Here is a 55,997-nt window from a genome sequence, read left to right as displayed (position 1 = left end):
AGGGTAAAGAGGTAAAAATGCCTCATATTTCATTTAACTTTGCATCAAATTAATATAAATTCCGGGCCATAAAAGCCCGGGGATTTCCTGTAAATTATGGCAAAGAATAATTCACAATTATATAATACGATATTCATCATAATTGGAGGCGCGCTCCTGCTTTATACCATAGCGGTTGAGGATGCCAGCCACTATATCAAGATTGCAGGACTTATAGTAATTATGTTCGGTCTTTACAGGGCAACAAACTACTGGGCGGCTACCAAAGACGACCATAAGGAAGAGCAAAACGAAGAATAGTATGAGTTTTCAGAAAGGTGACAGGGTTGCGGTTCTTGATGATACTATTGAGGGAGAAGTGTTATCTGTAGACGGGGAGATGGTGGAAATCGAAACCGATGAAGGTTTTCCAATGGACTTCAGGGCATCAGACCTTGTGAAAATAGAAGTGCCTTTTGAAGAAATGGAGCCGGAAGGCAATATTGATATTGAAGAGGTGTTAAAGGAAAAAAGTCTTCCGAAGAAACCCAGGGCTAAAAGAGTAAAGCCCAAAGAGAGGTCTGCTCCTCCAATGGAAGTAGATCTTCATATAGATAAGCTTGTGAATAATTATCGCGGGATGAGCAATTTCGACATTCTTAACCTGCAGCTGGAAACTGCAAGAAGACAATTGGAATTTGCAATGAGAAAACGAATTCAAAAAGTGGTTTTTATTCACGGAGTGGGCGAGGGCATATTAAAGGCCGAGCTTGATTACCTGTTTGGCCGGTATGATAATCTGAAATTCTATGACGCCGATTATCAGAAATACGGAGTTGGTGCCACAGAGGTTTACTTCTTTCAGAATCCCTGATTATTGTTCCGCGCTCTCCTCTTCAGTTTCATCAGAAAAAGGTATCAGGCTGAAATTGACTGAAGCTGAATCGAAATACCCAAGGTTGTATCTGTCAAACCTTATTTCTTCTCCACTGCCATCTTGTTTTACCAGTTTAAAATCAAGGAGTGTTACCTGCGATCTGTACCTGCGGCTAATATTGTGGGAGATGTAAAGATTATGTTCGGGCTGTGTGGTATCGATCTGGTCATTCAGATAATTTGGAATGTTTTCAGCTTCCTGGAATGCTTCAGGGTTATCCAGGTCGTCCGGGCTTACTTCCAGTCGGGTTAACGCTCCATCGCCATCATCATCTGCGTCAAGATAATTAGGGGTGCCATCTGCATCGGTGTCAAGGAAACCTTCGGCTGTAGGATCTTCATCACCTGCAGTGGTTTCTCTTATAGTCGCTACATTATCACCATCATCATCAAGGTCTAAATAATCAGGTATCCCGTCATTGTCGGTATCACGGTGATTTCCATTGTCCGGATCCCAGCCTTCATCCTGAGACTCCAGGTTGTCACCGTCGGGATCATCATCTCCCGCAAGGTCATTGAAATTTGTGCTGATGTTTATAGTTCCCCCTGTTGTACTCCAGTATTCCTCTATTACTCCCGGATTTCTTGGAGGGACCTGGTTGCAGAAATAATCGTTAGGAACTTCGCCGTCATACAAGCGGTAGATCAAACGGTTTTGGTCGCTTAATGCTATGCTGAGGTCCTGATCGGTATTAGTGGTTAGGACATTTTCAAGTGAATCTTCTAGGTTTCTGTTTGAAACCTGCAGGGACATACTTTCGTTAACCTCCCCGTTATTGATCACATAAAGCACTTTGTCATCGGCGGTACCGCAAAGGTTCAGCTTACTTCCCTCAAGGTCGAAGCTCGTAACGATAATATCACCGCTGTCACAGGAGGTAAGAATGGCTGTTAAACAAAGTAGTGTAAAAAGCTTTTTCATAACATAGCGTTTCAACAAAAATAGAGGAAATAAGGTTTTTTACCGAAGCTTCTTTTCAATTATTTTATTTCTTTATTTTTGCTGTCAATGAGAAAAGTATATTTAGATTCAGCCGCTACCACGCAAATGCGTGATGAGGTCATCACCAGGATGACTGAAGTTATGAAAACCGTTTATGGAAACCCTTCATCTACTCACAGTTATGGGAGGTCAGCTAAATCTTTAATAGAGCAGGCTCGTAAAACTGTAGCGGGTTACCTGAAGGTCTCAGCTTCTGAGATCGTGTTTACCTCCGGAGGAACCGAGGCCGATAATCTTGCACTTAACAGTGCTGTTCGGGACCTTGGAGTAAAGCGAATCATCACTTCCAAAATTGAACATCATGCAGTTCTGTATACTGTGAATCAGCTGCAGGAGTGTTTTGATGTAGAAGTGGAATACGTGGCACTAGATAAGAACGGAAATGCGGACCTTGAAGACCTTGAAAAGCGACTTCAGGCTTCAGGTATGAAAACCCTTGTGAGCCTGATGCATGTGAATAATGAGGTTGGGAATATGCTTGATATTAAAGCGGTTGCTGAAATCTGTAAAACAAATAAAGCTCTTTTTCATTCGGATACCGTTCAGTCCGTAGGTCACTATGAATTGGACCTTAGTGAAGTTCCAGTCGACTTTACTGCGGTTAGCGCGCATAAGTTCCACGGCCCCAAAGGAGTTGGATTTGCGTTCGTAAGAAAGAACAGCGGACTTAAGCCGCTTATTTTTGGAGGAGAGCAGGAGAGAGGAAGCCGTGCCGGGACTGAAGGATTACATAACATTGTTGGGCTTGAGGAGGCGTTAAAACTTTCCTATGAGAATCTGGCTGAAGAAAAGGATTATGTACAGGGGCTTAAAAATCGCTTTATCACCAAATTGAAAAATGAGATTGAGGGGGTGAAGTTCAACGGAGAATGTGAAAACCCTGATAAAAGTACTTATACTTTAGTGAATGTTTGTCTGCCGATGTCTGCTGAAAAATCACTGATGTTGTTATTTCAGCTGGATCTGAAAGGAATTGCCTGTTCCAAGGGAAGTGCCTGCCAGAGTGGAAGTGATAAAGGTTCTCACGTACTTAATGCCTTTCTGTCTGAAGAAGACCTGAAGAATCCTTCTTTGCGTTTTTCTTTCTCAAGATTCAATACGGAAGAAGAGGTTGATTATGTGGTGGAGGTGCTAAAAGATTATCTTGCAGATTAAAATATAGATTATAGTTTCATAAAAAAAAGCCTCACAAAAATGTGGGGCTTTTTTATTAAGGTGAGTTTAGTTTTATTCTTTTCTAAAGAATTTGCCTTCGTAAGTAGTGCTGTTACCTACGTTGTCTGTTACCACTATCTTGAGGTTGTTCTCTGTTTCCGTAACCACATCGTCGTCAAAATTATGGGTTAAGGTAGCATCTTTATATTCATATTCCATAAGGATGAATTTCCCGTTTACCGTGGCCCTGTAACTTTTTATCCCGGAGAGATCATCCGCGATTTTAACCTTTAAGGTATTGTTGTTGGAGATCCATTGCCCGTCATAAAAGTTTAGCGGTTTTATGGAAGGCGGTTCAATATCGGCCACCAGGGTGTAGTCTCCAAAAGTTCTGGTCCCCGTTGTAAACCTGTTGGCTTTTTTATGGGTTGTAGAGTAACTGGGTTTTCCCCATTTGCCCAGCCTTGCAATAAAGAACTTTTCCTTTTCCTCAGGAGATAAATGGCTTACATCAAAGCCAATGGTCATATTGCGATGTAAAGGCGTGTCTTCTTTGTGAAGATGAATAGTGTCTCCTTTAAAACTGATATCCAGGTATGTGTCTTCATAAAGACTGCCCTTGGGTATGTAGACATCTATTCCGTTAGCTTCAGCGGAAAAGGCTTTGTTTGCCTCGGCAAAATATTCGGTCTCTTTATTTTCGGCTTGCCTGATCTGATCTGAGTAATCTCCCTGGATCGGGATCCTGATAAGGCTCTCGTTTCCGGCAAAATCGCTGACCTTTATCGTGTAGTTATAATTAAGGCTGTCTTTTATCTCAAGCTTTCCTTCAGAAACCACAGTGCCGTACATACTAAGAGGGTTGTTGTTGTCTATAAATAGTTTCTGAATCCTGCGATTGTTATTAGTGTAATATTCGTAATCTATAAGCTGATTCAGATGGCGGGTTTCAGAAAATGAAAATCGGTCGAAATTAAGTTCGAAGACATTATCTCCGTTCATTTTAGCTTGAATCTTATAGACTCCATTATGGTTTGGCGCACCGTCTTTCTGATCTACCGTAGAAACCCCGAATCCAATTTTTCCGCAGGCATCGATTTCTTCAGTGGTATAGGAGCCATCCCGCTGCGGAATAAGCCTTAGCTGTTGTCTTTCAGAAGAATTGTTTACGTGCGAATTCTCATCCAGGGGGTAGGCGTAAACTCCGTGAATAATAGGTGCCCTGGTATCTCTGAACTCCATTCCGAAGAGTTCCGGATTCATAGGTCTCTGCTTCCCGTCTCTGATCTCAAAATGAAGGTGAGGGCCGCCACTACCTCCGGTATTTCCGCTATAAGCGATCACTTCTCCCTGATCCACCTTCAGTTCGCCTACCTCAGGGTATAACTCGATCTCATAGGTCTCGTTGGCGTATTGCTGTTTTTTCAGATAAGATTCTATTTTTGGGGCAAGTCTTTGTAAGTGGCCATAAACAGTAGTGTAGCCGTTAGGGTGTTGCACATATAGCGCCTTTCCGTAGCCATAGTGCTGAATTTTAATCCTGCTAATCGAGCCCGCGGCGGCAGCCTTTACTTCCAGGCCTTCTCTGTGCTGCGTTTTGATATCCAATCCGCTGTGAAAATGGTTTGACCTTAACTCGCCAAAAGTTCCGGCCAGAACCAAAGGAATATCCAGGGGATCGGAAAAATATTTTGCAGGGGGCTGCATCTGGGCTTGCATAATGGAGAAAAATAAACTGAAAAACACGGCATAAAACCACTTCATAAAACTTATTTCTTTTTCAAAATTTAACGTGTGTAAAGGTAGTTAATCTTGAATCAAATCTGTAATCTAAATTAAACGGCTAGCTCTTAGTTTATTAGGCTTCACAAAAGATGATTTTTAAAATAGGATTAAAAAGTATTGGGATATTTCAATCGGTATGCTAACTTTGTAAGGATTAGCATCAGATTTTGCTTATATGAGTGAATTAACGGAAATAGTTGATAATCTTGAAAATAGAATCAGCAAATTGCTCCATAAGTATGAGAACTTAAAGCAGTTGAATGCTTCGCTTCAGGAAGAATTGACCTCTGTTAAGGAAGAGAACAAGGCCCTGACCGATGAACTCGGAGCTAAAGACGGCCAGATCCACACTCTTAAAGCAGCAAATGCGATGCTGGGCAGTAAGGATTATAAGAGAGAAACAAAGCTCAGAATAAACAGCTTGATAAGGGAGATTGATCACTGTATAGTTCAGTTATCCGAATAAATATAAATGAGCGAAAAGTTAAAAATAAAGATTTCTATAGCAGACCGGGTGTATCCTTTAACCATCCAGCCGGAACAGGAAGAGGGTTTACGTAAGGCGGCTAAGAAAATTGAAGCGATGATCAAGCAGTTTGAGCAAAGTTATGCCGTTAGGGATAAACAGGATGTATTGGCGATGTGCGCCTTGCAATTTGCGGCCCAAACCGAGCAGAAAGCTATAGATAATTCAAGTGAAATGCTTCAGGCAGAAGATAAGTTGAGATCTCTCAATGAATTGCTGCAGAAGCACTTGGTGTAAAATATGTTCTTTAAATAGATTAAGGTTACTGCCTGTATTAGTCATTTTTTTGATAAACTCAACAGAAATTCTTTAAAAAGGGTGAGTCTATGTTGTAAAAGCGTGCCGTCTTTGAGCGGATTCTTGATCAGCAAGTTAGCTCTAAACTTGATTTTAAGGAGTTTTAACAAAACAGAACTAATACAGGCTTTTTTTATATATAAACACAAACTATGGATGTAATAACTATAATTATTGGATTGGTTGGCATTGCTATAGGCTTTGCAATCGCCAAGTTCCTGGAGCGCAAAAGAGCTTCACAAACTATTAAAAATGCTAAGAAAGCCGCTTCTAACATTATTAAAGAAGCGAAGTCTGAAAGTGAGAGCATCAAAAAGGATAAGATCCTTCAGGCTAAAGAGAAGTTCATAGAACTTAAATCTGAACACGAGAAGGTGATACTTGCCCGCGATAAGAAGATCAATGATGCAGAGAAGAGGGTAAGAGATAAGGAATCTCAGGTTTCCAGTGAGCTTGCTAAGAATAAAAAGCTGAATAAGGAACTGGAGGAGAAGGTTAAAGACTATGATTACCGCACCAATTATCTGGAGAAAAAACAGGAAGAGATTGATAAGCTGCATAACAGCCAGATCCAGCAACTGGAGGTGATCTCAGGACTTTCTGCTGAAGATGCCAAGGCTCAGCTTACCGAAGCCCTTAAAGACAATGCCAAAGCAGATGCTATGGCGCTTATCCAGGATACTGTGGAAGAGGCCAAGCTTACGGCCCAACAGGAAGCCAAGAAAATCATCATCAACACTATCCAGCGTATTGGAACTGAAGAAGCGATCGAGAATTGCGTTTCAGTATTCAACCTGGAAAGTGATGATGTAAAAGGACGAATTATAGGTAGGGAAGGACGTAACATTCGTGCGCTTGAAGCCGCTACAGGTGTTGAGATCATTGTGGATGACACTCCTGAGGCGATCATTCTTTCCTGCTTCGATTCTGTGAGAAGGGAGGTTGCCAGGTTGTCGCTGCATAAACTGGTGACAGATGGTAGAATTCACCCTGCCCGAATTGAAGAGGTGGTGAAGAAGACCAGAAAGCAGATAGACGAAGAGATCATCGATATTGGAAAACGTACCGTTATCGATCTTGGAATTCACGGCTTGCATCCTGAATTGATCAAGGTTGTGGGTAGAATGAAGTATCGTTCTTCTTACGGACAGAACCTGCTTCAGCACTCGCGTGAAGTTGCGAAGCTTTGCGGGGTGATGGCCGCTGAACTCGGGCTTAATCCTAAGCTTGCTAAAAGAGCCGGATTACTTCACGATATCGGGAAAGTTCCTGAAACGGAAACGGAAGTACCTCACGCTATCCTTGGTATGCAGTGGGCAGAGAAATATGGTGAGAAACCGGAAGTTTGTAATGCCATAGGTGCTCACCACGATGAGATAGAGATGAATTCACTTCTTTCTCCTATCATTCAGGTGTGTGATGCGATTAGCGGTGCGAGACCTGGTGCGAGAAGGCAGGTGCTTGATTCTTATATTCAAAGGTTAAAAGATCTTGAAGATATTGCTTTCGGATTTGGAGGTGTTAAGAAAGCCTATGCTATCCAGGCCGGACGTGAGCTACGTGTGATCGTGGAAAGCGAAAAGGTGAACGACGAGAAAGCTACAAATCTTTCTTTCGAGATCTCGCAGAAGATTCAGACAGATATGACCTATCCTGGTCAGGTTAAGGTTACCGTTATAAGGGAAACCAGAGCCGTTAATATTGCAAAATAGTCCAGAAGGACACAGAATAAAAAAAAGCCCTGTAGAAACAGGGCTTTTTTGTTTTTAATAGCTCTCTGCTATCTACTCATCATAAATATTTTCATAGCTGTTTCCTTTAGTTACAAAGAACTCCCCTGTAACATAGCGGAAATGCTTGTCCAGTTCAGCGATTTCTTTAAGATCATCCTCATCAAGGTTAACGCCTGTGCTTTGAATATTCTCTTTAATTCGCCCTTCATTGGTAGATTTAGGGATCACTGCGGTACCGCGAAGAGTACTCCAGTTTATGAGCACCTGCCCGGGAGAAGCTCCGTGTTTCTTGGCAATTTTAATAATGGTCTCATTTTCAAGTAAGGAAGGTTCGTTCTCGGCTTTCATTTCTGGGGTGCGGTCACCACTGCCAAGCGGGGAATAAGCAGTCACATTGATCTTGTTTTTGCTGCAAAATTCTAAAAGGTCGTTCTGCTGAAGGTATGGGTGGAGCTCTACCTGGTTCATTTCCGGATTCTCATCGGTCTGCTCCATAAGTTCCTCAAGTTTCAGGGAACTGAAGTTTGATACCCCAACGTGTTTTACCAGGCCTTGCTTCTTGGCTTCCAGCATCATATTCCAGGTTTCGATAAGCGGAGCTTCTTCAAGAGAAAGATACTCGTCATCATTTTCAGGAAAACCAACACCTTTTTTAAAGGCTACCGGCCAGTGCATAAGATATAGGTCCAGGTAGTCGAGTTGAAGGTCGCTTAAAGTCTTTTTAAGCGCCGGGATTACATCTTCTTTCTTGTGAGAGTCATTCCATAGTTTGGAGGTGATCCAAACGTCCTCGCGCTTTATTTTCCCTTCTTTAAAGACTTCAGATAAAGCCTTTCCTATTTCTGCTTCGTTTCCGTAGATAGCCGCACAGTCAATATGGCGGTATCCGTTATTCAGTGCGATCTTTACCGCTTCACCAACTTTACCGGGTTCAGATTTCCAGGTTCCCAATCCTATAGCCGGTAATTCGTCTCCGTTCTTGAATTTTAGTTTTTTCATAGTTATTTTGATTTTTCCTGAAATTACTAATAAACACAGGCAATAAGAAACTATGAAAGGGGTTTAGCAGAATTTTAATATTTACCTGCGGGGATGGAATTCTTCCATTACTTTTCTTAAGTGACTGCGGTCTACGTGCATATAAACTTCAGTGGTAGTAATGCTTTCGTGGCCCAGCATCTGCTGAATTGCTCTAAGGTCGGCCCCGTTCTCCAGTAAATGGGTGGCAAAGGAATGTCTGAAGGTGTGAGGGCTTATTTTCTTTTTGATCCCTGCGGCTTCGGCAAGCCGTCTCACTATCGTAAAGATCATTGCCCGGGTAAGTTTATTGCCCCTGCGGTTCAGGAAGAGGGTGTCTGTTGCCTCAGGTTTTATGGAAAGATGAGTTCTTACCATATCTTTATAGATATTGATGTACTTCTGGGTGTAGTCTGAGATAGGAACAAACCTTTGTTTATCACCTTTCCCGGTTACTTTGATAAAGCCTTCATCAAAGAATAGATCAGAGAGTTTGAGGTCTATTAGCTCTGTAACCCTTAATCCGCAGCCGTAGAGGGTTTCTAAAATTGCACGATTGCGTTCCCCCTCGGGTTTACTCAGATCTATTGCGCCTATAAGCTCATCGATTTCAGCTGGTGAAATGGTATCGGGAAGCTTTCTTCCTGTTTTTGGAGATTCAATAAGGTCGGTTGGGTTGTCTTTTCGGTAGTCTTCAAAGACGAGGAAATTAAAAAAACCTCTTAATCCCGATATAATCCGGGATTGTGACCTTGCATTTAGCGATTTTGCCAGTTCATATATAAATTGCTGAATGGTTTCTTCGGAAATATTAATAGGAGAGACCTTCAGTTTTTTAACTTCCAGAAACCGGATGAGCCTGAGGATATCCAGGCTGTAATTTTCGATGGAGTTTTCTGAGAGCCCGCGTTCTAGGCGGAGGTAATGCCGGTAATCCTGAAGTGCGTTCTGCCATTTCATCTGTTAAAGATACAAAGTATTGCCCGGTTAATCTTAGTAATACTTTAGTCTTGGGTAACATTTTTTTAACAGGATGTACCATAGATTTGCCCCTGTCAAACAAAAACAGAAAATTATGAAAAAGACGTTTTTAGTATTAGCAGTCGCAATCTTTGGATTTAGTATGTCGGCGAGTGCACAGGAGTATTGGAATTTTGGAATTAAAGGAGGGGTGAACTTTTCGAATATGACCTCAGATGGCTTTGAGGATAATAACAGCCGTACAGGATTTAATGTGGGCTTATTAGCAGAGATTCCGGTAAGTGACCGTTTCTCTGTGCAGCCGGAGGTGCTTTATTCTACCCAGGGTACCGAAGCTACACGGGTATTTGCCGGAGAACGCTATAACGGAGAATACCAGGTGGATTACGTTCAGGTGCCTTTGATTGCAAAGATCTATTTAATAGACGGACTTGCGCTTGAAGCAGGACCATCTTTTAATTTTGCGGTGAATGAAGAATATGACTTTGAAAATGGAGGTCTGGACCTAGAGACAGAACCTGAAATGGCGAGTACCTTTGAATTTGGAGGAGCCTTGGGTGCTTCTTATAAGTTCAACAATGGTTTCTTTCTAAGCGGTCGTTATACCCAAGGGTTTACTGATGCATTCGACAGTGATAACTGGGATGATGATGCCGTGAAGAACAATGGGATTCAGTTAGGTGTCGGGCTTATTTTTTAACCCGATAGTTATTGATTAATTAGAAAAGCGGAAGTAAATCACTTCCGCTTTTTTTATATCTAAACTTAAGCTGTAGTATTTTAACTACAAGTGTATCAGGATTTTATCTATAAACGAACTACTTTAATCATTACCTTTATTGTCTAACCAATAATCTTATTATTATGAAAAAATTACTATTAGTTTTTGCATTTACATTGTTAGGAGTAACTTCTTCCTTTTCACAAGGAAGTTGGAATTTTGGAGTTAATGGAGGTATCCCGGTTGGGGATGTTGAAGAGTTTACAACTTTTCATTTAGGAACTGATATAGCTTATAGGTTTAGTTTTGCCGATATGTTTGAGGTTGGGCCTATGGTAGGATATTCTCATTATTTCGGAGATGAAGTTACGGTAGCCGGAGCCACTTTTGATTATGATGATATTCAGTTTTTACCAGTTGCCGCTTCAGCCCGTTTAAATTTTGTTGAATTGTTTTACCTGGGGGCTGACCTTGGTTATGCTGTTGGTATCAATGACGGTAATGATGGAGGTTTTTATTACAGACCACTTGTAGGGGTAGACCTAGGACTCTTAGGGATTAATGTGTCCTATTCCGGAGTAAGTATGGATGGCGGATCTGTAGCGTCGGTAAACCTCGGGGTGGATTTCGGTATTTAGAGCTTTTAATCCACAATAATTAAGGCAGGAGGAATTCTGCCTTTTTTTATGCCTTAATTTTTTACCTTTATCCCTATGAAGCTATTAATATTGAATGGGCCTAACCTAAATCTTCTGGGGACCCGGGAACCTGAAAAATATGGAAACCGGAGTTTTGAAGATTACTTTTCAGAACTTCAGTTCAAATTCAGGAATCTTGAGCTTTCTTATGATCAAAGCAATATAGAAGGGGAACTTATAGATAAAATACAGAATGCCCGTAAAGATTTTGACGGGGTCATCCTGAATCCCGCGGCTTATACGCATACCTCCGTAGGGATTGGCGATGCTGTTGCTGCTATAGATATCCCGGTGGTGGAAGTCCATATTTCCAATACTTTTTCCAGGGAGGAGTTCCGGCATAAATCTTATATTTCTCCAAATGCTAAAGGAGTTATAGTAGGTTTCGGACTTCAGAGTTATGAACTGGCTATTCAGAGTTTCTTAAAGCAGGATTAAATGTCGAAAGCTTATTTAAACTGGAGCAGTGGTAAGGATGCAGCTTTGGCCCTTTATAAGGTGAGGAATTCAGGCTCCTTTGAGATTTCAAAACTGCTTACTACCATAAACTCGGAAGCAGGAAGGATCTCGATGCACGGGGTGAGAAAAGAACTCCTGATGAAACAATCTGAAATGTTGGGGCTTCCTTTAAAAATGGTAGAGCTTGCCGGGAATGTTTCTATGGAAAAATATAACCGGGTTATGAAAGAAGCCACCGGTGCTTTACTTAAGGAAGGTTATGAGGTTAGTGTTTTTGGAGATATCTTTTTGGAAGACCTGAAGCAGTACCGGGAAGCACAATTAGCAAAGATCGGGCTTAAGGCCGAATTCCCGCTTTGGAAAACAGACACAAAAACACTCATCAATGAATTTATTGAAGCAGGGTTTAGGGCGATTGTGGTCTGTGTGAACACTCAAAAACTTGACGAGTCCTTCTGCGGAAGAATTATCGATAAGGATTTTCTGCAGGATTTACCGGAAGATGTTGATCCCTGTGGAGAGAACGGGGAGTTTCATACCTTCGTTTTTGACGGCCCTTTATTTAAAGCTCCGGTTAAGTTTAAACTGGGAGAGAAAGTAAAAAAGTCTTATGCTCCTCATAAGAAGGAAGAGGATAATTGCTTTAGTGACGATGACCAAAGCTGGGATACTGAGTTCTGTTTTTGTGACCTTATCCCTGAGTAGAAGTTCAAAGAATTTATATAAAATAAAAGCTCCCTCTGTTTTCAGAGGGAGCTTTTTATATTTAAAGAAATATGATTTATTAAATATGGATCACTTCGTCATAAGCAGCTGCTACAGCTTCCATAACAGCTTCACTCATTGTTGGGTGAGGGTGAACTGCTTTCAGAACTTCGTGTCCTGTAGTTTCAAGTTTTCTGGCAACCACCGCTTCTGCGATCATATCGGTAACGCCGGCACCAATCATATGGCAGCCTAGCCATTCTCCGTATTTCGCATCGAAGATCACTTTTACGAATCCTTCAGATTTTCCTGCAGCTTTTGCTTTTCCTGAAGCTGAGAACGGGAACTTACCTACTTTAAGATCGTAACCGGCTTCCTTAGCCTGCTTTTCAGTCATTCCCACTGAAGCGATCTCAGGAGTAGCATAAGTACAGGCAGGAATATTTCCGTAATCCAAAGGCTCCACCTTCATACCCTTTATCTTTTCAACACAAAGAATACCTTCGGCTGAAGCAACGTGGGCAAGAGCCGGCCCGTGAACAATGTCACCTATGGCGTAAATTCCATCAACGTTAGTCTTATAGTAATCGTTTACCAGTACTTTGTCTTTCTCGGTCTTAACTCCAATATCCTCAAGCCCTATGTTTTCTATATTGGTCTTGATTCCCACAGCTGAAAGTACCACATCGGCCTCCAGGGTTTCTTCTCCTTTTTTGGTCTTCACCTTGGCTTTAACTCCTTTTCCTGAAGTGTCAAGGCTTTCAACTGAAGAGTTGGTCATTACCTTGATCCCTGCTTTCTTGAAGGAGCGCTCAAATTGCTTTGAAACCTCTTCGTCCTCAAGCGGAACAAGGTTAGGTAGGAATTCCACTATGGTAACCTCGGTTCCCATTGCGTTATAAAAGTGAGCAAACTCTGACCCGATAGCTCCGGAACCAACCACGATCATAGATTTTGGCTGCTTCTCGAGGGTCATCGCTTCACGATATCCGATAACTTTTTTACCGTCCTGTTTAAGGTTTGGAAGTTCTTTGGAACGTGCTCCGGTAGCCACAATTATATGGTCTGCCTGGTATTCTTTGGTTTTATCGTTCTTGCCTTTAACTTCAATCTTCTTGCCTTTCTTTAATTTCCCGTAGCCTTCAAGAACATCAATCTTATTCTTCTTCATCAGGAACTGAACTCCTTTACTCATTCCGCTGGCTACGTCACGGCTCCTTTTAACTACCGCGCCAAAATCCTTATCGGCTTTCTCCAGTTTTAATCCGTAATCTTCGGCGTGTTTCAGGTAATCAAAAACCTCGGCACTCTTCAGAAGCGCTTTGGTTGGGATACACCCCCAGTTCAGGCAAACACCACCCAGATTTTCTTTTTCAACAACAGCTGTTTTAAAGCCTAACTGAGAAGCGCGAATGGCGGTAACGTATCCGCCCGGGCCACTACCTAAAACAATGATATCGTATTTACTCATATTCGGTATATTTTGTAACGGTTATAGAAGTTGCGAATTTAAGGAATAATACCCTAAACTGAAAGTTTTGAAGCCTCTCGAAATGGCTTAGCTATAACTTAATTAAAAAAGGCCTGCTCCTAATGGAGCAAGCCTTGAATTTGTGATTAAAGAGTAGGCTTAATTTATACTGCGTACTTGCTGGATGTCCTGCTCTTCAAGATTCAGTGCGTTCATCACTGCCTGGAAATTATTTGCATCTATCCCGGCTTCAGCTATAAAGTCTGAAGGTACAACTACAAACCTAAAAACCTGGTCCTGGGTAAAATCGTCACTTAAGGTGCTCAGGTCGAAATTTCCATCAATAAGAAGCTGAACATCTACGGCCGTATGGTTGTAGACATATTGCATAGTACCCTGATCCAGAAAGAAATTCTGGGGGATAAGACTCCAGGTTTCCACACTGCCGCCATCGTCTGTAGGTGCAACTTCAAGACGGTATACAAGAATGGCGTCTGATTCTATTACTTCTATATCTTCCGGAATGTTTAGCAGATAGGTGTGAAGATTATCTTCTGCATTATAATCAAAGTCTATATCTTCAAATTCGAAGGTCTGGCCTACGATGTTTATCCCGGGTTCTCCCGGAGGACCTTGTGGGCCTTCAGGGCCTCTTTCTCCGTCGCTGCAAGAGCTTACCAGAAAGACTGAAAGGATTAAAAGTGATAAAAGTTTTTTCATAATTATAGGTGTTTATTGATTACTTTTTAAATTCTAAACTGGCCGAGTTCACACAATAGCGTTGACCGGTTTCTGTAGGGCCATCGTCAAAAACGTGTCCTAAATGGCTTCCGCAGTTTGAACAAAGGATCTCAGTACGTATCATTCCGAAACTCTTGTCCTGGATATATTCTATACGGCCTTCAATAGCCTCATCAAAACTTGGCCATCCACAACCTGCATCGAATTTTGCGTCGCTTTCGAACAATTTGGTATGGCAGGCGGCGCAATAATATTCGCCGTCTTCAAAGTTCATATTGTATTGGCCTGAATGCGGAGCCTCGGTGCCTTTTTCTCTTAATACTCTGTATTGTTCCTCAGAGAGTTGTTCTCTCCATTCGGCATCAGATTTTTCTACTGGGTATTTTTTCATAAATTTTATTTTGTATCGTCAGGAATAAAATCCATTGCCACTCCATTTATACAATGTCTTTTTCCGGTTGTTTCTCGTGGCCCGTCATCAAAAACGTGCCCTAAGTGGCCGCCACATCTTGCGCAGTGCACTTCATTTCTCTGATAACCTAATTTTGAATCGGAGCCATAGGCAACACCGCCTTCTATTGCCCGGTCAAAACTTGGCCATCCCGTGCCGCTATCAAATTTGTGTTCAGATCGATATAGTTCATTTCCGCAGGCAGCGCAAACAAACACCCCCGCTTCTGTAATATCGTTAAGCTCACTGGAATAAGGTCTTTCGGTAGCAGCTTTTCGTAGAACCTGGAATTCGGCCTCGGTAAGTTCCTCTTTCCATTCCTGCTCCGTTTTGGTTACCTCGAACTTTTCTTCAGCTTTATCTGAAGACTTTTTCTGGGCATTACCATTGCAAGCAAAGAGGAGAAATAAAATTGGTAAAAAAAATAGCTTTTTCATTTTTTTATTTTTAAAGCTACAAAGATTATGCCGTGATAAACGTTGTTATTTTGTTAATAACTTCAGGATTTCCTAAAATACGGCGATGTCCGAGTCCGTAAGTTATAACTAACTCGCTGTTATTCAGAGCCTCATCTATTTCATAGGCCGAGCTGTAATGAACATCCACATCGGTCTTATCGTGGATCACCAGTGCCGGGGTTTCCAGCCCCCCGGCAGAAACCGCTCCTGAGTAATGATCCATATCTTCTCCAAACTTATCATCCAGATACTTTTTCATCTTATCAGCAACTTTTTCTTTCATCTGGAGATTTCGGGCGAACTCTCTTGTAATATGGGTAACGCTGTTGGCTGTTCCTATAAGGATCATCTTTTTAGTCTTGAGCCCATCCTTTACAGCCTTCAGGGTAGACATTCCTCCCAGGGAATGACCAATAACTGCCTCAAAGGGACCAAACTTTTTATCAAGGAAATGAATGCTTTCTATAAAGAAGGGCATCATACTAATTTTACCGGGAGCTTTACCGTGGGCAGGGGCATCAAAACTCACCGTGCTGTATCCCTTTTCCAGCAATGCTTCGGCAATTTTGGCTAACTGGGTTCCGCGGCCACTCCAACCGTGGACCAGAAGTACTTTTTTTGGGGAATCCCCATATTCATAGACCACAATCTCCCTGTTTATTTCCGGAACAGCCATTTTTGTTTCTCTGGCTTCTCTGTCCATTAATTTTTCCCTTTCAGGTAGTTTATAGCGGAAAGGGGTAAGGAATAATCTTGCTGCAAACCTGCTGGCAAGAAATGTGGAAACAGTACTTAAAATTTTTCCTGTTATCAGTATATATTTTGGGACAAGCAGCCGGTGTACCGGAACTTGATCTTTCTTGGTTTTGGTCATTATAAATATTTAAAGTTGCAAGTTAATCAATAGTTTTTCTAAACAGAATGAAAATTCGATTTCCGGACTTCTTAAAATAATTGGTATTGTTTTTGGTTTTAACCTATTTGTTAAATCATACTTAAACAAGAGAGCAGGAAGTATGTGCTTTTGTAATTTTAACAAAACAAACCAAATTATGAGACTTAATATGAAACTAAGAAATGCTTTTGTAGCGATTAGTGTGCTTATGCTTGTGGTAGCATGTAAAACTAATCCTTTTACCGGAGAGAAGAACCTGAACTTTGTTTCTAACGATCAGTTGTTCCCCGCTTCTTTTGAGCAATACAACAATTTCCTTGAAGAAAATGAAGTTGTAAGAGGAACAGAGGAGTCCCGAATGGTGAAAAGAGTGGGAGAGAAGATAGAGACTGCGGCAGAGAGATACCTTAATGCTAACGGATACCAGGGCTTCCTGAAAGACTTTAAATGGGAATACAATCTGGTTAAAGATGACCAGAAAAACGCATTTGCAATGCCTGGAGGTAAGGTAGTGATCTACACCGGGATTCTTGATGTTACTGAAACCGAAACAGGGCTTGCAGTAGTTATGGCTCACGAGATTGCCCACGCTCTTGCCGATCACGGTGCACAGAGACTTAGTGCCGCACAGCTTCAGCAATTGGGTGCCGTAGCTGGTACGGTAGCTTTAAGCGGAAAAAGCGAACAAACCCAGCAGATCTTTGCGCAGGCTTATGGGCTTGGAACTACCGTTGGTGTAATGCTGCCTTTTAGCCGAAGCCACGAAGCCGAAGCGGATAGGATTGGGCTTACCCTGATGGCTATTGCAGGATACGATCCTGACGAAGCTGCCGATCTTTGGAGAAGGATGAAGGCTCAGAGCGACGGACAGGCTCCGCCGGAATTTTTAAGTACTCACCCGTCTAATGAGACCAGGATCAGAAATCTTGAAAAATGGGCGCCTGAGGCTAAAGCCGAAGCACGTAAGTATGGGGTTACAAACCTGTAACCGGATTCCAAACCAAAAAATAATATTCAAAAAGCTGCCGTTTATGGCAGCTTTTTCTATTTTTAGGCCTATGAAGAAACTTCCAAAGGGTCACAAAAAGCTGCTGAATGCCTGGGCTTTTTATGATTGGGCTAATTCGGTTTATAGTCTGGTGATATCTTCAGCCATCTTTCCGATTTTCTATGGAGCCCTGACTATAGTCAAAGATTCCGAAGGCAACAAAATAGATGATACCGTAAGGTTTCTGGGATTCGATTTTAATAACGATACACTTATAAGCTATGTAACGGCTTCGGCCTTTCTGGTGGTCTCATTTATAAGTCCTTTTCTTTCGGGTATAGCTGATTATGTAGGTAATAAGAAGAATTTCCTGAAGTTCTTTTGTTATATGGGGGCACTTTCCTGTATCGGCCTTTTTTGGTTTGATCTTGAGAATCTATGGTTCGGGCTTCTATGTTATTTTCTTGCCCTTATCGGATTCTGGGCCAGCCTGGTGTTTTACAATTCTTATTTACCCGATATCGCTTTTCCTGATCAGCAGGATAAGATTAGTGCGAAGGGTTTTTCAATGGGATATATTGGAAGTGTTCTTCTGTTGGTAGTTTGCCTGGTGATGATCCTGAAATATGAATGGTTCGGTTTTGAGAATGAAGGCTTCCCAACGCGTCTGTCTTTTGTGCTTACCGGAGTATGGTGGATAGGCTTTAGCCAGTATACCTATTATTATTTACCAAAAGGGAATAAGAGATCGGGACTAACCAGACATGTGCTTTTTAATGGATTCAGGGAACTGAAAAAAATCTGGGGTTCCTTGAAACATAATCCTCAGCTGAAATCTTATCTGACCGCATTTTTTGTCTATAGTATGGCAGTGCAAACCATTATGCTGATTGCTACTTACTTTGGGATAGAAGAACTCGACTGGGGGGAGCAGGATGCCACAACAGGTCTTATCGTAAGTATATTGTTGATACAACTTGTAGCGGTTGTTGGTGCAACTTTAACTTCCAGAATTGCAATTAGAATTGGGAATATTAAAACCCTTATTTTTATCAACCTGATCTGGATCACTATTTGCGGCTACGCTTATTATATAGTGACACCTTTTCAGTTTTATATTGCTGCGGCCAGCGTGGGACTGGTTATGGGCGGGATACAGTCGCTTTCACGTTCTACTTACTCTAAGATGCTTCCTGAAAATGCTATAGACACCGCCAGTTATTTCAGTTTTTATGATGTTTCAGAAAAGATAGGGATCGTTATCGGGATGTTTCTTTACGGGATGGTGGCACAGATCACAGGAAGTATAAGGAATTCCATTCTGTTCCTGGTGTTGTTTTTTATTGCCGGAGTATTTTTATTAATAAGGGTGCCAAAGGCAAAAATACCCGAATAAAAAACCCGGCTAGAAGTAAATCTAACCGGGCAACTTAATAAATTTTGTCTGCTTTTCTGTTTCTTAATTAGAAGTTATAGAGCCTGAACCTGCGGTTTTAAAATTCTCTTTTTCAGGATTCCCCCTGTAGGTTACATCACCTGATCCGGCAACTCGGGCATCCAGACTTTTTGATGCATACACCTGAATATCCCCTGAGCCGGAAATCCTGGCAACTACATTTTGAGCTTTAAGGTCGTAAGCTTTAACATCTCCCGATCCGTTTACATTGCAGGTAAAGTCATTAGCTTTACCTCTTAGAAGAATGTCTCCCGATCCTGTAACGCTACCTTCAAGATTATTTGCTTCCACCTCAATTTTCATATCGCCGCTCCCGGTAACTTTCATTGTAAAGGATGAGGCCTTGATCATATCGGTAGTTCTAATGTCTCCCGAGCCTGTTAAGTAAACACCTTCAAGATCTTTAAAAGGTACAATGATTTTAATTTCATTATTTCTTGAAGGGTTTAGATTCACTCCTTTTTCAACTGAGATCTTCAAAACCCCCGCTTCAACTTCGGTCAGGATATACTCCTGAAGGTTGCTTTCTGCTTCCACTTTTAGTTTCCCTTCAGTTCCCGCCACCAGTTCCACATCCATAGATCCCTGAAGACTAACTTCATCATAGGAAGAGGTATTGCGGTTTTGAGTGGTTATTTCTCCGTTCCCGTTTACTCTTTTATTTCCAAAAAATTGGGCGTTGGCGCTACTTATTCCTAATAATACCGTAGCCAGGATTAAAATTGTTTTTTTCATTGTTTTTAATTTTTGATTGATGATTATTTTTGATTAAAACTTATACTGCCGTAACTGGTGTTGATCCTGATCTTGCTTGAATTGTCTTTCGATTTATTGTATCCCGAAAAACTTTTTTTCTGTCCGGATTCGTGGCGTTTTTCAATTTCGAAACCGTCCACGCCTTTTATGCTTCCGTAACTGGTGGTAAGATCAAAACTAAATGCCTGTTCTGGATCGTAACCTATTTTTACTCCGGTGTAATCTGTGTCTATATTAACACTTTTGGTGCTTTCAACGATCTTCTCAATTGAAGCCGATCCGTAATCAAGTTTGAGATCCAGAGAACCAAACACCCTTCCGATCTTGGTGCTCAGGTAGTCTCCGTTTCCTTCCAGGTTTCTTACTTTTTCAACATTTATACTACCGTAATCACAACCGAATTTCATATTCTCAGCTTTCATAACTTTTGAAGAAGTATAGTCTGCGTTAATGATGAGATTTCCGGCTTCTTCTATCACATATTCGGAATAATCGGCGTTGATCTCAGCATTTTTTACGTAATCTATATGACTGTTTTTGGTATAGTCGAAGTTCAGGTAGTTCACCCCGCCAAGAAGCTCTCCTATATCGATCTTTCCGTAGTCACAGGATATTTTCGCGTTACCGCTAAGCTTGTCGATATAGATTCCGCCGTAATCGTTTCTTAGGTCAACATTGTTGGATTCAGGGGCCTTTACAACATAGTTCACTTCCATATTCACATTGTTGCTGCCACCGAATAGTTCGTCCCACCAGGATTTATTTTCCTTTCCAAAGTTGGTTTTGGCGCTAACTCCAGATGAAGTCTGGTTAAAGCTCACATTTATTTCATCAAGGCGTTTTTTGAGTTTTTCTTCATCATTACCATTCACCTTGATGGTCACTTCAATGCTCACTTTGTTCTGATCCCAGGTAGAAATGTCAATATTTCCGTAGCTGTTATCAATTTTCAGGGTAGCATCTGCAGCGACGGTATACTCCTTCGAAATTTTCTTTTGCTTGGTATGTTTACCGTTAAAATCGTTATTGCAAAAGCTAAGGCCTGGTGCAAGTAAAGCGATAAAGAACAGCTTATATAATATTGTTTTCATTTTGTTGGGTTTTTAGGTTTTTGATGTTTTCTATTTGTTCTAAAACGTTTTTCAGAAGATCGATTCGTTGTTGAAAATTGCTGATCATTGCGTAGATCACACGTTTGTCTTTTCCACTTTTTAAGAGGTCTTTCTTAAGCTTGGAATATTCGGTTTCCAGTTTTTCCATCTGAGCCAGGGCATCTTCAACTATGACCTCTGTTTCAGGTGTTTTTTCTTCCTGAAGAGTATGTAGTTCAGCCTCTATCAGGTTGGTATAGAAGTTTTGTGTTTCCTTCATTTCCGGAGAAACGCTTGCCAGGTCACCAGATTTGGCCATCACCCCTGTATTGATCGCATTTCCGAAAAGCAGGAAGGCCAGAGCCACGGCTGCTGCCACCCCGATAAAAGGAGCCCAGAGGCTTCTTACCTTGGAGCTTCTTTGAGGAGCCTTCTGTTGCGTAGCCTTTAGCTTTTCCATAAAACGGTCCTTGTGCCCCTCTTTTGGTTCTGCTAGATCAAAGTCCAGGTCTTTGAATATTTCGTTAATATTATCAGTTTTCATATTTCATCAATTTTTTTCTCAGACTTTCTTTGGCTCTGGATATTGTTGTTCTGCAATTTGCATAGGAGATATCCAGGATCTCACATATTTCTTCATAATCGTAACCTTCAATCAGGTGAAGCATAAGGCTTATGCGGTAATTTTCCTTTAATTTGGAAAGAGCCCGAAGGATCATCTTCACCTTTTCGTTTGTTTGTTCTTCTCCTGTTAAAATCCCGTCGTGATCATCCGCTTCGTTCCTTAATTCATCATTATAACTAACCTCAGGATGTCTTGTTTTTTTATTAAAGGCATTAATGCTTTTGTTTACCACGATCTTTTTTAACCAGGCTCCAAAAGTTGAAGTGCCCTGAAAAGAATCCAGCTTTGTAAAAGCATTTAAAAAGGCTTCCTGCATGATGTCTTCCGCTTCGGCGGTGTCCTTAACAATACGCAATGCGGTGTTATACATAGCCTTATAATAACGCTCGTAAAGTTCTAACTGTGCCCGTTGATCACCTTCGCGACATCTGGCAACAAGATCTTCTGTATGTGTGATGGTTGGTGTCAAAAGAATTCGCCTTGTTATCTACTATAAAGATAGCCTTGATTTCTATTTGTTACAGTTTTGAGAAAAATTCTTGAAAATTTATCGTGGCACAGGAATTGACTTAGTCTTAAATAAATGATTGCTGAAGTGGAGTAATGTATTGCATACAGGGCTTTAGCGTGAAAAAGAAACCAAATAAGAACCTGACTGCTGTGACAGTTTGACTTAAAATATATTATGGCAAAAACAAAATTTACTAATCTTGACAGTTTGTCATTACAGGATATAGACCAGGATGCTGATCTTATCCCTCTGATGACGCCGGAAGATGAAGAGGAAATAAACCGGGAGAGTCTGCCCGAGGCGCTTCCAATTTTACCGCTTCGGAATACTGTACTGTTTCCCGGGGTAGTAATACCTATAACTGCGGGGAGAGATACTTCTATAAAATTGATCAACGAGGCCAATAACGGAAGTAAGATCATTGGGGTGGTATCCCAGAAAGATGAAGAAGTAGAAAACCCTACTGCAAAAGATATCAATAAAGTTGGAGTGGTTGCCAGGATCCTGCGGGTCTTGAAAATGCCCGATGGAAATACAACCGTGATCATCCAGGGGAAAAAGCGATTTAATATTACCGAAGTGGTAAGTGAAGATCCTTACCTGATGGCTAATATTGAAGAAGTACCGGAATCCCGTCCCGAAAGTGCCAACGAGGAATTTTCGGCTATTATAGATTCTATCAAGGAGCTTGCTCTCCAGATTATTAAAGGAAGTCCCAATATTCCTACCGAAGCTTCTTTCGCGATCAAGAATATTGAGAGTTCATCTTTCCTTATTAATTTCGTTTCCTCCAATATGAATCTTTCAGTAGAGGATAAGCAGAAATTGCTTGAAACCAACGATCTTAAGGAGAGGGCCCTGGCTACTTTAAGGCATATGAATGTCGAATATCAGAAATTGGAACTGAAAAACGACATTCAGTCTAAGGTGCAGAGCGATATGAGCCAGCAACAGCGTGAGTATTTCCTTCACCAGCAAATGAAGACCATCCAGGAAGAACTTGGTGGTGTTTCTCACGAAGATGAGATCGAGGAAATGCGCCAGCGTGCTAAAAAGAAAAAATGGGGAGAGAAGGTGCAGAAGCATTTTGAAAAGGAAATTTCAAAGATGCAGAGAATGAATCCGCAGGTAGCTGAATATTCTATACAGCGCAATTACCTGGATCTGTTCCTTGACCTTCCGTGGAATGAATTCAGCAAGGATAAATTCGACCTTAAAAGAGCAAGAAAAATATTAGACCGTGATCATTACGGGCTTGAAGACGTAAAACGCAGGATCATAGAATATCTTGCCGTGCTTAAGCTCCGTAACGATATGAAGTCTCCAATCCTTTGTCTATACGGGCCTCCCGGAGTTGGTAAGACCTCTTTAGGGAAATCTATAGCCGAGGCGCTTGGAAGAGAGTATGTGCGTATTTCCCTTGGTGGTTTACGTGATGAAGCTGAAATTCGCGGACATCGTAAGACCTATATAGGGGCGATGCCGGGTAGGATCATTCAGAGTCTTAAGAAAGCCGGTACCAGTAACCCTGTATTTGTGCTGGATGAGATCGATAAACTGAGTATGGGTAATGCGGGAGATCCGTCTTCGGCTTTGCTTGAAGTACTGGACCCTGAACAAAACAGCGATTTCCACGATAACTTCCTGGAAATGGGCTTCGATCTTTCGAAGGTGATGTTCATTGCCACAAGTAATACTTTAAGCACTATTCAGCCTGCCCTACGTGACCGTATGGAGATCATTAACGTGACCGGATATACCATAGAAGAGAAAGTAGAGATCGCCAAGCAGCACCTGCTTCCAAAGCAGTTAAAAGAGCACGGCCTTACCAAAGATCAGCTTAAGATCGGAAAGCCCCAACTGGAGAAGATCGTTGAAGGTTATACCAGAGAGTCCGGGGTTCGTGGCCTTGAAAAACAGATCGCGAAAGTGGTGAGATATGCGGCCAAGAGTATCGCACTGGAAGAAGATTACAATATCAAGATCACCAATGAAGATATTATTGAGGTTTTAGGAAGTCCTAAGCTGGAACGCGATAAATATGAAAATAATGAAGTAGCCGGTGTGGTTACAGGCCTTGCCTGGACACAGGTAGGAGGAGATATCCTTTTTATTGAGTCAATTCTTTCTAAGGGTAAAGGAAACCTGAACATTACAGGAAACCTGGGTAAGGTGATGAAGGAATCGGCCACCATCGCAATGGAGTATATTAAGGCAAACGCTGAAGAGCTTGGATTGGATTCTTCGGTTTTTGAAAAATATAATGTGCATATTCACGTGCCTGAAGGGGCAACTCCTAAAGATGGCCCTAGTGCGGGTATTACTATGTTAACTTCTCTTGTTTCATTATTTACCCAGAGAAAAGTCAAGAAGCATATTGCTATGACGGGTGAAATCACCCTTAGAGGAAAAGTGTTGCCTGTAGGAGGAATCAAGGAGAAGATACTTGCTGCGAAGCGTGCACGTATCAAGGAGATCATTCTTTGTAAAGAGAATGAAAGAGATATCAAGGAGATCAAGGAAGAATACCTGAAAGGTCTTACTTTCCATTATGTGAACGAAATGAGCGAAGTCATAGATCTGGCCATCACCAAACAAAAGGTGAAAAATGCCAAGACCTTATAAAATAAAGCCCCCGAATCAGGGGGCTTTTAATTGTTTATATTTATAGGCGGAAGAAGGCTGTGACCTTCCTGAAATAATTATTTTTGCAAAAAAATATTTTACAGATTATTCTATGGACAAAAAGATCACCATCGCAATAGACGGTTATTCATCTACAGGAAAAAGTACCGTTGCCAAACAGCTGGCCAAGGAGCTCGGATATATCTATGTAGATACCGGCGCAATGTATCGTGCGGTAACTCTATATGTGATGCGTAAACTTTTTGTGACAGATACCAATTTCGATGAGGAATCTATCCTGAGGCACCTGCCTTTTATTAATCTTAAGTTTGTTTTTGATGAAGAGCTGGGCCACGGAGAGATCTATTTGAACAAGGAGAATGTTGAAAAGGAGATCCGCTTATTGGAAGTTTCCAAACATGTAAGCAAGGTGTCGGCTCTGCCAAAGGTAAGAGAAATGCTGGTTAAGCTTCAGAAGGAAATGGGGAAGGATAAAGGCGTGGTAATGGACGGTCGTGATATTGGAACCGTGGTATTTCCCGATGCCGATCTTAAGATATTTATGACAGCTTCTACCGAGAAACGAGCGGAACGTCGTTATAAAGAGTTGATGGAAAAAGGAGAGAACATTTCTTATGATGAGATCCTGGAGAATGTGAAAGAAAGGGATTATCTGGATACTACGCGCAAGGATTCTCCGCTTAGAAAGGCAGACGACGCCATTGAAGTTGATAATTCTAATATGAGTCTTGAGGAGCAATATGAAAAGGTGGTAAAACTTGCCAAGGATAAAATTGCTCAGGTTTCTGCTTAAAATAAGCATTTTTACTTAATGCCCTTAATTTTAGACTCTTCGGCTTTGGGCTTTTCAAAAAATTAGTTGTATTTTTGCACTCCCTTTTTGGCAAGAGATCGGAAAATCAAAAGGGATTGAAAATCAAAATAGTAAAACCACTTCTGTGTTTTCGCTTTGCTTAATTTTTTCCGGAGAAACGCAGGATACAAATTTTTTTATCAGCAATGGCTGAAGAAATTAAAAAACAAGAAGCCCAGGATCAGTCTCCTGAGGTTCAAAAAGTAGCAGGAATGGCTACTGATTCTCAACCAGCTCCTTCTGAGCAACAGGAAAACCCTGAGAAATTTCTTAAAGAATTCAACTGGCACAACTACGAAGAGGGGATAGACCCTATCGACGATTCCAAATTAGAGGAATTTGAGCAGTTGGTAGAAGAGAATTTCGTAGATACTTTGGATGATGAGGTTGTGACCGGAAAAGTAATAAACATTACAGACCGTGACGCGATCATTGACATTAACGCAAAGAGTGAGGGAGTTATCTCTCTTAACGAATTCCGTTATAATCCAGATCTTAAAGTTGGAGATGACGTAGAAGTATTGATCGATGTTCGTGAAGACGCAACCGGTCAGTTAATCCTTTCTCACCGTAAAGCTCGTGTGATCAAGGCTTGGGATCGTGTGAACAAAGCTCACGACGAAGGTCTTATCGTAAACGGTTTTGTGAAGTGTCGTACTAAAGGTGGTATGATCGTAGACGTATTTGGAATCGAGGCGTTCTTGCCAGGTTCTCAAATAGACGTGAAGCCTATCCGTGATTACGATGCTTATGTAGGTAAAACAATGGAATTCAAAGTGGTGAAGATCAACCACGAATTCAAAAACGTTGTGGTATCTCACAAAGCGCTTATCGAAGCAGATATCGAAGAGCAGAAGAAAGAAATTATCGGTCAGCTTGAAAAAGGTCAGGTACTTGAAGGTACCGTTAAGAACATTACTTCTTACGGAGTATTTGTTGACCTTGGAGGTGTTGACGGACTTGTACACATTACAGATCTTAGCTGGTCAAGAATCAACCATCCAAATGAGATCGTTGAACTGGATCAGAAACTAAACGTTGTGATCTTAGACTTTGATGAGGCTAAAACAAGAATCCAGCTTGGTCTTAAGCAATTAAGCAAGCATCCTTGGGAAGCCCTTGACGAGAACCTTAAAGTTGGTGACAAAGTAAAAGGTAAAGTAGTTGTGATCGCAGATTACGGTGCATTTATCGAAGTTGCCGATGGTGTTGAAGGTCTTATTCACGTTTCTGAAATGTCCTGGAGTACTCACCTTAGATCTGCACAGGATTTCGTAAGTGTAGGAGATGAGGTAGAAGCTCAAATCTTAACTCTGGACAGAGAAGACCGTAAGATGTCTCTTGGTATCAAGCAATTGACTCCAGACCCTTGGACAGATATTACTTCTAAGTACCCTGTTGGTTCTAAACACAAAGGGATCGTACGTAACTTCACCAACTTTGGTGTATTCGTAGAGCTTGAAGAAGGTATCGATGGTCTTATTTACATCTCTGATCTTTCCTGGACTAAGAAGATCAAGCACCCATCAGAATTCACTAATGTAGGTGATGAGCTTGAGGTTGTAGTTCTTGAACTTGATGTTGAAGGACGTAAGTTAAGCCTTGGTCACAAGCAGATTGAAGACAATCCTTGGGATAAATACGAAACAGAATTTGGCGTTGGTACAAAACACACCGCTGAAATTTCTGAGATCGTAGACAAAGGTGCTACTATCGACTTTAATGAGGATATCACTGCTTTTGTTCCACAAAGACATCTTGAAAAAGAAGACGGAACAAAACTTAAGAAAGGTGAATCTGCAGAGTTCCAGATCATTGAGTTCAACAAAGAATTCAAGAGAGTGGTAGCTTCACATATGGCTATTCACAAAGAAGAGGAGCAGCAAATCGTTAAGCAGGCCGCTAAGAAAGCAGCCGCGCAAAACAAAGACAAAACCACTATTGGTGATGTTAACGCTGACCTTCAGGCTTTAAAAGATAAGATGGAAGGGAAGAAATAATTCCTGATCATTATATCATAAATATAAAACCTCTCTGGGCAACCAGAGAGGTTTTTTCTTACAGTAAATTCTGTGCTATCCGGTTCTTTATCGATTAATATAATTGGTTGGAGGAATAAAGTTTAAAATACTCTTCTAATTGCTTTAATTATAGTTTTCAAACTATACCCTGTCCAATTATGAGAAGGTTCTTTAACTCACCGGGAACTCCCGGGGCTATTCTAATATCTGAAATTTTCATCAGAATTTCCTTCCTTTTGGTGATACTACTAATGGCCTTTTCCTGTTCTAAAGAGGAAGACGAAAGACCGTCACCTGCAAGTATCAGGTTAACATCTTCTACCACTACCTTAGCTGCCGACGGAATTGATGAGGTGACTTTTGAGGTGGAAGCTTTTGACGTAGAGAGCAATCCAATTCCTGATGTAGATTATGAACTTTATGTAAATAATGAATTAGCTGAATCCAATTCCTTTTCCACAACCCAAACCGGGGAGTATATTTTTTTTGCAACTGTAGACGAGCTGAAATCCAACCACATAACGGTTAATGTCATAGATCCTCAAAACGCCTTGGTTTCCTGGGTTAGCCTGGAGGTTGATAACCGGCTTATTATTGCCAACGGCACTTCGGCTTCGAATCTCAAGATCAACTTTTATGATGAAAACGGAGATGAAGTTAGGGATGTTAATTACAGGATACTTGCCAATGATGTTAATTACGGCAGCCAGGAGTTCAGGACAAATGTAAGCGGGAAGTATAACTTAATGGTGACGGTAGATCACTTAAGATCTAATATAATAGAGATAGAAGCCCGCCCCGAAAGGGATTATGAGGAGATCTCCATTCCAGTGGTGTTCCATATTGTTCATTTTGGGGAACCAGTTGGTTCAGGCTCTAACCTAAGCGCCAGTAATATAATTTCTATGCTGGAAAAACTTAATATGGGTTTTTCCAATCAACTCAACTCTCAAAATGCAAATGCGGTTGATACCTTTATCAGGTTCAGGCTTGCCACTTTAGATGAAAATGGGAGTCTGCTTCCCGAACCCGGGATAGACAGAATAAATGGAGCAGCTTATGATATTGGTTCACAGAGCAGGATGAGACAGGGCAGAGGTATATTTCAGAAACCGGTGAATGACGGGGAATTTAATGCAGTAGCGGCCTTATTTTTAAATGAAGATGATATTCCAAATGACAGGCAGTTTGGTTATGACGAGATGGAGAGCATAGGTAACGCCTTCAACTGGGACCGAAAAAAATATTATAATCTCTATATAGTTCCGCTTCAGGATAATATTGGTGCAGGTGGCTTTGCTTATTATCCGTTTATAGTAGAACCAAATGTGCTGGAAGGAATTAATTCTCTGGGAGCTGCTGCGGAATCTTCAATACAGAGCGTGGCACCCTGTGTTATAGACTATGAACAGGCTATCAGGGAAACCAGTACCGTAGTAATTCACGAGATTGGTCATACTTTTGGTCTTTTCCATCCTTTTTCAATAGATAAATGTGCGACTACCGATTATTGTGCTGACACTTATTCTTATACAAAGGATTATAGAGAACAAGCCTGTTCAGATAATAAGGTAGGGGATGGGCGCGATAATTTTATGGACTATATTTCGGGCCGTACTAATTTTACTTACGATCAAAGGGAGCGTATGCGTACGGTGCTTGAGTATGGCTTTTTCTATAAGGATCTAAAGGATTCGAAGCAATAGGTGCCTTATAAAAAAGGCCGGGAAACCACTAATCCCAGCCTTTACGTAACCAAATTATGAAAAAACAATGTCAATTATTTAATTCACCGGTAGAAGCACCTGAACATCCGGATTCATTTTTACTTCAGAACTGATAGAATTGGTGATCAGGCAGGCTCTTTCAGCTTTATCCAGTACTTTTAAGGCCTTTTCCCTGTCTTCTTCCATTAGTATGAGCAACTTGGGCTTCAGAATGACCTCTGTCATTTTAAATTTCCCATCGGCTTTATCCAGAATTCCTTCTGAATCACAGCTGAAATGCTTGAATTTTAGTTTCGAGTTTTCAGCAATTGCAAGAAAAGTGGTCATAAAACAACTTACCACAGACGCTGTGAAAAGATGTTCCGGAGACCAGATGTTTTCAATGCCTCCCGGAAATTCAGGAGGAGTTGCTACTTCAATTTTGTCATTCAGTTCTGTGGAGTGAAGTTCACCTTTTCGGTCTGCAACCCAGTTAAGACCTACATTATATTTAAAGGCTGTCATAAGGCATAAAATTATATGAATTAAAAATCAGTTTCTTTTTTATTCGGGATGCTACACCCTCCACCAGCACAACCAAACGCAAACAAACCCATAAACGCAATATAGCCTCCTAAAAGCAGCCCAAGCCATTGCCCGGCATCAGCCGATTGAAATATGACCAGGATCCCCATTATAAGGAACAGGGATCGTTGTATGGTCCAACCTTTAAGAAGTCTGTTTTTCATTATTGTATTTTATTCTGAAGACTTTGCCAGGAACCACCATTATAAACCCTGGTATAACCATTGGATTTAAGAATGGCCTTGGCCGAAGCGCTTCTCATTCCGGAGGCACAACAGGTAATAACCGGCTTGTCTTTATTCTTTAGTTTTCCCAGGTTATTATTCAGGTTATTTACCGGAATATTAATCGATGATTTTATATGGCCTCCTGCATATTCCCCTTTACTGCGAACATCCACGATAACCGCTCCTTCTTTTTTTAGTTCAGCATAATCCACACTTTCCAGTCCGAACATTTGCTTGAGTTTATCTAACATATTTCTAATTTTGAGATTGATAATAATTAACATCCATCCAGGATCCGCCGTTATAGCATTCCAGTCCCTGGTTGCTGAGCATTTGAGCTGCCATTCCGCTTCTATTTCCAGAAGCACAACAAAGTATCAATGGCGACTTCATCTGCTTTAAATCATCAATTCTGTTTTGTAATTCCTGTAAAGGAATATTTACCGAACCGCTCACGTGACCTCCGCTAAATTCCTGTGGAGTCCTTACGTCAACGATACTTGCATTCTCTTCTTTTATCAATTTTTCAATATTCATAGCTCGTCTCTAGTAATTAACAGGGCAAAAATATAAGATACCTGGCTTTCAAACAGTGACAATTGTTACATTTCAGCTAATTTGGCTTTCCTTCGGATAAATTTTGGGATTTCAAACCAGAAAGTTGAAATGAAACCTGCGCTAATGCTTACCACAAGTTGAGAAGAATTAAGCGGAGAAAATCCGAAAAAGTTCCTGAAATCGGGTACTACCAAAAGCAGCGTGCTGAGGATAAGGGTAATTCCAATAATAACGGGTACAAGCGGATTTCTGTAGCGTATAGTTGTGAAGATGGAATGAGTGAACGAACGATTTATGAGGGTAAGGAAAATATTCGCGGCAATTAGTGTGATGAACACCATAGTTCGGGTATTAGTTTCATCAAAAGATTCACCTACGGCATAGCGGTATACCAGTAATGTGCCGCCGGTAATTGTGAGTCCCTGAATAATGCTATTGGCCAATTCCTGCCAGTTAAAGAAAGTATTGCTAATTGGACGAGGCTTCCTGCTCATCGTGCTTTTCTCCATTGGTTCGTTTTCATATATAATGGAACAGGTGGGACCCATAATTAATTCAAGGAAGATAATATGGACGGGTGAAAAGATGTTCGGGTACTTCCAGCCGAGGATAAGTGGTAAAAAGACCGTGAGAATTATTGGGATGTGTATCGAAATTATATACTGAATTGCCTTTTTTAAATTGGAGTAGATCTTTCTGCCCATTGCCACAGCATCTACCATTTTCCCAAGATCATCTTCAACAAGTATAAGAGAGGCCGCCTGCTTTGCTATTTCACTGCCTTTTTTGCCCATTGCTATGCCTATATGTGCTGCTTTAAGGGCCGGAGCATCATTCACACCGTCTCCGGTCATTGCCACCACTTCCTGAGCTCTTTTAAGGGAATTGATCACTTTTAATTTAGCCTCCGGGAACATTCTTGTGAATATCTGTATGTCCTTAAGCCTCGAGCTTAATTGTGCCTCCGGGATCTGCATAAGTTCTTCTCCTGAAATGCTTTTTTCATAACCTTTGAAGTTCACCTGTTTCGCTATGGCATTTGTGGTATTTGCATTGTCTCCCGTAATTATTTTCACCTTGATCCCGGCATTATAGAAATCTTTGAAGACCTTGGAGATATTCTTTTTTGGCGGATCATAGAAGGCAACCAGTCCCAGGAAATTAAATTTAAAATCCTGCTGCTTTTTCGGGAATTCACCTGTATGATCTGTGCATAAACCCACACCAAGAACCCGATAGCCTTCTGAGGCTATTTTAGAAACGGTTTTGCTGATATTTTCCTTTTTATTCTCAGATAGTGCAGAGACATTTAGAATTGCTTCAGAGCCTCCTTTGGCGGCTATAATTCGCTCTCCTTTTTTATTTTCAAAAATATGCGTCATCATTGGAGGTTTACCACCAAGGGGGTACTCGTGAACCATTTTGAAAGATGGACGTTCATCTTGGGGATATAATTTTGCATACTGTTCATGCAAGGCAACTTCCATAGGGTCGAAGGGGATAGGTTCACTCGCCCACATTGCCACCCGTATTAACTCCTTCTCTTGTTCATTTAGCTCTGCCTCAGGTTCTTTTATATGATTCTGGGGAGTATAGATTTTGGCGAGGCTCATTCTGTTTTCGGTTATGGTCCCGGTCTTATCGGCGCAAATTACCGTGGCACTCCCAAGGGCTTCTACCGTTTTCATTTGTTTGACAACAACCCCGGTTTTCATCAGTCTCCAGGCTCCCATAGCCATAAAGGTTGCGAAGGCCACCGGTATCTCTTCCGGGAGAATACTCATAGCCAGGGTAAGCGCTTTTAGCAGGCTGTCCAGTATATCCTGGGATCTAAGGTAGTTCAGCCCCCAGACGATTAAGAAAATAATAACTCCTGCAACAACCATTTTCTTGACAAAATTGTTGATTTGCGTCTGCAGCGGAGTCTTCTCCTTTTCTACTTCTTCCAGACTTTTACCTATCTTTCCTAATTCGGTCTGGTTTCCTGTTTTTGTCACCTCAATTATTGCCAGGCCTCCGGTAACCATAGTGCCCATAAAAACCTGGTTATTGCCTTTATTAGCATCTTTTTCAACAGAAAAAGATTCCCCGGTAAGTATAGATTCGTTTACTGAAAAGTCATTGGAGCGGATAATCGTTCCGTCGGCTGCTATGGTAGTGCCTTCTTCTATGATCAGGAAATCACCAACAACAACATCGGTGCTGTTAATTTGCCGGGTCTCTCCATTCCGGATAACTTTACAGAGAGGCTTGGTGAACTGTCTTAAACGCTTTAATGCCAGCCTGCTTCGGGAATCCTGGAATATGGAGATTGCTGCAACAAAAATTATAGCACAGGCTAAAAAGATTCCATCCCCTGTGTTTCCGGTAAAAAAATAGATACTCGAGGTTATAAGTAATAAAATGACCATTGGCTCCCCGACTATGCTTTTGAGCATATTCAGCAGGCCGCTGTCTTTCTTGTAGTGAAGTTGGTTGGAACCGTGTTTTTCCCGCGAGGTTGTTACCTGGTCTTCGGTTAAACCTTTTATTTGCGTGTTATTGGTTAGCATCTCGGGGGAATGGAGAAAAGGGTTACATATTCCTGTTAATTATGCATTAGATCAGGCTTAAAGAAACCGGGCAGTTATAAATGTTCGGTGAGTCTTTTAACTATTCTTGAAGTACGGCCGTCATTGTAAGTGCCGAACGCATTAACAAGAACACCCTTTAATTTGTATTTCTTTGAAGCGATGGCATAGACGATCATTTCGTCGCCCGGATCAGTCATTCCTTCAAAACGATAGATTTCATCAATCTCGAATTCTTCAGGAGCCATCTCTACCGATGTCTTTTCACACTTAAGTGTTTCTTTATCCTTAATTATAGAGAAATTGGTTTCGTAACCCCTTCTCATAAGATCGGTTATAGCTTCGCTAACCGTGTCGTAGTTATGATGGTCGTGAGAATTCATAATTTAATCGGTTGTTAGGTTAAATAATATCAGTTTAAATGCTGAATTACATACTTAAGTTTTTGTTGCACTTCTTTAGCGATATCCTCAAGGCTGTCATTTCTGGCTGCCGACATAGAAGCAATTGGATCTACCGCAGAGACTTCAATTTCGTTGTTATCACCTTCTTCAACCACAACATTGCAAGGTAAAAAAACACCTATTTTATCTTCGGCAGTAAGCGCTTTGTATGCAAAATGCGGATTACAGGCTCCAAGGATCCTGTATTTTTTAAAATCAACATCAATTTTCTTTTTCAAAGTGTCTTTTACATCAATTTCTGTGAGCACCCCAAAACCCTCTTTTTTAAGCTCTGCAGTTACTAAGTCTATAACTTCATCAAAAGTTTTCCCTTTTACAGTAGTGCTGAAATAATACTCCATATTAAAAATTTTATAGTTAGATTCTTAAAATTGCTAAGGGGCGGGAATTTGAATTCTCTTATTAATCGTTGAATATTAGCGAATTAATACTCTAAGATATTACTTTCTCCTGAAAGATTATATTAGAAAGAGGTTAAAATATAAAGCCTGCTGTTTTGAATTACTGCAGCAGCCAGGTCCTATTCATAAAGACAGGCCTGTTCAGGAAGCTGAAGAAAACCACAGGGTTAAAGAAGGTTTGACAGAAAGGGAAGAAACCTCGATCTGGCTACATCAGTTCAAGGGTTTTCTTAAGTCTTCAGGACTAATAGGTTTCACGGGGTAATTGCTCACACGATTACAGGATTTTGCCCTTGTTACATCCTCCTATCAATGGAAGAGGTGGCCATATAGATGGCGATCTCTTTTTTGAAGGAATTTTTACAAATTCATCCAGAAACTCCCAGCCATCCATTAGCGACATATTAAGATCCAGCACTATGAAATCCGGTAATATTGCGTTGACAGCCAAAATGGGGTTCAGAATATTGAGTACCTGTTCACCGTTGTGGAAAACCATAAAGCTATTGCAAATATTGCCTAATTGTTTGATCCTTATTGCTCCAAAAACAAAGACCGGATCATCATCAATAATACAAGCCAGGTCAATTTTTTACATACTTAAAGTAAATTTTAAAGGTGGTACCCGTTCCTTTTTCACTTTCCACCTCTATCTTTCCGCCAATAGCTTCTATTTGGTTCTTTGTGATAAAAAGACCTATTCCCCTGGAGTCCTTATGAGTGTGGAAAGTCTTATACATTCCGAATAATTTTCTTCTATTCTTACTGAGGTCTATCCCCAGGCCGTTATCCTCAATTTTAAGGATGATATGTTTTCCGGTATTTTCCGTACTTAACTTAACATAGCTCTTTCTTTCCGGGCAACTGTATTTGATCCCGTTGGTAAGGAAGTTTAAAAGGATACTATCCAGGTAAGCCGGCAGCCCAAGAATGAAAACATTCTCTTTTACATTGTTTTGAATAGTTACTCCTGAAGCTTCAGCCAGGGCCGAAACATTCTTTACAGTATGATCAATACTGTCTTTCAGGTCAATATTTACAAGGTTGTCAGACACCGAGGTGTTCATAAGGACAACTTCATTGAGATGTGCGATGGTCTCCTTGAGGTTCTGGGAAGCCGTTTTTAAATGGATTATCATTTCATCCTTTTCAGCCTCAGGGTTTTCCTGAACATAAAGGTCAAGCAGCATTGCGAGGTTTCCGGAGTGGGATCTAAGATTATGAGAGACGATATGGGCGAAATTCTTGAGCCTCTCATTCTGGTCTTTTGTTACGGTAAGTAAAGATTTGATTTCGGTCTCCACAGCCTTCAACCTGCTAATGTCTACCGCAATCCCCAGGTAACCAACAATTTCATTTTTATCTTTTATAGGGTTAATGGTGAGCTGAACAGGAAAACTGCTTCCGTCTTTACGAATATAGGTCCATTCCCGGGTATCGTGCCTGTATCTTTCCGCCAGGTTTGAAAAGACCTTGAAGTCCTCTACGTGCTTCCCGGTTTCTTTTGAAAGGGCCTTTGCTACTTTTCTTACTTCACTCTCCCTATGGAACTGTACTGGCTTTGTTTTGTGCAGCACCTCTTCGGCGGAGTAGCCCAACAGGTTTTCAGCACCTTTATTAAAGGCATTGATGGTCCCCTCTTTATCTGTTGCTATAATGCTTACCTGGGTTCCGGCATCCAGAATGGATTCCAGTTTTGCTAGGGTCTCTTCTAATTTTTGTTCAGCCTTTTTCCGGGGGGTTACATCAGTTATTTGTGAAATGAAATAAAGAGGCTGGTGGTTTGCGTCCTTAACAAGTGAAACTGAAAGTATCACATAGATCAGGTGGCCGTCTTTATGGAAATATCTTTTTTCCATATGATAATAATTCCTTTTTCCTCTAAGAAGTTCTTCCAGTAAGCCCACATCCGCGTCTAGGTCCTCAGGGTGAGTTATGTCCTGAAAAGTGAGTTTTTTCAATTCCTTTGCGGAATAACCGGTCATTTGGCAGAGACTTTTGTTCACTTCCAGCCATTGGCCCTTTTCGTTTAAAATAGCCATTCCAATGGCGGCATTCTCAAAATTTCCTCTAAAGGCTGCTTCACTAATACGAAGCCGTTCTTCAGCTTTTTTCCTTTCGGTAATATCGTGGAGTGCCACAACGGCTCCAGAAATTTTTCCGGAGTCGTCTCTTAACTGCGATCCGGTAACCGTTGTTATCCTGATATCTCCCTTGTTGGGCTTGATAACCATTTCATCATTATGAACATATCCCGAGTGAAGGGCCTTTATTAACGGAATTTCATCGGTCTTCAACCTGGTCACGCCATCGGTTTTATAGAGGCCGTAATATTCGGAAAACTGGCTTTGCGGAATATCGGTTTCCGGCAATCCGTGCCATTCTCTTAAGGTTTCATTAAAAAGGGTAAGCCGACCGGTTTCATCGCAGGAAACGATACCTACGTTAATATTGGAAAGAATGGTCTCCAGGAAGTTTTGTCTTTCTCGGTTCAGCTTTTCAGCCTTCTTGAGATTACTTACATCTGCTATATGCATGATAAGGCCGCCAATCTCATTTTCATCCTTGTACCAGGGCCTTACTTCCCAATTCACCCATAATTCTGAACCATCAGCTCTTTTGAAATAATCTTCATCTTTTCTGAATACTTTGCCCTTCAGGCTTTTTCGATGAATCTCTTTCCATTTCTCAGGCAGGTCGGGGTTAATTTCATAATGTGATTTTCCGATGATCTCCTTTTCCGTGATATTGCTTTCCATTAACCAACGATTGGATACAGCAAGATATCTCATTTGAGTATCGAACATCGCAATGGCGGTTGGAGCCTGATCTATAAAGAGTTTATTCCTTTCGAAGTTGTTTTTGCGTTCGGTAATTTCTTCGTGATAGCCGGTCATCCACTCCGGTTTTCCATCTGGGGTCCAGCTCACCACTTTTCCTCTATCGGCCACCCAGATCCATTTACCAGATCTGTGTTTCATCCGGCATTCAGTTTCATAGAACTCGGTGAGCCCTTCAAGATGCTCTGTTAAAAGATGATCACATTTAATTTTATCCTCAGGATGTGAAAAGCGGTCCCAGGTTTCGGGAGAAGTAGGCCTTATTTCATCCAGTTCATAACCAAGGATGTTTGCCCATTGCTTATTGAAGATGGTTTCCCCGGTCTGGATATTCCATTCCCAGGCACCAATATTTGTTCCTTCAATAATATGCTCGTAGCGCTGTACCTGGTCTATTAGTCCCAGGTCTGTTTTTTTGAACTTGGTGACATCGGTTAATGCTCCAAGGGCCCTTGTGAACCCTGAGCTTTCATCTTCTATCAATTTCAGCTTACAGTTCATCCAAATTGTATATCCTGAAAAGTGATAAAATCTTAACAGGAAACTATATGGTGTAGCAGGTTCTTCCTGTTGCCCTGCGAGTTCACGCTGCAATTCCTTAAGGTCTTCCGGGAAAATCAACTTTTCCCAGGCTGGCCTCGTACTGATAGAACTATAACCCAGGCTATCCCAAAATTTCGGGTTCATCCATAAATTTTCGGGCTTTTTTAAATCCCACAACCAGAGCCCGTCAGGACCATAATCCTGGATGAAAGTAAAAACTGAAGCATCACGGCAAATTATTTCGTAAAGTTCTTCTTTTAAGTAGGGTTTAATAAAAGTCATTTCAAGTGCGGCATTTCGGATAATAAGATTATAGTTAGGGGCATAACTATAATCCGGCCAACAAAATTACATATTATAATTTGTTTAAAGTGTTAAGAGTACTTTTGGCCTGCTTAACTTATTTATTTCTTATGGAATGTTTAATTTTAATTAACCAATTCTAATTGAGCATAATGAGAACAATTTTCCGATTATTCCTTTCTTTACTCATACTATCTGTTTTTACTAAAGGATATTCACAGGTTACAGAAGATACTTTCCCGGTTAAGGGCTTGAGTATCGCAGCACCAGATTCTGACAGGTTAAATGATTTTGTGAATTTTATGAATGAAGAGCTGGGGCCAAGAGGGGTAAATACCTTAATTCTTAGAGTCGATTACAATTATGAGTATAAAAGCCATCCTGAACTGGCCAATGAGGATGCGCTTAGCACGGAAGAGGTGAAAAAACTGGTGGCAGCGGGACAAGAGAACAAGATCAGGATCATCCCACAGGTAAATCTTCTTGGTCATCAATCCTGGCATACCAACCTGAATAATTTACTGAAGGTTTACCCTGAATTTGATGAAACCCCGCATATAGAACTGCCAGATAAGTATGAGTGGCCTAATGAAGACGGGTTGTATTGCAAAAGCTATTGCCCGCTGCATCCTAAAGTTCACGATGTTGTTTTTGACCTGGTAGATGAAATTTGTGAAGTCTTTGAAGCCGATGCTTTTCACGCAGGAATGGATGAAGTGTTTTATATAGGTAATGAAAACTGCCCACGTTGCAGTGGAAGGGATAAAGCCGAACTCTTTGCAGGTGAGGTAACAAAGATTAGGAACCATCTGGCCAAAAGTGACCGTGAACTCTGGATATGGGGAGACAGGCTGATAGATGGTAAAACCACGGGAATTGGTATGTGGGAAGCAAGTATGAATAATACCCACAGGGCGATTGATATGATCCCGGAAGATGTGTTCATCTGCGATTGGCATTATGAACGGGCAGATCCCACTCCTGTATATTTTGCGATGAAAGGGTTTAGGGTTGCTGCCTGCCCTTGGCGTGATCCAAAACTGGCAAGAATGCAGGCTCAGAATATGCATTCTTATCGTGCCCAGGCTACAAAGAAAATGAAGGAGAATTTTACCGGGCTTATTCAAACCGTATGGACGGGGGCAGGAAACTTTATGGATGAATTTTATGCTTCTGATCCTGCTTCAGAAGAAAATACTGCAGCGGCCTGCTTCCGGGCTTTATTCGATGAGATAGAGAAGATAGAAAACACCAAGTAATTTTCCGTTAGCAGGAACAGCACTCGATCCCCTTGGCCTTCTGATGAGCTTCCCGTCCTTCCTGAATCGAAAAGTAGACCAGGCCAAGACTGCCAATGGCATCTATATACGGGATCTTAAATAACCACCATAAGGCACTTGAAACCAGTAGAATTACTGACATATAAATGCAAACCAGATTGCAACGGGCATCCGCTATAACCGGATCGGAGTTTAACTCTTTCCCCAGTTTTATTTTAAGATAGACCAGCAGCCACATACTTAGAATGGATATTAGCGCTATAATTACGCCGGCTAAGGTGCTTGTAGGCTGATGTCCTTCAATAACGTTATAAACTGCCGAAACCAATAGTATTAGGGCAAGTACATAAAAACACCAGCCTGTAATCTTTAATGCGGTAACTTCAAAACTTCCCTTGTGAGAATCAGGGTTTCTTTGAATTCTGTAGATCATATGGGTGACCCCAATAGCGGAAATCGTTTCCACAAAACTATCGGCACCAAATCCAAACAGGGTAAGGGTTTCATCTTTTAGCCCAAAGTAGATGGAAATAAGCCCTTCAATGAGGTTATAAAAAACCGTAAACAGGGCAAGAAGCAGTACCTGGTTAAAGAGTTTTTTTTGGCGGGCAGGGGCAATTTCAGTCATTTTATTAATAATTAATCCATTTGCAGGTTACGATCTTTATTCCTCAGGTCCAGGCCACCCTGGATCACAGAATTCAGATTAGCCAAATAAAAGGTCCAGCCTGTCTTACAGCCTACGTGATAATTCTCTTCTGTGGTCTTGTAATGAGGGATGTCTTCCTGAGTGAGTTCAATAAAAGTACGCCCTTCCTGCTCCGTAAGCTTTATGCTCACAATCCCGGCTTTGCCAAAAGAAAACTTCAGGAAATCTTTCTCATTCAACTCAAGGATCTCCCCAAATTCTTCAACACTATCCGGATAACCGTGCCAGCGCCATTTGTAGGTGTCACCAGCCTCAATTCTTTCATTTTTATTCCTGATCAGGCCTTCCGAATTTGAAAACTCTGCCAGCCTGAGAAACCACTTTTCGAGTTCTTCCTGCGAGGTCCAGGCTCTAAATACTTCTTTGGCACTGGCATTTATAGGTGTGCGGATCGTAAATTTGCTCCAGTCGAATTTTTCCCGGCTCTCGTTTTCCATAACATTAGCTTTTCTTAAACTTACTCCCGAAGGAGTCTGATGTGCAGGATTCTCTAAATTATTAAATTAAAAGCATCTTTACTATAATTGAGTGGTTTAATTCCATTGCAGAAGAATTCAGAAATGGCCGATTTTAGGATTTTCAGATACTCTTAACAGGGCCTAAGCACTAAAAGGCTAATTTTAATCTCTCTGAACTTCGGTCTTGAATCGCGGGATTGAATAACTTACTTTTTGAATGAAAAAAAGATACTGGATTCCTCTTGTTTTTTTATTTGTATTGGTCATTACTTATTTCTCTGGTCCAAGACCTTCTGTACCATCCTATTCTTATGAGCTTCCTGATTTGCCGAAAGATCTCCAGCAGCTTGAAGACTATGTGAAAAGGAGGGAGGCATCAGAACCCGTCCGGAAGGATAATCAGGCACGGATCAAATGGCAGGATTCGGTTCCTCAAATCACGGAATATAGCCTTGTTTATCTTCACGGATTTGCAGGAAGTTACAGAGATGGTTTTCCGGTAAATATAAATATTGCAGACAGCCTTAATGCCAATTTATTTCTGACACGTTGGGGAGATCACGGTTTGAAACCTGCAGAATCTCTGGAGAATTTCTCTCCTGAAGCAGCCTGGAATTCGGCTAAAGAAGCTTTAGTGATTGGAAATCTCATTGGGCGGAAAGTGATAATTATGAGTACATCTACCGGCGGAACGCTGGCCATTAAACTGGCTGCCGAATATCCTGAATTGGTATACGCTCTTATTAATATGTCTCCTAACCTGGAAGACGATGTGCCGGGAGCCTTTATTTTGAATTCTCCCTGGGGCTATGAGGTGGCAAGGCTGGTTTCTTTTGGGGAACGGAAGAAGGTTTCCCATCAAAAGGAGATTGCGCGGCAGTATTGGGATACAGTCTATCCTTCAAGTGCGCTGGTAGACCTGCAGTCTTTGGTTGAGACCACAATGACGCCACAAACATTTAAAAAAGTAAAAACTCCGGTACTTACATTGTATTATAAACAAAATTTTATTCAAAAAGACGAGCACGTAGAGGTAAGTTTTTATCCCGAAGTCCATAAACAATTCGCTACGCCAGATTCACTGGTTGAACTTACAGCTCTTGAAACTCCTGGAACCCACTTTATTGGAAGCAATATAAAGTCTAAGGATACCGAAGTGGTTGAAAAGGAGATTTTGGAATATTTGAAGAATAAGCTGAAGATCGACCTGTCTTCTGAATGATTTTTGTGAAGTTAGTTTTTATTTTGGCTTAAGCGCAGCGTAAGTATCCACGTCTATATATTTCCCGTTTTTCACTTCACATTCCCTCATTCTTCCTTCCAGAATGAAATTACATTTTTCAATAGCTTTTTTGCAACTCAGGTTTTCACTTTCCACAAAGGCTTCAATTCGGTTGAGGTTAAGATGTTCAAAGCCAAAAGTCATTAATTCAGGCATTACTTCATTCATAATTCCTTTCTTCCAGAATTCAGGCAGCAGCCAAAAACCTATTTCAGCCTTATGATGTTGTTTTTCCAGATTATTGAATCCGCCGGCACCACAAAACTCCAGGGTTTCTAAGGAATAGATGCCAAACCATATGCCCGTATGGTTTTTCCTGAGATCGGCATACCATTCCATTTGCATCCGAGTATCTTCCAGGGAGTGAAAACTTACTCCATAATATTTTATGACTTCAGGGTGAGATAGCCCCTGATAAATATATGTGATATCATCCTGTTCGATTTCTTTTAGGAGAAATCTTTCTGTTTTCAGGTTATAACTTTTCATTGCCCTATGATAATGCGGTTAATCTTCTCTAAGACGCAAAATGAGTCGGCCATACCTTTCCTGAGAATCGTTGGCATTTATCTCATAGGTGTAATTTCCGTTTTCAAGCGGAGTTTCCCCAACATAATCTATGGGCTGTATCGTGAAGGTATCTCCGTCTATTTGCAATTCTATAAAAGCATATCGGTAGGCAGTTTCGAAACTTTCGTATTCGGTAATACCTCTTGACGGAATATTGCCGTAATTTACGGTTCCGCCGGGAGTACCTACAACCACATTACTGAAGTCATAGGAGCTGAGGTTCCTTAACCTGATATTTACCTTCTCTGAAGGGGTGCCGTCATCTGAACATCCCAAAATTAATAGCATTACACTTAGCAGAGTTAGAAGGTTTTTCATTTTTAGGTTTTAGAGTTTACTTCATAGATGCAAAAAAGAAAATAGGTTGCTTATTCAATGATCATTTATTTCAAAAAAATAATTAATCCAGGGCATAAAGGTCCATCCATACCCCATTCTTACCTTCCAGTCTTTCCGGTACAGGTGAATCATAAGTTATAAGTAAACTGCCGTCAGGTAGAAAGGCCATTCCTTCAGCCTTATCCTGGCCGTGTTCTAATTCTGCTCCACGGGCTACATCAAATAACCTTGTAGGGTTATGCACCACACTGGAATATTCGTCTTTTAATCCGCCTTCTATCTTATAGATACTAATAGTTCCGTCAAGATCCATTGTAGGGCCTGCAAGCAGGTAAAGGTCCCCGTTCTTTGTAATATTCAGTTCGCGTATTCCGGTACCGTGAAGGTCTAAAAAGTGTTTGCGGTATAATTTATCTTCTGCAGGTTTACGCTCTAAAATAAGCTCGTTATCTACAGTCTTAAAGCTTATCTCCAGGATCACGGCAAAACCGTTAAGCACGGGCCCGCGTAATCCTATAAACAAACGATGCCCATATACAGCAAGGCCTTCTATGTCAAAGCCATTGTCTTTACAGGGAATCTCCATAAACTTATGAAGATGCTCATCATAAACCAGGGCATTGTGAAGTTCGGTGCTTTTAGTGCCGCCTCGAAGCATCCTTGCTTTAATGGTCTCTCCTTTATATTCAGCTTCTTTCAGGAGTTCAAAGTTCCCGTTTTTCTTAATACAGGGGATGCAGCCCAGACTAAAGCGATTTTTATCTATGGCTATGTCTGCCAGGTCTTCTAATTGTTCTTCCAGGGAATCATCAGGAGAAGGGGAGTCACGCTTCAGGCTCATACTTCCACAAAACCAAAGATAGGGTTCGGCGTAAGCCAAGGCCTCCATATCAACTTCGCCATTTTCTTCCGGCAGATCGAAAAAGTCGCTGAGCTCATAATGTTTATGTCCTCCATAGCCTTTTTCTGTTTTGCTTAGTCTTTCTATTCCGGCATCTTCATCATAGCTAAGCCATAGATTATCTTCAGTGATAAGACAGCTGGAAATTTCAGAACGAAGGTACTCAAGATTTTCATAATTCTCCTGAAATTCTAAAAGACAGGTCTTTTGTGGTTCTTTTTGTCGGGCTTTCATCAATCTTCAGTTTTATTGATTTCAATTTATCAAATTTTGATGAGAGCAAGTGCCTGGAAGATCCCGGATTCAACCTGTTTTTAGTTAAAGTATGTTTAAAATTTTATTCAGGAAACATAATAAATACCCAGAAAAAACTAGGCGTTCAGAAGTTTTTGGAACTCTTCAAGAAACCTGGCAAGATGTATCCCGTCCATCAATCCGTGATGGGCATTCACCGCCACGGGTAACTTCTTTCCGGAGCCGGAATCAAAAGCCCTTCCGAAACTTATCTTAGGAACCGAATCCTTATTATTGAAATTTTTAGCGTGGGTTAATCCGGTAAATTTATTCCAGGGCAGGGTAGAGAAGTGAATGGCATCCTTTCTGGCTGCATCTTCATTTGCCCGAAGTCCTGTAGTGTTTTCTACATTCTTTATTTCCTCCAGAAGATCGGTATTAAAAACATCAAAATCTTCTGAAAAATGGATAAACGAAAATCCGAAAGTCCCATCTTTTCTGCCGATAGTGGAGGCAGCGTGAACAACATCATAAAGAACCACCTCTTCCCCTAAGATGCGGTATTTGAATTCTTCAATCTTGTTTACCGCGGTTATCGCTTTATGAAGATACCAGGCAAAGAAGGAATACTTATTTTCCCTGGCAAACCGGTAAGCATTTGTGCAATCTACCTCGGTAACTATTCCGAAAAAAGGATCGTCATATTGAGAAAAAAAATCAAAGTGTTCTTTTCGGTTCCAGCTGGAAAGGTCGATCTTTTTCATAGATTGAATAATACATTAGGCGGCAAAATTATTCATTTCAGGCTAATTATCGCCTGATTCTTTAAGTTCATTAAGAAGACCCTGAAGGTCAAGCGGTTTTGTGAACATATGCAAAGAGCCGTCCGGATTTTTTGGCCACAGTTCTTCCGGTTTATCCCAGTATAGCTCTACACCATTCTTATCGGGGTCTTCAAGGTATAAAGCTTCCGATACCCCGTGATCTGAAGCTCCTGTTACCGGATAACCAGCAAGCCTAAGTCTTTGGAAAATTTCTGCCAGGTCTTTTCGGGTAGGATAAAGAATTGCAGTATGGAACAAGCCCGCGGCATTTTTGGGGGCGGGTTCTCCGTTTTTACTGAACCAGGTATTCAGTCCAATATGATGATGATAGCCTCCTGCTGAAATGAACGCAGCTTCATTTCCATAGGTAGTGGTGATTTCAAAGCCAAGGAGACCACAGTAGAACTCCAGTGCTCGGTCCAGATCTGCTACTTTTAAATGAACGTGCCCGATTCTGGTTGATGCGGGAACCTTATAATTTTTGAAATCCTCCATCTTTACAAATTAAAGTTAAATACCAAGTTGTTTGATTGCCGATAGTAAAGTAAGCACCTGCATTTTTTCTATGGCATTTCCTTTTTTAAACAATTCCATACAGTCACTTTTAAGTTCTTCATCTTTCACCAGGGGCATATGCTCTTCAAAATACCCCCATAAATACTTCTGAAGTTTTTCATTGGTTCTGTACCAGTAATTAAAAGGGTTCATATGCGCCTTTGAATAAGTGTTGTTCACCGGCCTCCCTATATTGTGAAAGAAACCTTCTACAACAAATTTTCCAAAATGCTTCAGCGGAATTTCTTTGCCTCTAATCAGAACCGATTTGTCTGTAATTTTAGCATTGATGCTTTCCCATTTGAATTTGGCTGCCTGTGGATATTTTTCCAGGATCCACTTTTTATAGATCTTATGATGAGCCCGATATTCAGCCGGAATGCTCATACAGAAATTGAAGAAATCTACATCCAGAAACGGTGATGCCGCCTCAGAGAAATTTTGAAGCATCGCACTGTTCGAGAGGATTCCGTTAAATCCGCGTACATATAATTCTGCCGTTTCATTATTGCGATACTGTCTAAGATGATCTTTCTGGTTTCTGTGCATTAAGCGCCGCGAAGTTGCCTTCACCTGAGTTGCTTCGGCATAAGCGTTATCAGGGTTATGAGTGCCCAGTACCGCATCGCCCAGCAGCCCGGTATGCACCAGTCCGTAGTTTTCAGTGGAAAAAGATTTTATTCTGGAGAGGGCAGAGGCCCCTGAATAGTGATACAGGGCATTGGTATCCTTCACCATTTGGTCTATACCGTCAATTAGATGTTCCCCCTCATCTAGTTCGGCGAAATGCCATTTCTGGTGTAAATGCTTACTTATCTTCCGGGAAAGTTCCATATCAAGATAGTCACTTTGAGAAAAAGTGAGGTTGGTGGAGTTTTTATAGCCCATTTCATTCGCAACCCAAACCGTCATCCGGCTATCCAGGCCTCCGCTGAGCGTGGCAAAATGCTCACGGGAATACCTGAGGTCTTTTTCATATTCCTTTTCCACAGCCTTACGGAAATGGAGGTCTATGCCTTCTATGGCATCTTTTGAACCAAGTTTAGGTTCAGGAGTGTTGTCTATGCTGAAGTATTGTTTTTTAAGAAGCTCCCCTTTGTTTATTTTCAGATAATGCCCGGCCTCTATCTTTTTGATCTTGTCTACAAGAGTGAGGTCCCTAAGCATATAGCCATAAGTTAAAAGATAATAAGCCGCTTCTTTATCAAGACCGTAAGAAGTTTTGCTAATTTGTAATTGCCGGGTAAGCTCAAAGATATCGGAACTTATGAAAAATTCATTCTCGGTTTGGGTATAGAACAGGGATTGCTCCCCAAACTGATTGGTGTATATAAGCCACTTATCTTCAGATTTGTCATAGATCGCTCCAGAAAAACTACCGCGGAAATCCTTAAAAAAATCATCTCCTTTTCTTTCGTATTCCGAAAGGCAATATCTTGCGTTTTCTTCAGCCTTTGGGCTATTGAAATTGTAATTCACTCCGTTGGTGACCAGGAAATATTTTTCATTCTCAAAGCTGAAAGCATCTTCCTGAAACCGGTTTGTTCCCTGCAGTTCAGCTTTAAAAGAGGAATCCTTTTTTGATATTTTGATATTGAGTTTGGGCATTTTTGTTTTTGCTTAAACAGGAATTCCTTTCGCTTTAACCGGCATATTAACAAGCCTTATAACCTCAGTAAAAACTCATCATAAGGCAGAGCAAACCTAAGCTTTAACTGAAGAGCTAAAGTTATCAAATTTGGGCAAATTCTGTGCAGCTCAAATCAATTATATTGATTTAAGGGGCGTCGTAAATGAAGACAACTAAAGCCTGGTGATCAGTAAATATTCTTATCCAGCACTTTAAATCTCTTGACTTCCGTTTTTCGGAATTCATCCAGAGCGATCCGGTAAATTTTTTGGGAAGGAATAACCTCAAAGTTAATCTCGCGTGCCCCGCCCACAATATATAAATGGTTGTTATAGTAATGTAAAGCGGCATATTGAAGATTAAGATCTATATAATATTCACTTAACTTTCCGGTGGGGGTGTTAAAGCTAAGAAGTTTCCCTTTATTGTAGATGTAGATTATTTCGCCGTGGGCAGCCAGTCCCGGTCTTTCCATATTTTCGAAGAGCTCGCCCAAATTGGTCCATTCTCCCGATTTAATGTCGTAAGATTCGATGCTTTTAAGCGGACTTTTGTTGAACCCGCCAATAAGGTAAAATTTATTGTTAAGGAGGATACCCGTGGTCTCTTTGGCTTTCGGCATCTTAGCCACTTCGTACCAATAACCGGTTTCAGGCTTATATAAATGCATCTTATCGGTATACACCTTTCCCTGATTTCTCTTCCTTTTTGTAGAACCACCAAGGAGTATAAGCTGATCATCATATACAAAAGATGCAAAATTCACTGCCTGATGCGGATTGGTTAAATCGGTATAAAGGCTGTCATTTTCAATGTCGTAGATCTCTATTTTGTTCCCGAGGTATTGCTTTATTCTGTTCGTGGAAAGGGATTTTCCTCCGGTAGCATATAGTTTGTTGCCAATGGCGTTAAGGTTAAGGAAAGCACGCTTTTCAAACTTCAGCGGGGAGGTACTCCATTTGCCTGTATTAAGGTCATAAATATGTAAATTTTCAGAATATTCAAGCCAGTTAAGATCAGATCGCATTGCCCTGGTAAAATCCTTGAAGGTTGCGCGGGTCATACCGGCTCTTTCCATAAACTCCCTGCGTTTATTAGTGGTGTGAGAGAGGTTGCCGCCTACAAGGTATAGTTTATTTCCAGTAAGTACCGAGCCGAATGCAAAGATACCATCCTTCATTTCCGGGAGGCTCTCATACCGGATTCTGTGCTGAAGCCGGGTGTTGCTTCTAATGTTGACTTCTTCAAGGTTTTCATTGGTCTTCCTGAGATATACTCTGAACCTGGATTTTCTGAGATCAAAAAAGCTCAATATTCTGGTTTTGTAACCAAGATGGGAGATCACCAGTGAATCCTGGGTAGAAATATTTTCCGGAAGACTAAAGTTTCCATTTTTATCGGTGGTACCACCGCTTCCTGAATCACCTGCCAATACATTAGCTCCTTCTATGGGCTCTTTTGAGTGACTGTCAAGTATGCTTAGTTTGGTGTTCTGGGAAAAGCTGAGGGTTGTAACAAATAACAGTATGAAGAAGGGCTTCAATGGAAACATCTTTAAAGTTTGAAAATTGAACAATAATTAGGGCCCGGGTAGGGAATGAAGCCTTGCTTAAGTAATGAAAATAAGAATTTTTAATGGGATAAAGCTTGGAGAAGAACTCAATGTAAGTTTTTAATCTAATGTCAACCTGAATCCGAAAACGGGTAATTCTTCCTGCATGAAATCCAGATCTTCCGATCTTTTGAAACCAAGTTGTTCATACATTTTCCAGGCCGTTTGCATAGCTTTGGTTGTATGGATCACTACTTGCTTCTGTTTCTTTTCCCTGGCTTTTTTAATGCATTCCCTGGTAAGGAGTTTCCCGATTCCTTTTTTTCTGGCTGAAGGATCTACTGCAAGTAACCTGAAACCAGAGGCATTTTTCTCTTTTGTAGCTGTTCCGCCGGAACCATAATATTGCATATCGCTGAAATAAACCACGGCGCCACAAATATTTCCTTCAGGCGACAAGGCAACCAATAATTCGGTGCCGGGCTTTTTGGTGAATTCCCCGATGTTTGCCAGGAGTCTGTAATATTCGGGTTGTGCATCCTGGTTTGGAAAGCCTTCCAGTTGAGAATAAACTTTCACCATTAATTGCCCAATTTCCTGAAACTCTTCAGGTTTTGCATTTCTTACAACAAATTTACTATTTCCCATTTTCCAGCATTAGGATTTTTTTGCTAATATCAACAAATCTTTAATAGAATTATCCAAATAAACCGGGTTTTCAATTCGGCTTAATGCCAGGAGTTCAAAATTATTCTTTTTTATATGAGCTCTAAGGTATTCAGCTTCGTGGTACCAGGTATATAAATTTTCTTCTCCCGAACTTGAACCTACGTACCCAGACCTGTTGTGCCGGGCTTCCATAGTGCTGAGGTAGAAAAGACCCCGGGAGTTCAACAATTCTGAAATATTATCAATGAGCCTTAAGGAATCATTTTTGGAAAGATATGGCAGACAAAAGCCGCAAACTACGGCATCAAATTTCCGGTCTAATTCAGCGATTTCCCTGCAGTCCATTACCATAAATTCGGCTTCAGGATTATTGATTTTTGCGAGGTGGATCATCTGCGGAGCCAGGTCAATTCCCAGGATTTTTAAATCGGGACGTTTTTTAAGTAAAACTTTGGTGATATTTCCCGGGCCGCAGCCTATTTCAAGAATCCGGGCTTTCTTTTTCTCTAGCTCATTGCAAAACTTCTCTAAGGAATCCTCATAAAGATGGAGGTCCATATATTTGTCCTGATAAGCCAGGGCGTATTTATCGAAAATATCGGCTGTCTGTTTACTTCGGTCCATTGCTCACTGGTTAAAAATTCCAACAAACTTCTAATTTAATCTGAAGAAAGGAATATAGCAATCAGGCCTTTTTTGTAAATCCTGAAAATTCAGGGTCTTATTCTTTCCGGATTTCACCTTTCCTGAAATAGCAATAAGTCTGGGTGCCAAGCTTAAGTTAATACTGGTTTTTGTTTTGATTTATGAGCTGTACTTATTGGCTTAATATTGAAAATGAATCGTGCCCCATCACCGGGTTTAGATTCGACCCGGATTTCTCCTCCCAAAGTCTTAATAAGGTTCTTTACGGTAGCAAGGCCAATTCCTGTACCCTTATTTCCAAACCTGTCTTTGGCTGTGACTATCTCAAAAATATTGAAGATGCTCTCCTGGTCTTTCTCAGGAATTCCCGGACCGTTATCCTGAACATAAAATTCAAGTTCATCTTCATTTTCGCTTATCCCAATCTCGATTTCTGTAAAGTCCTTATCATTATATTTAACTGAATTGGTAAGTAAATTGATAAGGATCTGCTCTATTGCTGTCCTGTTAACCAAAATCTTCTCAAGCTTTGTATTCAAAATTATATGGCAATCTTTATTTGAATAGAAGTGGCTTTCGAGATCTTTTTTCAAAGTTTCAATTTTTATCTCTACGAGATTTTCTTTTAATAGTTTTTCTGACTGGGTGTATTGTAGTAATCCGTTTACCAGTTCTCTTAGGTTTCCGGCAGAACCCTTTATCATTTCAAGGACTTGTTTTTCCTGGATATCTAATTTCCCGTCGGTATCACTTAATATAATTTCTGCCAGTGACGCAATATTATTTAAGGGAGAACTTATGTCGTGAGCCGCAACAAAAGCGAACTTCTCAAGTTCCCGGTTCTTTCTTTCTACTTCTTTAAATGCATTTTCAAGTTCGATTCTCTTTCTTCTCAGCTCAAGAAGATTTATTGCCTGTTCTGCAAGGGCTTGCAAAGACTTGATCTGGTTTTTATTTAGTTCGTTTGGTTTATCGTCAATCACGCAAAGTGTACCCAGGGGAAAGCCATCTTCGTTTTTAAGAGGTACACCGGCATAGAAGATCATTTCAGGGTTTCCGTTAACAAGGGTATTATTAATTAAGCGCCGGTCCTTCCTTGCGTCCGGGATGATCATTATATTATCAGGATCCTCGATAGCATACCTGCAAAACGAATGTTCTTTTGGGGTTTCCGAAATCGCTATTCCCTGGTGAGATTTAAACCATTGCCTTGTATGATCCAGAAGACTAATTAAGGCGATAGGAGTGCCACATATTTCGGCTGCTATAGCTGTAAGGTTGTCGTAGTCCTTTTCCGGGAGAGTGTCTAGGATATTATAAGATTCCAGTGATTTTACTCGTGCTTTTTCATAAAGATCATCATTGGGGGCTATCATTAATTCCGTTATTTATGGCTTTCGCCTATTAAGCAATCAGAGAATAAACTAAATAAGTATTTAATAGATAATGAGTTTAAAATCTGTCTAAAATAGTATTTTCAACTTATATATCTGCATTTAATCGATTCGCATTTTATATGGACTTCGATTTGTTTATACCCTTCATTAATGGCACATCTTTTCAATAATAACGGCTGAAGCTATAATGGATAAATTTCAGGGGCATTTTATCTTAAGGCTATTTACATCTTCTAGCTTATTGGCTTAAACAAGACATCCTTCGCTAATTCTTTTTCCGGAAAGTACTGATATTCTTTGTAAGGCTCAGTTAGAAACACTAATGGCAGCTGTGGGTTGAATAACTTTGACCAGGCGCTTAATATTGATGCCGTCTTCATCAGGGCATCGCATTTTGATAATAGGAGGCAATTAATTAGCGCATCCCGGTTAATATTATAGAGATTTTTACCGGAAGAGTGAATCGCGGTATTATCTGAAGATCTTACTGAATCATCATTATAAACAATTGGCAGGTTCAGGGAAGACTGCTCTATATACTTAATGAAATTTTCATCATCGCTGGATATGAATAACAGGTTTGTTTTTGGATATTGAGTTAAGAAATATTGTATATTCTTCTCTATATCCCCATAAGACAGCAGTGGTGCTTCAGATTTTTTGTCGGTTCCTCGGTAATGTACACCCAGAACTTTTTTGCCTTTAAAATGATCCTTACAAAAAGCATCCACCTCACTCAGGATATCTTTATGAATTATAAGGTACTTATTCAATAACTCCTGCGTTAATTCTAAGTTGAGTTTGGCATTGTAATTCCAGTCAAAATTAAGGTTCAGATCCTTAAAAGTTCTCATTTTGGCGAACTGAATGGGCCTTTTTAGGTTTGAAGAGTTCTTTATACCAAAATAATTTCCGAAGTTATCTTCCTTTTCTTTAGAATTAGCTGAAGTGAACTTAAACAGGGGGGTTAGCTCTCTTTCCTTACAAAAGGCCATAATTTCCAGGGCCCAGATCAAATTTGCACCAAGCCCCATATAGCTTTGGATCTCAACTGCAAAAACGCCTTTTTTCAGGTTTCTTTGAATAATGTAATTGTTCCTGATCTTTTGAAAAAAGAAAAGTTTATTTCGGCTTTTCTTTTTTACTTTCCTCAGGGGGCTAAGAATAGAGTCGGTAAAATTATTCTTACTTTTTAAATGGTTGATCCTATTCATTTGAGGTATAAGTTGAAACTATCAAAGATGATCTTTTTAAGAAATTCTTATTCTTCTGTTTAAAGCCAATTTTAATCGAAATTGCGGGTTAAAAGTACAAAAGACCAAAAATAAAATAACTTTCGGGTTTTATTTCTCAATTTCAATTCGCTTTTCTTCAATGTTGTAATAAGCCACTATTTCTTCAATTAATCCGTTTTTTATATAATGCCATTCGGTGACCTCCAAACTAAAGTCATCGTGAATTGCAGTGTATCTTATACAGGCTTTGCTTTGTCCATAAAGTTCATCAAGGATCTCGAAACGATGATTTAGAAATTTGCCTCTGTTGGCTTCCACCAGGCTCAGATATTGGTTTTTCCCCGCAATCGTTCCATACGGACTGGTGTGTTTAAAGTTATCTGATATTGGTAAATTCAGGAAATCTCCGTTTTCCCATTTTGAAAACCATTGTTGTACCAAACTCTCTATATCCATTATTTGAGGTTTTTTTTATTCCGAAACTCACATTGCTAACGATAATTCTTTTAGAAGTATACTCTTAAAATATCAAAAGTAGTTGAATATCTTATTTGGATTGGTGAAAAATACAAAATAAGACTAGAATTATACCTGAGATGATTTAGACTGTTTCGAAATCCGGGAAATAAAAAGCGCCTGTAAACGAATTGGTCTACAGACGCTTTTTATTTAAAATTATTGGGATTATTTAAGCATTTCAAACAGTTTGTTTGCTACCAATCCTGAAGATGCAGGATTCTGACCAGTGATCAGATTTCCGTCAACCAGCGCATATGCTTCCCAGTCTCCGGCTTTAGAGTAGATCGCTTCGTTTTCCCTGAGCATATCTTCCACTAAGAACGGAACGACGTCCTTGAGCTGTACAGCTTCTTCTTCAGTATTAGTGAACCCGGTTACTTTTTTGCCTTTTACCAAAGGTTCACCATTCTCTTTTTTCACGTTCTTTAGTGCAGCTGGAGCGTGGCAGACAAAGCCAATTGGTTTTTGTTTGGCATTGAAACTTTCAATAATTTTTATGGAAGTTTTGTCTTCAGCGAGATCCCATAGCGGTCCGTGACCTCCGGGGTAGAATACGGCATCGTAATCATCGGGATTTACATCCTCTAGCTTTACGGTATTATTGATCAGCTTTTGTGTTGCTTCATCTTTATGAAAACGCTTGGTGTCTTCGGTTTGAGCATCCGGAGAATCACTATTCGGGTCTATTGGCGCTTTTCCACCTTTTGGAGTCGCCACTGTTATATCAGCTCCCTTATCTAAAAGAGTGTAGTAGGGGTTAGCGAACTCTTCTATCCAGAACCCCGTTTTGTTTCCTGTGTCTCCCAATTCGTCGTGGGAGGTCAATACAAATAATACTTTCATAGCTTTTATTTTTTATTTCTAATTAAACTTTCACAACCATTTTACCTTTGTTTTTCCCTGAAAACAGGTCGATAAAGGCTTGCGGAATATTTTCAAATCCTTCCACAATGGTTTCTTCATAATTCAGTTTACCTGCTTTTAACCAGCCGGCAAGCTGTTGCATAGCTTCCGGGAATTTCTCGGTGAAATTTCCGATAATGAATCCCTGCATAAGTGCGCTGTTCTTGATAAGAAAAGGTTGAACGCTTAGGCCTTTTGGAAGTGAAGTTTCGTTATATACCGAAATAGCTCCACAAATGACCATTCTTGCAAATTTGTTGATATTGAAAAGCACTGCATCCGAAATATCTCCTCCAACATTGTCAAAATACACATCAACACCATTTGGGCAAGCCTTTGCGATGGCCTCTTTCATATTTCCGGTGGTTTTATAGTTGATTCCTTCATCAAACCCGAATTCGGACTTAAGCATCCTTATTTTTTCGTCTGAACCTGCAATCCCTACAACACGTAGGCCCATTATTTTTCCAATTTGACCAACAACGCTTCCTACTGCTCCGGCTGCACCCGAAACTAACAGGGTTTCCCCTTCTTTAGGTTTTCCGATCTCCGTTAACCCCAGGTAAGCGGTAAGCCCTGTCATCCCCAGGATGCCAAGGTATGCTGAAAGTGGGGCTTGGGCAGGATCGACCTTGTGCAGATCTTCTCCGGTTGATACCTGCTTTCTTTTCCATTCCAGCATTCCGGATACATAATCTCCTTTACTGAAATTATTGTTTTTTGATTCTATAACTTCTGCTACTATGCCCGAAACGATTGGTTTCTGGAGTTCAAAAGGCGGAATGTAAGATTTGGCATCATTCATTCTTCCTCTTAAGTATGGGTCTACCGAAACATATTTGGTTTCTAAAAGGATCTCTCCTGATTTTGGTTCCTGTACCTCTTCTTGAGTAAACTTAAAGTCGGATACCTGAGGAGTTCCAACTGGTCTTTTGTCTAATAATATGGTATTCTTCATTCCTCGTTTTTTTAGTTCTATAATTTAATACTATCCCAGGCCGCTTTATAGGCCTCTTGTAGGTGTGTTTCGTCCAATTTAAATATTTCCCGTTGCGATATGGTCATTAAAAATGCAAGGGGGTAAATTGTATAGGCGTAAAGCAGGTAAGGGGATATGTTTTTTATGATCTTTGCTTCTTTTCCTCTTTCCCAAAGGTCGAGTAGGGGCTGCAGATGTTTCAGACCCTCCTGTCTGCCTTCTTCATCGATCATAGGTGTGTTGTCACACTGAGACAGAAACAAGGCTTTATCGACCTCTTTAAGTTTAAAATCAGCAATGTTCCTCCAAATGATCTCAAACCCTTCCTCTACAGATTGTTCTTCATTATAATCTTGGAATGCATAGTCAGTAAATGCTGCTTTTACTTCTAAATAAACCTGGTTGATGAGGTCCTGTTTGTTCTGGAAATATAAATAGATGGTGGCAGGAGAAACATTTGCCATTTTGGCAATCTTAGACATTGGTGTAGCGTGAAAACCGTTATTGTTTACCAGTTTTACCGTAGCTTTTACAAGTGCCTCTCGTTTGATTTGACTTTTCGATGCTCCGCTCATTTCTGTTCTGATTCTAATGCAAAATTAGTCAAAAATGAACGTTCATTCTTTTTTAAAGACAGTTTATCTTTTTTTTAACCAATGTTGAACGTTAAGAAGCCTAAAGAATCAAAAGCCGATTAATAGGAGAGGAGGATTAAAGCTGTAAGCTATATTATTATAGAATCATAAACTAAAGGATTCATTTATTCTGGCTATTCTAAACCCGTTATTCAGGACTTGCTTTGTTTCCTCAGATTCAGGGTTTATTACAGGGTTGGTATGATTAAAATGGATAAAGATAATTTTTTGCTTCTCTGCCTTGCTTAGTCCCTTGAATTTCTCCATACTTTCTATAATAAAGGGATGCGGGATCTGTGAAATATCCCTGTTGTTTATTTCCTTTCCGCTGAAAAATGTGGCATCCAAGAAAGCATAATCCACCTGCCTGATCTCTTTAATTATATCTCTATCCCATTTCTCCCATTTGTCTATATCCGGAATGAACAGGGCGGTTTTATTTGGCCCCTGGATCCTGTAACCTACGGTTTCAGAATATTCATCTCTATGCGGAACTATAAAGGGAGTGACAGTTATATTTTCTGAAAGACTAATCTGGCTCTCATCTTCCAGCGGTTTTAAACGGATATTTTTTCGATTCACCAACTGATCCCAGGGACCATTGGTTTCAAGGAAGTTTTTCATTTTCGGCATTGTGAAAACATTCACATTCCGGGAATCTGTAGCCTCTTTTCCTAAATACATCAGGCCTGTGTAATGCCCAATATGGGCGTGGGTAAGAAAAATCCCGTCGGCAAGTTCTTCGTTATTTTTACCTCCAAAATTCTTTAAGGCCTTCATTTGCCTGGGCATATCAGGAGTTGCTTCAAACAGGTACTTTTTATCATTTACAGCATCGTACAGGCCCAAAGACACCACCTGCCTGTCCTTGTCAGGCTTATCAAAAAGCTGTGCACAACATTCTTTTTTACAAGCTATATGAGGCGATCCGGCATCCTGAATGGTTCCAAGGATGATTAGTGAAGTGCCTTTGGCAGAAAGTTCTTTTTCTGTTTGAGGTTCGGATTCCGGTTGATTCTTATTTCCGCAGGCGGAAGCAAACATCAGGGAAAGACAGATAAAATATTTAAGCATTCGGGTTTCAGTTAGGGACGGAAAACTAGTTAAATTTGAGATTAAAGAAAAATCCTGGACTGGGTTAACAGCTTATTTTGTGAAGGAAGGTAATTAATTTAAACGAGACAGTCCCTAACCACGAATTCCCAGCCTCGCTTGCACACCTCTTTCTCTTTTTTAAAAGCAAGGCACCTGAACTTCCAGGAACCTCCCCATAAGATCAAACCTGAACTCCTGTTTATTTTAAAAGGCAGTGGTTCAGGCCGGAGTATAATCAAGGTCCTTTATTTCTTTTTTATATTTTGGAGGCAGGATCAGCACTTTCAACAGTGGATCTAATTTGATGTCTCGGCTAAATTTGTATAGACCTATTAGAGGTCTTAATTGTGAAGTGCCTTTCATTTTAAGCAATCCTTGTACTTTTTGGGGTGTGACCAGTTTTTGAGACTCTAGTAATAACTTGTAGCGTC

General features: G+C 40.7%; 59 protein-coding genes and 1 other RNA gene (2 of these 60 cut by a window edge). 19 read left to right on the top strand and 41 right to left on the bottom strand.

What is annotated here, in order from left to right; translation table 11 throughout:
* On the bottom strand, positions 1-26 hold the 5' portion of the coding sequence (locus ACFQ3Q_RS10620) for a T9SS type A sorting domain-containing protein (RefSeq protein ID WP_380745528.1). Its footprint begins 1,744 nt before the window's first position; 26 of the gene's 1,770 nt are visible here — the first part of the coding sequence; the start codon lies at positions 24-26; the stop codon falls past the left edge of the window.
* A gap of 70 nt (positions 27-96) precedes the next feature.
* Between ACFQ3Q_RS10620 and ACFQ3Q_RS10615 the strand changes: the two genes are divergently transcribed.
* Positions 97-300 carry a hypothetical protein gene (locus ACFQ3Q_RS10615; protein ID WP_380745526.1) on the top strand — a complete coding sequence of 68 codons (204 nt, stop codon included), beginning with the start codon at positions 97-99 and terminating at the stop codon, positions 298-300.
* Between the two features lies 1 nt (position 301).
* Positions 302-853, top strand: a complete 552-nt coding sequence (locus ACFQ3Q_RS10610; protein ID WP_380745524.1) for a Smr/MutS family protein — start codon at positions 302-304, stop codon at positions 851-853.
* Here ACFQ3Q_RS10610 and ACFQ3Q_RS10605 read toward each other — a convergent pair whose 3' ends face one another.
* A complete protein-coding gene (locus tag ACFQ3Q_RS10605; RefSeq protein ID WP_380745522.1) occupies positions 854-1,837 on the bottom strand; it encodes a hypothetical protein in 984 nt (327 codons plus the stop codon).
* A gap of 87 nt (positions 1,838-1,924) precedes the next feature.
* On the opposite strand from ACFQ3Q_RS10605, the gene ACFQ3Q_RS10600 reads away from it, so the two are divergent.
* Complete coding sequence (locus tag ACFQ3Q_RS10600) at positions 1,925-3,073, top strand: cysteine desulfurase family protein (protein WP_380745521.1); 1,149 nt, start codon at positions 1,925-1,927, stop codon at positions 3,071-3,073.
* A 72-nt stretch (positions 3,074-3,145) separates the two neighbouring features.
* Here ACFQ3Q_RS10600 and ACFQ3Q_RS10595 read toward each other — a convergent pair whose 3' ends face one another.
* On the bottom strand, positions 3,146-4,837 hold the full coding sequence (locus ACFQ3Q_RS10595) for a M23 family metallopeptidase (RefSeq protein WP_380745519.1): 1,692 nt from the start codon (positions 4,835-4,837) through the stop codon (positions 3,146-3,148).
* A gap of 196 nt (positions 4,838-5,033) precedes the next feature.
* Here ACFQ3Q_RS10595 and ACFQ3Q_RS10590 point away from each other — a divergent pair, with 196 nt between their 5' ends.
* From ACFQ3Q_RS10590 to rny, 4 genes are all read left to right on the top strand, one after another.
* Positions 5,034-5,324: a hypothetical protein gene (locus ACFQ3Q_RS10590; protein WP_380745517.1), complete on the top strand. Its 291-nt coding sequence runs from the start codon at positions 5,034-5,036 to the stop codon at positions 5,322-5,324.
* A 6-nt stretch (positions 5,325-5,330) separates the two neighbouring features.
* On the top strand, positions 5,331-5,621 hold the full coding sequence (locus ACFQ3Q_RS10585; protein ID WP_380745515.1) for a cell division protein ZapA: 291 nt from the start codon (positions 5,331-5,333) through the stop codon (positions 5,619-5,621).
* Between the two features lie 56 nt (positions 5,622-5,677).
* Positions 5,678-5,785: non-coding RNA, 6S RNA (gene ssrS / locus ACFQ3Q_RS10580), on the top strand.
* A 48-nt stretch (positions 5,786-5,833) separates the two neighbouring features.
* On the top strand, positions 5,834-7,393 hold the full coding sequence (gene rny, locus ACFQ3Q_RS10575; protein ID WP_380745513.1) for a ribonuclease Y: 1,560 nt from the start codon (positions 5,834-5,836) through the stop codon (positions 7,391-7,393).
* 72 nt (positions 7,394-7,465) lie between these two features.
* On the opposite strand, the gene ACFQ3Q_RS10570 is transcribed toward rny, so the two are convergent.
* Positions 7,466-8,413, bottom strand: a complete 948-nt coding sequence (locus ACFQ3Q_RS10570; protein WP_380745512.1) for an aldo/keto reductase — start codon at positions 8,411-8,413, stop codon at positions 7,466-7,468.
* An 81-nt stretch (positions 8,414-8,494) separates the two neighbouring features.
* Positions 8,495-9,391, bottom strand: a complete 897-nt coding sequence (gene xerD / locus ACFQ3Q_RS10565) for a site-specific tyrosine recombinase XerD (RefSeq protein WP_380745510.1) — start codon at positions 9,389-9,391, stop codon at positions 8,495-8,497.
* Between the two features lie 115 nt (positions 9,392-9,506).
* On the opposite strand from xerD, the gene ACFQ3Q_RS10560 reads away from it, so the two are divergent.
* From ACFQ3Q_RS10560 to ACFQ3Q_RS10545, 4 genes are all read left to right on the top strand, one after another.
* Positions 9,507-10,112: a porin family protein gene (locus tag ACFQ3Q_RS10560; protein WP_380745508.1), complete on the top strand. Its 606-nt coding sequence runs from the start codon at positions 9,507-9,509 to the stop codon at positions 10,110-10,112.
* Between the two features lie 164 nt (positions 10,113-10,276).
* Positions 10,277-10,771 carry a hypothetical protein gene (locus tag ACFQ3Q_RS10555; protein ID WP_380745507.1) on the top strand — a complete coding sequence of 165 codons (495 nt, stop codon included), beginning with the start codon at positions 10,277-10,279 and terminating at the stop codon, positions 10,769-10,771.
* A gap of 75 nt (positions 10,772-10,846) precedes the next feature.
* Complete coding sequence (aroQ, locus tag ACFQ3Q_RS10550) at positions 10,847-11,269, top strand: type II 3-dehydroquinate dehydratase (RefSeq protein WP_380745505.1); 423 nt, start codon at positions 10,847-10,849, stop codon at positions 11,267-11,269.
* Positions 11,270-11,995 (top strand): Dph6-related ATP pyrophosphatase, encoded by a 726-nt coding sequence (locus ACFQ3Q_RS10545; RefSeq protein ID WP_380745504.1) that lies wholly within the window; start codon positions 11,270-11,272, stop codon positions 11,993-11,995.
* A gap of 79 nt (positions 11,996-12,074) precedes the next feature.
* On the opposite strand, the gene lpdA is transcribed toward ACFQ3Q_RS10545, so the two are convergent.
* From lpdA to ACFQ3Q_RS10520, 5 genes are all read right to left on the bottom strand, one after another.
* On the bottom strand, positions 12,075-13,466 hold the full coding sequence (gene lpdA, locus ACFQ3Q_RS10540; RefSeq protein ID WP_380745502.1) for a dihydrolipoyl dehydrogenase: 1,392 nt from the start codon (positions 13,464-13,466) through the stop codon (positions 12,075-12,077).
* 159 nt (positions 13,467-13,625) lie between these two features.
* Positions 13,626-14,186, bottom strand: coding sequence for a collagen-like protein (locus ACFQ3Q_RS10535; RefSeq protein WP_380745500.1), 561 nt, complete (start codon positions 14,184-14,186; stop codon positions 13,626-13,628).
* Positions 14,187-14,205: 19 nt separating this feature from the next.
* Entirely contained in the window at positions 14,206-14,598 is a 393-nt protein-coding gene (msrB, locus tag ACFQ3Q_RS10530; protein ID WP_380745499.1) for a peptide-methionine (R)-S-oxide reductase MsrB, read from the bottom strand.
* Between the two features lie 5 nt (positions 14,599-14,603).
* Entirely contained in the window at positions 14,604-15,095 is a 492-nt protein-coding gene (gene msrB, locus ACFQ3Q_RS10525) for a peptide-methionine (R)-S-oxide reductase MsrB (protein ID WP_380745497.1), read from the bottom strand.
* Positions 15,096-15,120: 25 nt separating this feature from the next.
* A complete protein-coding gene (locus tag ACFQ3Q_RS10520) occupies positions 15,121-15,990 on the bottom strand; it encodes an alpha/beta fold hydrolase (RefSeq protein ID WP_380745495.1) in 870 nt (289 codons plus the stop codon).
* 190 nt (positions 15,991-16,180) lie between these two features.
* Here ACFQ3Q_RS10520 and ACFQ3Q_RS10515 point away from each other — a divergent pair, with 190 nt between their 5' ends.
* Both ACFQ3Q_RS10515 and ACFQ3Q_RS10510 read left to right on the top strand, forming a co-directional pair.
* Complete coding sequence (locus tag ACFQ3Q_RS10515) at positions 16,181-16,999, top strand: M48 family metallopeptidase (RefSeq protein WP_380745619.1); 819 nt, start codon at positions 16,181-16,183, stop codon at positions 16,997-16,999.
* A 70-nt stretch (positions 17,000-17,069) separates the two neighbouring features.
* Positions 17,070-18,395, top strand: a complete 1,326-nt coding sequence (locus ACFQ3Q_RS10510; RefSeq protein WP_380745493.1) for an MFS transporter — start codon at positions 17,070-17,072, stop codon at positions 18,393-18,395.
* Between the two features lie 63 nt (positions 18,396-18,458).
* Here ACFQ3Q_RS10510 and ACFQ3Q_RS10505 read toward each other — a convergent pair whose 3' ends face one another.
* The 4 genes from ACFQ3Q_RS10505 to ACFQ3Q_RS10490 are packed head-to-tail and all read right to left on the bottom strand — an operon-like array spanning position 18,459 to position 21,396.
* Complete coding sequence (locus ACFQ3Q_RS10505) at positions 18,459-19,190, bottom strand: head GIN domain-containing protein (protein ID WP_380745491.1); 732 nt, start codon at positions 19,188-19,190, stop codon at positions 18,459-18,461.
* Positions 19,191-19,213: 23 nt separating this feature from the next.
* Positions 19,214-20,302 carry a hypothetical protein gene (locus ACFQ3Q_RS10500; RefSeq protein ID WP_380745489.1) on the bottom strand — a complete coding sequence of 363 codons (1,089 nt, stop codon included), beginning with the start codon at positions 20,300-20,302 and terminating at the stop codon, positions 19,214-19,216.
* A complete protein-coding gene (locus ACFQ3Q_RS10495) occupies positions 20,283-20,846 on the bottom strand; it encodes a DUF4179 domain-containing protein (RefSeq protein WP_380745487.1) in 564 nt (187 codons plus the stop codon). The genes ACFQ3Q_RS10500 and ACFQ3Q_RS10495 overlap by 20 nt, the downstream gene beginning before the upstream one ends.
* On the bottom strand, positions 20,836-21,396 hold the full coding sequence (locus ACFQ3Q_RS10490; protein WP_380745485.1) for an RNA polymerase sigma factor: 561 nt from the start codon (positions 21,394-21,396) through the stop codon (positions 20,836-20,838). The genes ACFQ3Q_RS10495 and ACFQ3Q_RS10490 overlap by 11 nt, the downstream gene beginning before the upstream one ends.
* A gap of 216 nt (positions 21,397-21,612) precedes the next feature.
* Between ACFQ3Q_RS10490 and lon the strand changes: the two genes are divergently transcribed.
* From lon to ACFQ3Q_RS10470, 4 genes are all read left to right on the top strand, one after another.
* Positions 21,613-24,063: an endopeptidase La gene (lon, locus tag ACFQ3Q_RS10485; RefSeq protein ID WP_380745483.1), complete on the top strand. Its 2,451-nt coding sequence runs from the start codon at positions 21,613-21,615 to the stop codon at positions 24,061-24,063.
* A gap of 112 nt (positions 24,064-24,175) precedes the next feature.
* Positions 24,176-24,877 carry a (d)CMP kinase gene (gene cmk, locus ACFQ3Q_RS10480; RefSeq protein WP_380745481.1) on the top strand — a complete coding sequence of 234 codons (702 nt, stop codon included), beginning with the start codon at positions 24,176-24,178 and terminating at the stop codon, positions 24,875-24,877.
* A 206-nt stretch (positions 24,878-25,083) separates the two neighbouring features.
* Positions 25,084-26,937: a 30S ribosomal protein S1 gene (gene rpsA, locus ACFQ3Q_RS10475; protein ID WP_380745480.1), complete on the top strand. Its 1,854-nt coding sequence runs from the start codon at positions 25,084-25,086 to the stop codon at positions 26,935-26,937.
* Between the two features lie 179 nt (positions 26,938-27,116).
* Entirely contained in the window at positions 27,117-28,664 is a 1,548-nt protein-coding gene (locus ACFQ3Q_RS10470) for a M43 family zinc metalloprotease (RefSeq protein WP_380745478.1), read from the top strand.
* 78 nt (positions 28,665-28,742) lie between these two features.
* Here the strand turns inward: ACFQ3Q_RS10470 and ACFQ3Q_RS10465 are convergent, their stop codons facing one another.
* The 8 genes from ACFQ3Q_RS10465 to ACFQ3Q_RS10430 all read right to left on the bottom strand — a co-directional run bounded on the left by ACFQ3Q_RS10465 (position 28,743) and on the right by ACFQ3Q_RS10430 (position 37,134).
* Positions 28,743-29,189 carry an OsmC family protein gene (locus tag ACFQ3Q_RS10465; protein WP_380745476.1) on the bottom strand — a complete coding sequence of 149 codons (447 nt, stop codon included), beginning with the start codon at positions 29,187-29,189 and terminating at the stop codon, positions 28,743-28,745.
* 20 nt (positions 29,190-29,209) lie between these two features.
* Positions 29,210-29,413, bottom strand: a complete 204-nt coding sequence (locus tag ACFQ3Q_RS10460) for a hypothetical protein (protein ID WP_380745474.1) — start codon at positions 29,411-29,413, stop codon at positions 29,210-29,212.
* Entirely contained in the window at positions 29,413-29,727 is a 315-nt protein-coding gene (locus ACFQ3Q_RS10455; protein ID WP_380745472.1) for a rhodanese-like domain-containing protein, read from the bottom strand. Before ACFQ3Q_RS10455 ends, ACFQ3Q_RS10460 begins: the two co-directional genes overlap by 1 nt.
* Before the next feature lie 4 nt (positions 29,728-29,731).
* Positions 29,732-30,013, bottom strand: coding sequence for a rhodanese-like domain-containing protein (locus ACFQ3Q_RS10450; protein ID WP_380745470.1), 282 nt, complete (start codon positions 30,011-30,013; stop codon positions 29,732-29,734).
* 65 nt (positions 30,014-30,078) lie between these two features.
* Complete coding sequence (locus ACFQ3Q_RS10445; protein WP_380745468.1) at positions 30,079-32,586, bottom strand: cation-translocating P-type ATPase; 2,508 nt, start codon at positions 32,584-32,586, stop codon at positions 30,079-30,081.
* A 74-nt stretch (positions 32,587-32,660) separates the two neighbouring features.
* A complete protein-coding gene (locus tag ACFQ3Q_RS10440; RefSeq protein ID WP_380745466.1) occupies positions 32,661-32,987 on the bottom strand; it encodes a phosphoribosylpyrophosphate synthetase in 327 nt (108 codons plus the stop codon).
* A 29-nt stretch (positions 32,988-33,016) separates the two neighbouring features.
* Positions 33,017-33,409, bottom strand: a complete 393-nt coding sequence (locus tag ACFQ3Q_RS10435; RefSeq protein ID WP_380745464.1) for a DUF302 domain-containing protein — start codon at positions 33,407-33,409, stop codon at positions 33,017-33,019.
* 644 nt (positions 33,410-34,053) lie between these two features.
* Positions 34,054-37,134 carry a PAS domain S-box protein gene (locus tag ACFQ3Q_RS10430; protein ID WP_380745462.1) on the bottom strand — a complete coding sequence of 1,027 codons (3,081 nt, stop codon included), beginning with the start codon at positions 37,132-37,134 and terminating at the stop codon, positions 34,054-34,056.
* A gap of 173 nt (positions 37,135-37,307) precedes the next feature.
* Here ACFQ3Q_RS10430 and ACFQ3Q_RS10425 point away from each other — a divergent pair, with 173 nt between their 5' ends.
* Positions 37,308-38,414, top strand: a complete 1,107-nt coding sequence (locus ACFQ3Q_RS10425) for a family 20 glycosylhydrolase (protein ID WP_380745460.1) — start codon at positions 37,308-37,310, stop codon at positions 38,412-38,414.
* A 7-nt stretch (positions 38,415-38,421) separates the two neighbouring features.
* On the opposite strand, the gene ACFQ3Q_RS10420 is transcribed toward ACFQ3Q_RS10425, so the two are convergent.
* Together ACFQ3Q_RS10420 and ACFQ3Q_RS10415 are read right to left on the bottom strand one after the other, a co-directional pair.
* The gene (locus ACFQ3Q_RS10420) at positions 38,422-39,063 is read right to left on the bottom strand and encodes a cation transporter (RefSeq protein WP_380745459.1); all 642 of its coding nucleotides are present in this window, start codon (positions 39,061-39,063) and stop codon (positions 38,422-38,424) included.
* Positions 39,064-39,074: 11 nt separating this feature from the next.
* Positions 39,075-39,581 carry an SRPBCC family protein gene (locus tag ACFQ3Q_RS10415; protein ID WP_380745457.1) on the bottom strand — a complete coding sequence of 169 codons (507 nt, stop codon included), beginning with the start codon at positions 39,579-39,581 and terminating at the stop codon, positions 39,075-39,077.
* Positions 39,582-39,819: 238 nt separating this feature from the next.
* Here ACFQ3Q_RS10415 and ACFQ3Q_RS10410 point away from each other — a divergent pair, with 238 nt between their 5' ends.
* Positions 39,820-40,824 carry an alpha/beta hydrolase gene (locus ACFQ3Q_RS10410; protein WP_380745456.1) on the top strand — a complete coding sequence of 335 codons (1,005 nt, stop codon included), beginning with the start codon at positions 39,820-39,822 and terminating at the stop codon, positions 40,822-40,824.
* Between the two features lie 18 nt (positions 40,825-40,842).
* On the opposite strand, the gene ACFQ3Q_RS10405 is transcribed toward ACFQ3Q_RS10410, so the two are convergent.
* The 17 genes from ACFQ3Q_RS10405 to ACFQ3Q_RS10325 form a co-directional block, all read right to left on the bottom strand.
* Positions 40,843-41,373: a GNAT family N-acetyltransferase gene (locus tag ACFQ3Q_RS10405; protein WP_380745454.1), complete on the bottom strand. Its 531-nt coding sequence runs from the start codon at positions 41,371-41,373 to the stop codon at positions 40,843-40,845.
* Positions 41,374-41,391: 18 nt separating this feature from the next.
* Positions 41,392-41,772: a hypothetical protein gene (locus tag ACFQ3Q_RS10400; protein WP_380745452.1), complete on the bottom strand. Its 381-nt coding sequence runs from the start codon at positions 41,770-41,772 to the stop codon at positions 41,392-41,394.
* 82 nt (positions 41,773-41,854) lie between these two features.
* Positions 41,855-42,928, bottom strand: a complete 1,074-nt coding sequence (locus ACFQ3Q_RS10395; protein WP_380745450.1) for a DUF3616 domain-containing protein — start codon at positions 42,926-42,928, stop codon at positions 41,855-41,857.
* A gap of 137 nt (positions 42,929-43,065) precedes the next feature.
* The gene (locus tag ACFQ3Q_RS10390) at positions 43,066-43,692 is read right to left on the bottom strand and encodes a CatA-like O-acetyltransferase (RefSeq protein WP_380745449.1); all 627 of its coding nucleotides are present in this window, start codon (positions 43,690-43,692) and stop codon (positions 43,066-43,068) included.
* Between the two features lie 42 nt (positions 43,693-43,734).
* Positions 43,735-44,247, bottom strand: a complete 513-nt coding sequence (locus ACFQ3Q_RS10385; protein WP_380745447.1) for a VOC family protein — start codon at positions 44,245-44,247, stop codon at positions 43,735-43,737.
* A gap of 15 nt (positions 44,248-44,262) precedes the next feature.
* Entirely contained in the window at positions 44,263-45,915 is a 1,653-nt protein-coding gene (locus tag ACFQ3Q_RS10380) for an asparagine synthase-related protein (protein WP_380745445.1), read from the bottom strand.
* A gap of 209 nt (positions 45,916-46,124) precedes the next feature.
* Complete coding sequence (locus ACFQ3Q_RS10375; protein ID WP_380745444.1) at positions 46,125-47,489, bottom strand: carboxypeptidase-like regulatory domain-containing protein; 1,365 nt, start codon at positions 47,487-47,489, stop codon at positions 46,125-46,127.
* Positions 47,490-47,609: 120 nt separating this feature from the next.
* Positions 47,610-48,137: a GNAT family N-acetyltransferase gene (locus ACFQ3Q_RS10370; RefSeq protein WP_380745442.1), complete on the bottom strand. Its 528-nt coding sequence runs from the start codon at positions 48,135-48,137 to the stop codon at positions 47,610-47,612.
* Between the two features lie 9 nt (positions 48,138-48,146).
* Positions 48,147-48,782, bottom strand: a complete 636-nt coding sequence (locus tag ACFQ3Q_RS10365) for a class I SAM-dependent DNA methyltransferase (protein WP_380745440.1) — start codon at positions 48,780-48,782, stop codon at positions 48,147-48,149.
* Positions 48,783-48,934: 152 nt separating this feature from the next.
* Positions 48,935-50,179 carry a sensor histidine kinase gene (locus ACFQ3Q_RS10360; protein ID WP_380745438.1) on the bottom strand — a complete coding sequence of 415 codons (1,245 nt, stop codon included), beginning with the start codon at positions 50,177-50,179 and terminating at the stop codon, positions 48,935-48,937.
* A 254-nt stretch (positions 50,180-50,433) separates the two neighbouring features.
* Positions 50,434-51,414 carry a hypothetical protein gene (locus tag ACFQ3Q_RS10355; RefSeq protein WP_380745437.1) on the bottom strand — a complete coding sequence of 327 codons (981 nt, stop codon included), beginning with the start codon at positions 51,412-51,414 and terminating at the stop codon, positions 50,434-50,436.
* A 129-nt stretch (positions 51,415-51,543) separates the two neighbouring features.
* Positions 51,544-51,891: a nuclear transport factor 2 family protein gene (locus ACFQ3Q_RS10350; RefSeq protein WP_380745435.1), complete on the bottom strand. Its 348-nt coding sequence runs from the start codon at positions 51,889-51,891 to the stop codon at positions 51,544-51,546.
* A gap of 228 nt (positions 51,892-52,119) precedes the next feature.
* Positions 52,120-52,797 carry a type 1 glutamine amidotransferase domain-containing protein gene (locus ACFQ3Q_RS10345; RefSeq protein ID WP_380745433.1) on the bottom strand — a complete coding sequence of 226 codons (678 nt, stop codon included), beginning with the start codon at positions 52,795-52,797 and terminating at the stop codon, positions 52,120-52,122.
* Positions 52,798-52,819: 22 nt separating this feature from the next.
* The gene (locus ACFQ3Q_RS10340) at positions 52,820-53,815 is read right to left on the bottom strand and encodes an NADP-dependent oxidoreductase (protein ID WP_380745431.1); all 996 of its coding nucleotides are present in this window, start codon (positions 53,813-53,815) and stop codon (positions 52,820-52,822) included.
* 17 nt (positions 53,816-53,832) lie between these two features.
* A complete protein-coding gene (locus tag ACFQ3Q_RS10335) occupies positions 53,833-54,411 on the bottom strand; it encodes a TetR/AcrR family transcriptional regulator (RefSeq protein WP_380745429.1) in 579 nt (192 codons plus the stop codon).
* 165 nt (positions 54,412-54,576) lie between these two features.
* Positions 54,577-55,545, bottom strand: a complete 969-nt coding sequence (locus ACFQ3Q_RS10330; RefSeq protein WP_380745427.1) for an MBL fold metallo-hydrolase — start codon at positions 55,543-55,545, stop codon at positions 54,577-54,579.
* Between the two features lie 240 nt (positions 55,546-55,785).
* Positions 55,786-55,997 carry the final stretch of an oxygenase MpaB family protein gene (locus ACFQ3Q_RS10325; protein WP_380745425.1) on the bottom strand. Its footprint extends 559 nt past the window's final position, so only the last 212 of its 771 coding nucleotides appear in the window; its start codon lies beyond the right edge, outside the window; it ends in the stop codon at positions 55,786-55,788.

The sequence above is a fragment of the Salegentibacter chungangensis genome (genome assembly GCF_042678405.1).
GTDB lineage: Bacteria > Bacteroidota > Bacteroidia > Flavobacteriales > Flavobacteriaceae > Salegentibacter_A > Salegentibacter_A chungangensis.
The sequence above is the reverse complement of the archived record's forward strand: the minus strand, read 5'-3'. Positions and strand labels throughout refer to the sequence as shown.

Coding starts and splice junctions, on each gene's coding strand:
- ACFQ3Q_RS10335 (WP_380745429.1), bottom strand. CDS start 54,411: ATGAGCGGAGCATCGAAAAGTCAAATCAAACGAGAGGCACTTGTAAAA.
- ACFQ3Q_RS10380 (WP_380745445.1), bottom strand. CDS start 45,915: ATGCCCAAACTCAATATCAAAATATCAAAAAAGGATTCCTCTTTTAAA.
- ACFQ3Q_RS10440 (WP_380745466.1), bottom strand. CDS start 32,987: ATGAATTCTCACGACCATCATAACTACGACACGGTTAGCGAAGCTATA.
- ACFQ3Q_RS10535 (WP_380745500.1), bottom strand. CDS start 14,186: ATGAAAAAACTTTTATCACTTTTAATCCTTTCAGTCTTTCTGGTAAGC.
- ACFQ3Q_RS10545 (WP_380745504.1), top strand. CDS start 11,270: ATGTCGAAAGCTTATTTAAACTGGAGCAGTGGTAAGGATGCAGCTTTG.
- ACFQ3Q_RS10340 (WP_380745431.1), bottom strand. CDS start 53,815: ATGAAGAATACCATATTATTAGACAAAAGACCAGTTGGAACTCCTCAG.
- ACFQ3Q_RS10600 (WP_380745521.1), top strand. CDS start 1,925: ATGAGAAAAGTATATTTAGATTCAGCCGCTACCACGCAAATGCGTGAT.
- ACFQ3Q_RS10605 (WP_380745522.1), bottom strand. CDS start 1,837: ATGAAAAAGCTTTTTACACTACTTTGTTTAACAGCCATTCTTACCTCC.
- ACFQ3Q_RS10455 (WP_380745472.1), bottom strand. CDS start 29,727: ATGTTAGATAAACTCAAGCAAATGTTCGGACTGGAAAGTGTGGATTAT.
- ACFQ3Q_RS10330 (WP_380745427.1), bottom strand. CDS start 55,545: ATGCTTAAATATTTTATCTGTCTTTCCCTGATGTTTGCTTCCGCCTGC.
- ACFQ3Q_RS10420 (WP_380745459.1), bottom strand. CDS start 39,063: ATGACTGAAATTGCCCCTGCCCGCCAAAAAAAACTCTTTAACCAGGTA.
- ACFQ3Q_RS10495 (WP_380745487.1), bottom strand. CDS start 20,846: ATGAAAACTGATAATATTAACGAAATATTCAAAGACCTGGACTTTGAT.
- ACFQ3Q_RS10570 (WP_380745512.1), bottom strand. CDS start 8,413: ATGAAAAAACTAAAATTCAAGAACGGAGACGAATTACCGGCTATAGGA.
- ACFQ3Q_RS10510 (WP_380745493.1), top strand. CDS start 17,070: ATGAAGAAACTTCCAAAGGGTCACAAAAAGCTGCTGAATGCCTGGGCT.
- ACFQ3Q_RS10435 (WP_380745464.1), bottom strand. CDS start 33,409: ATGGAGTATTATTTCAGCACTACTGTAAAAGGGAAAACTTTTGATGAA.
- ACFQ3Q_RS10360 (WP_380745438.1), bottom strand. CDS start 50,179: ATGATAGCCCCCAATGATGATCTTTATGAAAAAGCACGAGTAAAATCA.
- ACFQ3Q_RS10590 (WP_380745517.1), top strand. CDS start 5,034: ATGAGTGAATTAACGGAAATAGTTGATAATCTTGAAAATAGAATCAGC.
- ACFQ3Q_RS10520 (WP_380745495.1), bottom strand. CDS start 15,990: ATGACCAAAACCAAGAAAGATCAAGTTCCGGTACACCGGCTGCTTGTC.
- ACFQ3Q_RS10350 (WP_380745435.1), bottom strand. CDS start 51,891: ATGGATATAGAGAGTTTGGTACAACAATGGTTTTCAAAATGGGAAAAC.
- ACFQ3Q_RS10500 (WP_380745489.1), bottom strand. CDS start 20,302: ATGAAAACAATATTATATAAGCTGTTCTTTATCGCTTTACTTGCACCA.
- ACFQ3Q_RS10400 (WP_380745452.1), bottom strand. CDS start 41,772: ATGAAAAACCTTCTAACTCTGCTAAGTGTAATGCTATTAATTTTGGGA.
- ACFQ3Q_RS10460 (WP_380745474.1), bottom strand. CDS start 29,413: ATGAAAAACAGACTTCTTAAAGGTTGGACCATACAACGATCCCTGTTC.
- ACFQ3Q_RS10615 (WP_380745526.1), top strand. CDS start 97: ATGGCAAAGAATAATTCACAATTATATAATACGATATTCATCATAATT.
- ACFQ3Q_RS10375 (WP_380745444.1), bottom strand. CDS start 47,489: ATGTTTCCATTGAAGCCCTTCTTCATACTGTTATTTGTTACAACCCTC.
- ACFQ3Q_RS10470 (WP_380745478.1), top strand. CDS start 27,117: ATGAGAAGGTTCTTTAACTCACCGGGAACTCCCGGGGCTATTCTAATA.
- rny (WP_380745513.1), top strand. CDS start 5,834: ATGGATGTAATAACTATAATTATTGGATTGGTTGGCATTGCTATAGGC.
- lon (WP_380745483.1), top strand. CDS start 21,613: ATGGCAAAAACAAAATTTACTAATCTTGACAGTTTGTCATTACAGGAT.
- lpdA (WP_380745502.1), bottom strand. CDS start 13,466: ATGAGTAAATACGATATCATTGTTTTAGGTAGTGGCCCGGGCGGATAC.
- ACFQ3Q_RS10410 (WP_380745456.1), top strand. CDS start 39,820: ATGAAAAAAAGATACTGGATTCCTCTTGTTTTTTTATTTGTATTGGTC.
- ACFQ3Q_RS10465 (WP_380745476.1), bottom strand. CDS start 29,189: ATGACAGCCTTTAAATATAATGTAGGTCTTAACTGGGTTGCAGACCGA.
- ACFQ3Q_RS10385 (WP_380745447.1), bottom strand. CDS start 44,247: ATGGAGGATTTCAAAAATTATAAGGTTCCCGCATCAACCAGAATCGGG.
- cmk (WP_380745481.1), top strand. CDS start 24,176: ATGGACAAAAAGATCACCATCGCAATAGACGGTTATTCATCTACAGGA.
- rpsA (WP_380745480.1), top strand. CDS start 25,084: ATGGCTGAAGAAATTAAAAAACAAGAAGCCCAGGATCAGTCTCCTGAG.
- ACFQ3Q_RS10610 (WP_380745524.1), top strand. CDS start 302: ATGAGTTTTCAGAAAGGTGACAGGGTTGCGGTTCTTGATGATACTATT.
- ACFQ3Q_RS10560 (WP_380745508.1), top strand. CDS start 9,507: ATGAAAAAGACGTTTTTAGTATTAGCAGTCGCAATCTTTGGATTTAGT.
- ACFQ3Q_RS10415 (WP_380745457.1), bottom strand. CDS start 39,581: ATGGAAAACGAGAGCCGGGAAAAATTCGACTGGAGCAAATTTACGATC.
- ACFQ3Q_RS10585 (WP_380745515.1), top strand. CDS start 5,331: ATGAGCGAAAAGTTAAAAATAAAGATTTCTATAGCAGACCGGGTGTAT.
- ACFQ3Q_RS10505 (WP_380745491.1), bottom strand. CDS start 19,190: ATGAAAAAAACAATTTTAATCCTGGCTACGGTATTATTAGGAATAAGT.
- ACFQ3Q_RS10450 (WP_380745470.1), bottom strand. CDS start 30,013: ATGAATATTGAAAAATTGATAAAAGAAGAGAATGCAAGTATCGTTGAC.
- aroQ (WP_380745505.1), top strand. CDS start 10,847: ATGAAGCTATTAATATTGAATGGGCCTAACCTAAATCTTCTGGGGACC.
- msrB (WP_380745499.1), bottom strand. CDS start 14,598: ATGAAAAAATACCCAGTAGAAAAATCTGATGCCGAATGGAGAGAACAA.
- ACFQ3Q_RS10365 (WP_380745440.1), bottom strand. CDS start 48,782: ATGGACCGAAGTAAACAGACAGCCGATATTTTCGATAAATACGCCCTG.
- ACFQ3Q_RS10430 (WP_380745462.1), bottom strand. CDS start 37,134: ATGACTTTTATTAAACCCTACTTAAAAGAAGAACTTTACGAAATAATT.
- ACFQ3Q_RS10595 (WP_380745519.1), bottom strand. CDS start 4,837: ATGAAGTGGTTTTATGCCGTGTTTTTCAGTTTATTTTTCTCCATTATG.
- ACFQ3Q_RS10555 (WP_380745507.1), top strand. CDS start 10,277: ATGAAAAAATTACTATTAGTTTTTGCATTTACATTGTTAGGAGTAACT.
- xerD (WP_380745510.1), bottom strand. CDS start 9,391: ATGAAATGGCAGAACGCACTTCAGGATTACCGGCATTACCTCCGCCTA.
- ACFQ3Q_RS10425 (WP_380745460.1), top strand. CDS start 37,308: ATGAGAACAATTTTCCGATTATTCCTTTCTTTACTCATACTATCTGTT.
- ACFQ3Q_RS10370 (WP_380745442.1), bottom strand. CDS start 48,137: ATGGGAAATAGTAAATTTGTTGTAAGAAATGCAAAACCTGAAGAGTTT.
- ACFQ3Q_RS10390 (WP_380745449.1), bottom strand. CDS start 43,692: ATGAAAAAGATCGACCTTTCCAGCTGGAACCGAAAAGAACACTTTGAT.
- msrB (WP_380745497.1), bottom strand. CDS start 15,095: ATGAAAAAGCTATTTTTTTTACCAATTTTATTTCTCCTCTTTGCTTGC.
- ACFQ3Q_RS10355 (WP_380745437.1), bottom strand. CDS start 51,414: ATGAATAGGATCAACCATTTAAAAAGTAAGAATAATTTTACCGACTCT.
- ACFQ3Q_RS10345 (WP_380745433.1), bottom strand. CDS start 52,797: ATGAAAGTATTATTTGTATTGACCTCCCACGACGAATTGGGAGACACA.
- ACFQ3Q_RS10405 (WP_380745454.1), bottom strand. CDS start 41,373: ATGAAAAGTTATAACCTGAAAACAGAAAGATTTCTCCTAAAAGAAATC.
- ACFQ3Q_RS10395 (WP_380745450.1), bottom strand. CDS start 42,928: ATGAAAGCCCGACAAAAAGAACCACAAAAGACCTGTCTTTTAGAATTT.
- ACFQ3Q_RS10515 (WP_380745619.1), top strand. CDS start 16,181: ATGAAACTAAGAAATGCTTTTGTAGCGATTAGTGTGCTTATGCTTGTG.
- ACFQ3Q_RS10445 (WP_380745468.1), bottom strand. CDS start 32,586: ATGCTAACCAATAACACGCAAATAAAAGGTTTAACCGAAGACCAGGTA.